This is a genomic window from Pseudomonas abyssi (genome assembly GCF_003444685.1).
Taxonomy (GTDB): Bacteria; Pseudomonadota; Gammaproteobacteria; order Pseudomonadales; family Pseudomonadaceae; genus Halopseudomonas; species Halopseudomonas abyssi.
The window spans coordinates 1-56,602 of the sequence record NZ_LMAZ01000011.1; the positions used below are offsets into that span (position 1 = coordinate 1).

At 61.7% G+C, this 56,602-nt stretch carries 56 protein-coding genes and 1 riboswitch (1 of these 57 cut by a window edge); of the genes, 30 read left to right on the forward strand and 26 right to left on the reverse strand.

Annotation, left to right across the window (positions count from 1 at the left end; genetic code table 11):
- Positions 1-1,193 (reverse strand): tyrosine--tRNA ligase (gene tyrS, locus ASB58_RS18610; protein ID WP_118131939.1); only part of this gene is annotated, 1,193 nt, incomplete at its 3' end.
- A gap of 223 nt (positions 1,194-1,416) precedes the next feature.
- On the opposite strand from tyrS, the gene ASB58_RS18615 reads away from it, so the two are divergent.
- Positions 1,417-2,847 carry a peptidoglycan DD-metalloendopeptidase family protein gene (locus ASB58_RS18615; RefSeq protein ID WP_118131940.1) on the forward strand — a complete coding sequence of 477 codons (1,431 nt, stop codon included), beginning with the start codon at positions 1,417-1,419 and terminating at the stop codon, positions 2,845-2,847.
- Positions 2,847-3,947, forward strand: coding sequence for an anhydro-N-acetylmuramic acid kinase (locus ASB58_RS18620; protein ID WP_118131941.1), 1,101 nt, complete (start codon positions 2,847-2,849; stop codon positions 3,945-3,947). The genes ASB58_RS18615 and ASB58_RS18620 overlap by 1 nt, the downstream gene beginning before the upstream one ends.
- Here ASB58_RS18620 and erpA read toward each other — a convergent pair whose 3' ends face one another.
- The 4 genes from erpA to argC form a co-directional block, all read right to left on the reverse strand.
- Entirely contained in the window at positions 3,948-4,301 is a 354-nt protein-coding gene (gene erpA, locus ASB58_RS18625; protein ID WP_083728072.1) for an iron-sulfur cluster insertion protein ErpA, read from the reverse strand.
- 67 nt (positions 4,302-4,368) lie between these two features.
- Positions 4,369-4,797, reverse strand: coding sequence for a bactofilin family protein (locus ASB58_RS18630; RefSeq protein ID WP_096006201.1), 429 nt, complete (start codon positions 4,795-4,797; stop codon positions 4,369-4,371).
- Entirely contained in the window at positions 4,797-5,567 is a 771-nt protein-coding gene (locus ASB58_RS18635) for a DUF6776 family protein (RefSeq protein WP_118131942.1), read from the reverse strand. Before ASB58_RS18635 ends, ASB58_RS18630 begins: the two co-directional genes overlap by 1 nt.
- The gene (gene argC, locus ASB58_RS18640; protein WP_118131943.1) at positions 5,567-6,601 is read right to left on the reverse strand and encodes an N-acetyl-gamma-glutamyl-phosphate reductase; all 1,035 of its coding nucleotides are present in this window, start codon (positions 6,599-6,601) and stop codon (positions 5,567-5,569) included. Before argC ends, ASB58_RS18635 begins: the two co-directional genes overlap by 1 nt.
- Before the next feature lie 142 nt (positions 6,602-6,743).
- On the opposite strand from argC, the gene hemJ reads away from it, so the two are divergent.
- On the forward strand, positions 6,744-7,166 hold the full coding sequence (gene hemJ, locus ASB58_RS18645) for a protoporphyrinogen oxidase HemJ (RefSeq protein WP_268877922.1): 423 nt from the start codon (positions 6,744-6,746) through the stop codon (positions 7,164-7,166).
- On the opposite strand, the gene ASB58_RS18650 is transcribed toward hemJ, so the two are convergent.
- Entirely contained in the window at positions 7,163-8,644 is a 1,482-nt protein-coding gene (locus ASB58_RS18650) for a Ycf46 family AAA ATPase (RefSeq protein WP_118131945.1), read from the reverse strand. The two genes, hemJ and ASB58_RS18650, sit on opposite strands and share 4 nt — an antisense overlap.
- 128 nt (positions 8,645-8,772) lie before the next feature.
- Between ASB58_RS18650 and ASB58_RS18655 the strand changes: the two genes are divergently transcribed.
- On the forward strand, positions 8,773-9,111 hold the full coding sequence (locus ASB58_RS18655) for a histidine triad nucleotide-binding protein (RefSeq protein ID WP_118131946.1): 339 nt from the start codon (positions 8,773-8,775) through the stop codon (positions 9,109-9,111).
- Positions 9,112-9,147: 36 nt separating this feature from the next.
- On the forward strand, positions 9,148-9,792 hold the full coding sequence (gene coq7, locus ASB58_RS18660) for a 2-polyprenyl-3-methyl-6-methoxy-1,4-benzoquinone monooxygenase (protein WP_096006207.1): 645 nt from the start codon (positions 9,148-9,150) through the stop codon (positions 9,790-9,792).
- Here coq7 and ASB58_RS18665 read toward each other — a convergent pair.
- Both ASB58_RS18665 and ASB58_RS18670 read right to left on the reverse strand, forming a co-directional pair.
- On the reverse strand, positions 9,780-10,055 hold the full coding sequence (locus ASB58_RS18665) for a DUF1145 domain-containing protein (protein WP_096006208.1): 276 nt from the start codon (positions 10,053-10,055) through the stop codon (positions 9,780-9,782). The two genes, coq7 and ASB58_RS18665, sit on opposite strands and share 13 nt — an antisense overlap.
- Positions 10,056-10,162: 107 nt before the next feature.
- Positions 10,163-10,585, reverse strand: a complete 423-nt coding sequence (locus tag ASB58_RS18670) for an OsmC family protein (RefSeq protein ID WP_083728081.1) — start codon at positions 10,583-10,585, stop codon at positions 10,163-10,165.
- A 179-nt stretch (positions 10,586-10,764) separates the two neighbouring features.
- Between ASB58_RS18670 and crp the strand changes: the two genes are divergently transcribed.
- The 3 genes from crp to ASB58_RS18685 all read left to right on the forward strand — a co-directional run bounded on the left by crp (position 10,765) and on the right by ASB58_RS18685 (position 13,627).
- On the forward strand, positions 10,765-11,409 hold the full coding sequence (gene crp, locus ASB58_RS18675; protein ID WP_083728082.1) for a cAMP-activated global transcriptional regulator CRP: 645 nt from the start codon (positions 10,765-10,767) through the stop codon (positions 11,407-11,409).
- Between the two features lie 135 nt (positions 11,410-11,544).
- Positions 11,545-12,897, forward strand: a complete 1,353-nt coding sequence (locus ASB58_RS18680) for an adenosylmethionine--8-amino-7-oxononanoate transaminase (protein WP_096006209.1) — start codon at positions 11,545-11,547, stop codon at positions 12,895-12,897.
- A 4-nt stretch (positions 12,898-12,901) separates the two neighbouring features.
- The gene (locus tag ASB58_RS18685; protein WP_118131947.1) at positions 12,902-13,627 is read left to right on the forward strand and encodes a 16S rRNA (uracil(1498)-N(3))-methyltransferase; all 726 of its coding nucleotides are present in this window, start codon (positions 12,902-12,904) and stop codon (positions 13,625-13,627) included.
- A 4-nt stretch (positions 13,628-13,631) separates the two neighbouring features.
- Here the strand turns inward: ASB58_RS18685 and ASB58_RS18690 are convergent, their stop codons facing one another.
- Positions 13,632-15,809: a putative bifunctional diguanylate cyclase/phosphodiesterase gene (locus ASB58_RS18690; RefSeq protein ID WP_235827339.1), complete on the reverse strand. Its 2,178-nt coding sequence runs from the start codon at positions 15,807-15,809 to the stop codon at positions 13,632-13,634.
- A gap of 189 nt (positions 15,810-15,998) precedes the next feature.
- Complete coding sequence (locus ASB58_RS18695) at positions 15,999-16,340, reverse strand: hypothetical protein (RefSeq protein ID WP_147336856.1); 342 nt, start codon at positions 16,338-16,340, stop codon at positions 15,999-16,001.
- 154 nt (positions 16,341-16,494) lie between these two features.
- Here ASB58_RS18695 and ASB58_RS18700 point away from each other — a divergent pair, with 154 nt between their 5' ends.
- The 9 genes from ASB58_RS18700 (at position 16,495) to ASB58_RS18740 (ending at position 30,418) form a co-directional block, all read left to right on the forward strand.
- Positions 16,495-16,734 carry an exodeoxyribonuclease VII small subunit gene (locus ASB58_RS18700; protein ID WP_096006212.1) on the forward strand — a complete coding sequence of 80 codons (240 nt, stop codon included), beginning with the start codon at positions 16,495-16,497 and terminating at the stop codon, positions 16,732-16,734.
- Positions 16,731-17,618 (forward strand): polyprenyl synthetase family protein, encoded by an 888-nt coding sequence (locus ASB58_RS18705; RefSeq protein WP_118131949.1) that lies wholly within the window; start codon positions 16,731-16,733, stop codon positions 17,616-17,618. Before ASB58_RS18700 ends, ASB58_RS18705 begins: the two co-directional genes overlap by 4 nt.
- 93 nt (positions 17,619-17,711) lie before the next feature.
- The gene (gene dxs, locus ASB58_RS18710; RefSeq protein WP_118131950.1) at positions 17,712-19,598 is read left to right on the forward strand and encodes a 1-deoxy-D-xylulose-5-phosphate synthase; all 1,887 of its coding nucleotides are present in this window, start codon (positions 17,712-17,714) and stop codon (positions 19,596-19,598) included.
- Positions 19,599-19,634: 36 nt separating this feature from the next.
- A riboswitch (cobalamin riboswitch) is annotated at positions 19,635-19,831 on the forward strand.
- 126 nt (positions 19,832-19,957) lie between these two features.
- Positions 19,958-21,811, forward strand: a complete 1,854-nt coding sequence (locus tag ASB58_RS18715) for a TonB-dependent receptor domain-containing protein (protein ID WP_118131951.1) — start codon at positions 19,958-19,960, stop codon at positions 21,809-21,811.
- Between the two features lie 174 nt (positions 21,812-21,985).
- Positions 21,986-23,425 (forward strand): Wadjet anti-phage system protein JetA family protein, encoded by a 1,440-nt coding sequence (locus ASB58_RS18720; RefSeq protein ID WP_118131952.1) that lies wholly within the window; start codon positions 21,986-21,988, stop codon positions 23,423-23,425.
- Positions 23,409-24,092, forward strand: a complete 684-nt coding sequence (locus tag ASB58_RS18725; RefSeq protein WP_202974660.1) for a DUF4194 domain-containing protein — start codon at positions 23,409-23,411, stop codon at positions 24,090-24,092. Before ASB58_RS18720 ends, ASB58_RS18725 begins: the two co-directional genes overlap by 17 nt.
- Positions 24,083-27,718 carry an ATP-binding protein gene (locus ASB58_RS18730; RefSeq protein ID WP_118131954.1) on the forward strand — a complete coding sequence of 1,212 codons (3,636 nt, stop codon included), beginning with the start codon at positions 24,083-24,085 and terminating at the stop codon, positions 27,716-27,718. The genes ASB58_RS18725 and ASB58_RS18730 overlap by 10 nt, the downstream gene beginning before the upstream one ends.
- A 145-nt stretch (positions 27,719-27,863) precedes the next feature.
- Positions 27,864-29,747, forward strand: coding sequence for a PAAR domain-containing protein (locus ASB58_RS18735; protein WP_118131955.1), 1,884 nt, complete (start codon positions 27,864-27,866; stop codon positions 29,745-29,747).
- Entirely contained in the window at positions 29,744-30,418 is a 675-nt protein-coding gene (locus tag ASB58_RS18740) for a DUF2931 family protein (protein ID WP_118131956.1), read from the forward strand. The genes ASB58_RS18735 and ASB58_RS18740 overlap by 4 nt, the downstream gene beginning before the upstream one ends.
- 6 nt (positions 30,419-30,424) lie before the next feature.
- Here ASB58_RS18740 and ASB58_RS18745 read toward each other — a convergent pair whose 3' ends face one another.
- Positions 30,425-31,162, reverse strand: coding sequence for an NYN domain-containing protein (locus tag ASB58_RS18745; RefSeq protein ID WP_202974661.1), 738 nt, complete (start codon positions 31,160-31,162; stop codon positions 30,425-30,427).
- 190 nt (positions 31,163-31,352) lie between these two features.
- Here ASB58_RS18745 and hsdR point away from each other — a divergent pair, with 190 nt between their 5' ends.
- From hsdR to ASB58_RS20095, 10 genes are all read left to right on the forward strand, one after another.
- Positions 31,353-33,731: an EcoAI/FtnUII family type I restriction enzme subunit R gene (gene hsdR / locus ASB58_RS18750; protein WP_118131958.1), complete on the forward strand. Its 2,379-nt coding sequence runs from the start codon at positions 31,353-31,355 to the stop codon at positions 33,729-33,731.
- On the forward strand, positions 33,728-35,143 hold the full coding sequence (locus tag ASB58_RS18755) for a B12-binding domain-containing radical SAM protein (protein WP_118131959.1): 1,416 nt from the start codon (positions 33,728-33,730) through the stop codon (positions 35,141-35,143). Before hsdR ends, ASB58_RS18755 begins: the two co-directional genes overlap by 4 nt.
- A 6-nt stretch (positions 35,144-35,149) precedes the next feature.
- Positions 35,150-36,619: a type I restriction-modification system subunit M gene (locus ASB58_RS18760; protein ID WP_118131960.1), complete on the forward strand. Its 1,470-nt coding sequence runs from the start codon at positions 35,150-35,152 to the stop codon at positions 36,617-36,619.
- Entirely contained in the window at positions 36,616-38,991 is a 2,376-nt protein-coding gene (locus tag ASB58_RS18765; protein ID WP_118131961.1) for a restriction endonuclease subunit S, read from the forward strand. Before ASB58_RS18760 ends, ASB58_RS18765 begins: the two co-directional genes overlap by 4 nt.
- A gap of 55 nt (positions 38,992-39,046) precedes the next feature.
- Positions 39,047-39,619, forward strand: coding sequence for a hypothetical protein (locus ASB58_RS18770; RefSeq protein WP_118131962.1), 573 nt, complete (start codon positions 39,047-39,049; stop codon positions 39,617-39,619).
- Complete coding sequence (locus ASB58_RS18775) at positions 39,616-39,957, forward strand: hypothetical protein (RefSeq protein ID WP_118131963.1); 342 nt, start codon at positions 39,616-39,618, stop codon at positions 39,955-39,957. Before ASB58_RS18770 ends, ASB58_RS18775 begins: the two co-directional genes overlap by 4 nt.
- Positions 39,947-40,639: a hypothetical protein gene (locus ASB58_RS18780; RefSeq protein ID WP_118131964.1), complete on the forward strand. Its 693-nt coding sequence runs from the start codon at positions 39,947-39,949 to the stop codon at positions 40,637-40,639. The genes ASB58_RS18775 and ASB58_RS18780 overlap by 11 nt, the downstream gene beginning before the upstream one ends.
- Positions 40,640-40,700: 61 nt before the next feature.
- Positions 40,701-40,976 (forward strand): ParE family toxin-like protein, encoded by a 276-nt coding sequence (locus ASB58_RS18785; protein WP_118131965.1) that lies wholly within the window; start codon positions 40,701-40,703, stop codon positions 40,974-40,976.
- Positions 40,977-41,008: 32 nt separating this feature from the next.
- Complete coding sequence (locus ASB58_RS18790) at positions 41,009-41,512, forward strand: glycine-rich domain-containing protein (protein ID WP_118131966.1); 504 nt, start codon at positions 41,009-41,011, stop codon at positions 41,510-41,512.
- A 27-nt stretch (positions 41,513-41,539) separates the two neighbouring features.
- On the forward strand, positions 41,540-41,677 hold the full coding sequence (locus tag ASB58_RS20095) for a hypothetical protein (RefSeq protein ID WP_181977980.1): 138 nt from the start codon (positions 41,540-41,542) through the stop codon (positions 41,675-41,677).
- Between the two features lie 49 nt (positions 41,678-41,726).
- On the opposite strand, the gene ASB58_RS18795 is transcribed toward ASB58_RS20095, so the two are convergent.
- The 15 genes from ASB58_RS18795 to ASB58_RS18865 form a co-directional block, all read right to left on the reverse strand.
- Positions 41,727-42,536 carry an ABC transporter substrate-binding protein gene (locus ASB58_RS18795; RefSeq protein ID WP_118131967.1) on the reverse strand — a complete coding sequence of 270 codons (810 nt, stop codon included), beginning with the start codon at positions 42,534-42,536 and terminating at the stop codon, positions 41,727-41,729.
- Positions 42,537-42,962 carry a hypothetical protein gene (locus ASB58_RS18800; protein ID WP_118131968.1) on the reverse strand — a complete coding sequence of 142 codons (426 nt, stop codon included), beginning with the start codon at positions 42,960-42,962 and terminating at the stop codon, positions 42,537-42,539. It abuts the gene before it with no gap.
- On the reverse strand, positions 42,955-43,578 hold the full coding sequence (ribA, locus tag ASB58_RS18805; RefSeq protein ID WP_118131969.1) for a GTP cyclohydrolase II: 624 nt from the start codon (positions 43,576-43,578) through the stop codon (positions 42,955-42,957). The genes ASB58_RS18800 and ribA overlap by 8 nt, the downstream gene beginning before the upstream one ends.
- 134 nt (positions 43,579-43,712) lie before the next feature.
- Positions 43,713-44,378: a retropepsin-like aspartic protease family protein gene (locus ASB58_RS18810; protein ID WP_096006224.1), complete on the reverse strand. Its 666-nt coding sequence runs from the start codon at positions 44,376-44,378 to the stop codon at positions 43,713-43,715.
- Between the two features lie 32 nt (positions 44,379-44,410).
- Entirely contained in the window at positions 44,411-44,905 is a 495-nt protein-coding gene (locus ASB58_RS18815; protein ID WP_096006225.1) for a phosphatidylglycerophosphatase A family protein, read from the reverse strand.
- Positions 44,898-45,893, reverse strand: coding sequence for a thiamine-phosphate kinase (gene thiL / locus ASB58_RS18820; RefSeq protein WP_118131970.1), 996 nt, complete (start codon positions 45,891-45,893; stop codon positions 44,898-44,900). Before thiL ends, ASB58_RS18815 begins: the two co-directional genes overlap by 8 nt.
- Positions 45,894-45,903: 10 nt before the next feature.
- Positions 45,904-46,380: a transcription antitermination factor NusB gene (gene nusB / locus ASB58_RS18825; RefSeq protein ID WP_065335955.1), complete on the reverse strand. Its 477-nt coding sequence runs from the start codon at positions 46,378-46,380 to the stop codon at positions 45,904-45,906.
- Positions 46,380-46,856 carry a 6,7-dimethyl-8-ribityllumazine synthase gene (ribH, locus tag ASB58_RS18830; protein WP_096006228.1) on the reverse strand — a complete coding sequence of 159 codons (477 nt, stop codon included), beginning with the start codon at positions 46,854-46,856 and terminating at the stop codon, positions 46,380-46,382. Before ribH ends, nusB begins: the two co-directional genes overlap by 1 nt.
- Positions 46,857-47,051: 195 nt before the next feature.
- Entirely contained in the window at positions 47,052-48,146 is a 1,095-nt protein-coding gene (ribBA, locus tag ASB58_RS18835; RefSeq protein ID WP_118131971.1) for a bifunctional 3,4-dihydroxy-2-butanone-4-phosphate synthase/GTP cyclohydrolase II, read from the reverse strand.
- Between the two features lie 23 nt (positions 48,147-48,169).
- On the reverse strand, positions 48,170-48,832 hold the full coding sequence (locus ASB58_RS18840; protein WP_118131972.1) for a riboflavin synthase: 663 nt from the start codon (positions 48,830-48,832) through the stop codon (positions 48,170-48,172).
- 27 nt (positions 48,833-48,859) lie between these two features.
- Positions 48,860-50,116 (reverse strand): sodium:proton antiporter NhaD, encoded by a 1,257-nt coding sequence (gene nhaD / locus ASB58_RS18845; RefSeq protein WP_118131973.1) that lies wholly within the window; start codon positions 50,114-50,116, stop codon positions 48,860-48,862.
- 12 nt (positions 50,117-50,128) lie between these two features.
- Positions 50,129-51,259, reverse strand: a complete 1,131-nt coding sequence (gene ribD, locus ASB58_RS18850) for a bifunctional diaminohydroxyphosphoribosylaminopyrimidine deaminase/5-amino-6-(5-phosphoribosylamino)uracil reductase RibD (RefSeq protein ID WP_118131974.1) — start codon at positions 51,257-51,259, stop codon at positions 50,129-50,131.
- Positions 51,252-51,725: a transcriptional regulator NrdR gene (gene nrdR, locus ASB58_RS18855; RefSeq protein WP_083728108.1), complete on the reverse strand. Its 474-nt coding sequence runs from the start codon at positions 51,723-51,725 to the stop codon at positions 51,252-51,254. Before nrdR ends, ribD begins: the two co-directional genes overlap by 8 nt.
- A 113-nt stretch (positions 51,726-51,838) precedes the next feature.
- Positions 51,839-53,320 (reverse strand): AMP-binding protein, encoded by a 1,482-nt coding sequence (locus ASB58_RS18860; protein ID WP_118131975.1) that lies wholly within the window; start codon positions 53,318-53,320, stop codon positions 51,839-51,841.
- Positions 53,320-54,306, reverse strand: coding sequence for an NAD(P)H-dependent flavin oxidoreductase (locus ASB58_RS18865; RefSeq protein ID WP_118131976.1), 987 nt, complete (start codon positions 54,304-54,306; stop codon positions 53,320-53,322). The genes ASB58_RS18860 and ASB58_RS18865 overlap by 1 nt, the downstream gene beginning before the upstream one ends.
- A 104-nt stretch (positions 54,307-54,410) precedes the next feature.
- Between ASB58_RS18865 and ASB58_RS18870 the strand changes: the two genes are divergently transcribed.
- The 3 genes in view from ASB58_RS18870 to ASB58_RS18880 are tightly spaced (at most 33 nt apart) and all read left to right on the forward strand, a layout consistent with a single transcriptional unit that may run on beyond the window.
- Positions 54,411-55,349 (forward strand): LysR family transcriptional regulator, encoded by a 939-nt coding sequence (locus tag ASB58_RS18870; RefSeq protein ID WP_165771325.1) that lies wholly within the window; start codon positions 54,411-54,413, stop codon positions 55,347-55,349.
- 14 nt (positions 55,350-55,363) lie between these two features.
- Positions 55,364-56,035, forward strand: coding sequence for a class I SAM-dependent methyltransferase (locus ASB58_RS18875; RefSeq protein ID WP_118131978.1), 672 nt, complete (start codon positions 55,364-55,366; stop codon positions 56,033-56,035).
- A gap of 33 nt (positions 56,036-56,068) precedes the next feature.
- A protein-coding gene (locus ASB58_RS18880; protein ID WP_118131979.1) for a tetratricopeptide repeat protein crosses the window boundary here: on the forward strand, positions 56,069-56,602 show its 5' portion. It continues 348 nt past the right edge of the window; only the first 534 of its 882 coding nucleotides appear in the window; it begins with the start codon at positions 56,069-56,071; its stop codon lies off the right edge, out of view.

The window sequence follows — 56,602 nt, forward strand, 5'->3', positions numbered from 1 at the left end:
TTTTTCAACACAATGCGTGCAAATTTCTTTTTGCCCGCCTGGCAGACGTAGGAGACGCCTGGCTGAAACACGAATTCACGATCAACAACCACGCCATCTACCTTAACCGAACCGGCATTGAGCAGGTCTCGGGCTGCAGCAGCGTTCTTGGTCATCCCGGCACGATTCAGTACGGCGGACACTGGCAGCTCGCCGTCGGCTTCAATTTCGACTTCCGGCAGATCATCCGGCAGCTCACCATCCTTCAGACGGTTGCCGGCAGAACGGTGCGCGTTGGCAGCGGCTTCTTCGCCGTGAAAGCGAGCCACCAGCTCTTCGGCCAGCTTGATCTTGATATCACGGGGATTGGCCCCGCCTTCGATATCGCGCTTGAACTGCCCAATCTCCTCCATGCTGCGGAAGCTGAGCAATTCAAAGTAACGCCACATCAGGCTATCAGGCATGGACACGAGCTTGTTGTACATCTCGCCCGGCGCATCGTTGATACCTATATAGTTGTTCAACGACTTAGACATCTTCTTGACGCCATCCAGACCTTCCAGGATCGGCATGGTCAGAATGACCTGCGGCTCCTGACCGTACTGACGCTGGAGCTCCCGCCCCATCAGCAGGTTGAACTTCTGATCGGTGCCGCCCAGCTCAACATCCGCCTGCATGGCGACCGAGTCATACCCCTGAACCAGGGGATAGAGAAACTCATGAACGGCAATCGACTGTCCGCCTTTATAGCGCTTGTCGAAATCGTCACGCTCAAGCATGCGAGCCACGGTGTACTTACCAGCCAGCTGGATCATGTCGGCCGAGGTCATCTTGTCCATCCAGGTGGAATTGAACATCACCTGGGTCTTGGTCGGATCAAGAATCTTGAACACCTGCTCTTTATAGGTCTCGGCGTTGACCAGCACCTGCTCCCGCGTCAGGGGCTGGCGCGTCACGTTCTTGCCGGACGGATCACCGATCATGCCGGTGAAGTCCCCTATAAGGAACAGTACCTGGTGACCGAGATCCTGGAACTGACGCAACTTGTTGATCAACACCGTATGTCCAAGGTGCAGATCCGGCGCCGTCGGGTCGAAGCCGGCCTTGATACGCAGCGGGGTGCCGCGCTCGAGCTTGGCGCGCAATTCGCTCTCAACCAGAATTTCATCCGCACCGCGCTTGATCAGCGCCAACTGCTCGTCAACCGACTTCATACGTCCAGGATTCCTGTAGATTTTAGGTGGGTGGGTAAACCGGGGAACAAACCATACAACATTGCCTATCAATTACAAGCCAGGCCAGGCGGCTGGCAACTAACAAGAATTGACGGTGGAAATCTGACAGACGGGACGAGCAAAAACTTGCCACGGGAGCTTTTCAATTATAATTTAGGAAGTTAGTCCACTTTATCTAGAATACTTCTACACAAGAGCGCTTATGGGATCTCCAGATAAAAAGTCACCGCGATACCCCAAAAGCCACCTCGTGGCCGCCAGTGGAATCGCCGCAGCGCTGAGCATCATCCTGCTCGTTGTCCCCACTACCGATGTAGAAGCCAAGAAGACTTTCGTTCAGCTTGAGCTTCAAACCCCAGAATCTGATACCACTGACGCCGACGCGTCACTGGCCCAATCGCCTGAACAACTAGACGCGCTGGTCAGCGACGCCGTCACACTGCCCAAGCCGCTGGACATTGCCAGACAGGTAACCAACGCGGCGAAGGGCGAGCCGATGGTTGCTGTCGAGCCGGCAGCCCCGGCAGAGCCGCAATGGCAACAACTGACCGTGGCCAGCGGAGATACGCTCTCTACCCTGTTCGATCGAGCCGACCTGGGCGCCAGCACGCTGCATGCGATCCTTAACAGCAGCGAGCAGGCACGCCGCTTTACGCGGCTGAACGTCGGCCAGGTATTGGAATACCAGACCGATGCCGACGGCCAACTGGTGGCCATGCGCTCCAAGCTCAACGACCTGGAGAGCATCCGTGTCGAGCGAACGGCAGATGGTTTTGTCTTTAACAAAGACGTCATCGAACCGGATGTTCGCGAACGTTACGTCCATGGCACCATCAACTCCTCGCTGTTCCTCGCTGCACAAAACGCCGGCCTCAATCACAACCTGACCATGCAGATGGCCAACATCTTTGGCTACGACGTGGATTTTGCCCGTGACATCCGCCAAGGCGACAGCTTCGAAGTCCTGTTCGAAGAGCTGCATGTCGGCGACAAGAGTGTTGGCAACAACAACATTCTGGCTGCGCGCTTCACCAACCGTGGCAAGACGTTTACTGCGGTGCGCTACACCGACAGCAATGGCTACGCCAGCTACTACCGCGCCGATGGCACCAGCATGCGCAAGGCCTTCATCCGCACGCCGGTTGACTTCGCCCGCATCAGCTCGCGCTTCAACCCCGGTCGCCTGCATCCGGTACTCAACCGCATTCGTGCCCACAAGGGTGTCGACTACGCAGCGGCGACCGGCACACCCATCAAGGCAACCGGTGATGGTCGCGTGGTATCCGCCGGTCGCAAGGGTGGGTACGGCAACGCCGTGGTCATTCAGCACGGTCGCAAGTACCAGACTCTGTACGGTCACATGAGCCGCTTCGCCAATGGTATTCGGGCTGGCAGCAACGTAACCCAGGGCCAGATCATCGGCTATGTGGGCATGACCGGCCTAGCCACCGGCCCACACCTGCACTATGAGTTCCGCGTAGACGGGCGCCATGTTGACCCGCTCAGCGTCCAGCTGCCGGCATCCGACCCGATTCCGGCAAGCGAACGCACGGCCTTCCTGGCCAGCAGCCAGAAACTGATGGCGGCCATGGATCAGAACCGCGCGACCCAGCTCGCCGCGCTGGAACCCTGATGCCGCACCTGCATGTCGGTATCATGTCAGGCACCAGCCTGGATGGTATCGACATTGCTCTCTCCCGCTTTACCAGCACGCACCAGGCGCAATGCCTGGGCGCACTTTGTATCCCCTTTCCTCACGACCTGCGCCAGCAGCTGCTGGATCTGTGCAGCCCCGGCGGCGATGAGCTCTATCAGGCTGGCATCGCCGGCAATGCCTGGGCCCGACTGGCCGCCAGCGGGGTCAAGCAGCTACTCCAGCAGCAGCATGTCAGCCCCGAGCAGGTAAGCGCCATCGGCAGCCATGGACAGACTGTGCGCCACCATCCGGACCAAGGCTTCAGCCTGCAGATCGGCAACCCGTCGCTGCTCGCCGAGCTGACCGGCATCAACGTGGTAGCGGACTTCCGCAGCCGCGACCTGGCCGCAGGCGGAGAAGGTGCGCCACTGGTGCCGGCCTTTCATCACTGGCTACTGAGCAGTGACGAGCAGACCCGCACCCTGGTCAACATCGGTGGCTTTGCCAACCTGACGGTGCTGAAACCGGGCCAGAGCGCATCAGGGTTCGACTCCGGGCCGGGTAACGCACTGATGGATAACTGGGCGCAGCGCCATATCGGCACCCCCTACGATGAGAACGGCACCTGGGCACGCCAGGGCCAGGTGCACCGCGCCTTGCTGCAGCGCATGCTGGCTGACCCCTACTTCGCTCGTAAAGGCCCCAAGAGCACAGGGCGAGAGTACTTTCACGAAGCCTGGCTGTCGGCGCATCTTCAGCATATACCGGGCGTGGCGGCAGTCGACGTACAGGCCACGCTGGCCATGCTGACGGCGACCACCATTGCAGACGGCCTGCGGCAAGCTGCGGCGGAAACACGTGAGTTGTATGTCTGTGGCGGAGGCGCGCGCAACGCACACCTGATGGAGCTGCTGCAGCAGCAGTTACCTGCCCAGCGGGTCGCCTCGACTCAGATACTGGGGGTAGACCCGGACTGGATGGAGGCAATGGCCTTCGCCTGGCTGGCGTGGCGTTTTGAACAGCGTCTGGCCGGCAACCTGCCCAGCGTCACCGGAGCGCAAGGCGAGCGCATTCTGGGCGCGCTCTACCCGGCCTGATCAGATCGAGAAGGAGGAACCGCAACCGCAGGTTGTGCTGGCGTTGGGGTTGTTGATGACGAAACGCGAGCCCTCAAGGCCTTCTTGGTAATCCACCTCGGAGCCCGCCAGATACTGAAAGCTCATCGGGTCAACGATCAGGCGCACGCCGTCGCGCTCGACAACGGTATCATCTTCAGCCAGCTCGTCATCGAAGGTGAATCCATACTGGAAGCCCGAACAGCCGCCGCCGGTGACAAACACCCGCAGACTCAACTGGTCGTTACCCTCTTCATCAATCAGCGAACGCACCTTGCTGACAGCGTTATCGCTGAAGATCAGCGGGGTGGGAATATAGACTTCAGGACTCGACATACAACCTCCGACGGCCAGGGCCGCAGCACAACAGGGCGGCCATTATCCGTTTCTCCGAGCTTTTTGGTCAACTATTATGACTGTCGGCGCTATCTTGCGGGCTGTCAGTGAAGGTCAACAGCGCCGCGTTTTCAGTCATGCAGTTGAGCTGACCACTGATCTGCGCCCCCATGACCATTTCCATGGAGCGGTAATGCAGATCACCGCTGATCCGCGCCTTGGCGTCCAGCTCCAGGTGCTCCAGCGCCTGCACATCACCGCACACCTGGCCATTGATCACCACGTGCGGCGCCTTGATGCTGCCCTCGACGTAGCCGTGCTCACTGATACGCACCAGGCCGTCCTGCGCCTCGATGTTGCCAACAACGCGACCATCGACCTGCACCGCGCCGACAAAGCGCAAATCCCCGATCACTTCGGCATCCTGGGCGATGATGGTGGTTTTGCCGCTAAACCGGCCGATATCCGCCTTCTTCTGCTTTTCCGATCCCCACATCAGGGCGCTGCTCCTGTGACTGTCCATTCAAAAGACTGCTCAATCAGGGTCTCCCCCCCATGGCGGGCAGTCAGTGTGATCTGCTGCGGCACGAACCCTTCCGGCAGACTCAACCTCGCCTGCTCACTGCGTGCCGGCACCACCTGAAAATAGCGGAAGTTCAGTGCCAGTGCATCTGCCTCCACCTCAGGCGCCAGATCGGCCAGCGTCAGGGTCTCGGCCTTGCCATCACGCTCGCCACTGACCTCCAGATCAAGGCTGGCTTCCAGCATCTCGCTTTCATCGCCTACCCGGCTGACCATCACCTTGTAGGCAAACACCTGCGGATCGTCTGTCGCATGCAATTCAAATGCCTGCACGCGCAGACCGGGCGTCATGGCACTGGGCGCCAGCACACCCTGATACTGCGCCAGGCTCTGCTGCTGGCGGAACAACTGCGCTTCCAGATCGCTGATGACCTCCTGTCCCTCGGCCACCGAATCGCGCGCTACCAGCAGATCAACCTCCATCTGGTGATAGCGCTGGCGCTGCTCTTCCAGTTCTCGCATCAACTGCTGCTGTTGTTCAACCAGCAGATCCCGCTCCTGGGTAAGCGGCGCCAGATTGCGCAGGGCCGACTCCCGACCAAGCCACGCGCTGACCGGTATGGCTGTCAGCAACATGATCAGCACCGCCCACCGCCAGCGCTGACGCGCGCGACTCTCACGCGGCGTGATGCTGACGTGATGGTCCCGATACGACTGGGGTCGGGGCCGCTTTAACTCGGTCATCAGGGCATCAGTGCCGGCTGCGCCAGACCGGCGCGTTCATCCAGGCCGAACAGGATGTTCATGTTCTGTACCGCCTGACCCGACGCGCCCTTGGTCAGATTATCGATGACCGACAGCACCACCACGGTATCGCCGCCCTGCGGACGATGCACCGCAATACGGCAGACATTGGCACCACGCACGCTGCGCGTTTCCGGATGGCTGCCGGTCGGCATCACATCAACAAAGGGTTCATCGGCGTAGCGCTGCTCGAATAGCGCCTGCAGATCCACACTGGTATCGGCCACAGTCGCGTAGAGCGAGGCATGAATGCCACGAATCATCGGCGTCAAATGCGGTACAAAGGTCAGCCCAACCGGCTGACCCGCGGCGAGCTGCAAGCCCTGGCGAATTTCCGGCAGGTGCCGGTGACCGGCCACCCCGTAGGCCTTCATGCTCTCGGTCGCCTCACAGAACAGCGAAGGCACGCTGGCACCACGTCCGGCGCCGCTGACACCGGACTTGCAGTCGGCAACCAGACGCGCCGGATCAGCCAGGCCAGCCTCAAGCAGCGGAATAAAACCGAGCTGGGTGGCGGTCGGGTAGCAGCCGGGGACGGCAATCAGGCGAGCGCCGCGGATGGCTTCACGATTGACTTCGGGCAGGCCGTAGACCGCCTCGCCAAGCAGCTCAGGCGCGCCGTGCGGCTGGTGATACCAGCGACTCCATTCCTCGGCGTCACGCAGCCGGAAGTCCGCCGACAGGTCGATGATCTTCACCCCGGTGGCCAGCAGCTCACCGGCCAGCGAGTGGGCAACGCCATGCGGGGTGGCAAAGAACACCACATCGCAGGCGCCCAGGGCAGCCACATCCGGCACGCTGAAGCGCAGGTAGTCGTAGTGACCACGCAGGTTGGGGTACATGTCGGCGACACAGAGTCCTTCCTCGGATCGCGATGTGATGACCTCGACATGCGCTTCGGGGTGCTGGGCCAGCAGCCGCAGCAACTCAACACCGGTGTAACCGGTTCCGCCTACAATGCCTACTTTGATCATCATTACGTCCTGATTCTCTGTGTCTTGTTTGTACAATAGGTGCGACATCAGCGTAGCTGACGCCGCGAGAGCCCCTATGATAAAAGCGCTGACAGAAATTACCAGCACTGGCCCGGCGCCAGCGCGCCAACAGGAGACTCGTGTGTACCTCTGGATAAAAGCCTTTCACATCATGGCCGTGATTACCTGGTTTGCCGGCCTGTTCTATCTGCCCCGCCTGTTCGTCTATCACGCCCAGGCCGAAGACGACGTCAGCCGCGAGCGCTTCAAGATCATGGAACGCAAGCTGCTGCGCGGCATCATGAATCCATCCATGGTAGTCACCCTGCTGCTCGGCGGCTGGATGCTTTACCTGTCACCGGCCTGGCTGAGCCAGGGCTGGATGCACGCCAAGCTGACCCTCGTCGCCCTGCTGGTGGTGTACCACCACATGTGCGGGCGCATTCGCAAACGCTTTGCCGAAGACGCCAACACTCGTTCCCACGTCTACTATCGCTGGTTCAACGAAGCACCGGTACTCGCGCTGGTCGGCATTGTGATCCTGGTTGTGGTCAAACCCTTCTAGTCCGCCCTCACCGCCCGGTCCTGCGCCCACAGGCGCAGGGCCTGCAGCTTCTCAGCCATGACCACCGACAGCGGCGCCGTGCGGCTGATGGCATTGAGGATATGCACGCTGCTGAGGCGGCCGTCACCGGCCGCGTTGGCGTACACGGCCGATACCACCGCCTGCTCGATTTCCGCCCCGGAAAAGCCCTCGCTGGCCTGCGCCAGCTGTTGCAGATCAAACTGACTGGCGTCGAGCCCGCGCTTGGCCAGGTGGATACCGAAGATATCCGCGCGAACGGCCTCATCCGGCAGATCGACAAAGAACAGCTCGTCGATACGCCCTTTGCGAATCAGCTCCGGCGGCAGTTGGCTGACGTCGTTGGCGGTGGCCACCAGAAACACCCGTGACTGGCGCTCAGCCATCCAGGTCAGCAGCGTACCGAGCATGCGCCGGGACACGCCGCTGTCGCTCTGATCAGCCGCCACGCCCTTTTCGATTTCATCAATCCAGAGCACGCAGGGCTCCAGCGCATCGGCCATTTGCAGCGCATCGCGCAGGTTCTTTTCCGTCTCGCCGATGTACTTGTTGTATAGCCCGGCCATATCCAGGCGCAGCAAGGGCAGCCCCCACAAGCCGGCCACCGCCTTGGCCGCCAGGCTCTTGCCGGCGCCCTGCACCCCAACCAGCAACACCCCGCGCGGGCGGTCCTGAGCCAGATCGGCCTGCGTGAAGGCAGCTTGGCGCTCTGCCAGCCAGTCTTTCAGGCGCTGCAGCCCGCCTACATCACCAAAGCGCGCGGTCTGCTGCTCAAAATGCAGCACGCCGTCCATCCCCAACAGCTCGAACTTGGCCTTGTTCAAGGCCGGCAGATCGGTCTGATCGATGGCGCCGTCGTCAATAATCAGGTTGCGCGCCAGGCGGCGGGCTTCGTCGTGCGTGGTGCCGCGCAGGTTGCGTACGACCTGCTGCAGGGTGCGGTTGTCCGTACGCACCCGCTCGCCCTTGTTGGCAGCACTCCAGCGCACCGCCTCTTCACGCACGATCGCCCCCAGCTCTTCATCACTGGGCATATTCAGCTGCAGGCGTGCCGACAGCCGCGTGAGTTCCTGCGGCAAGGTCACTGCATGGCTGACCAGAATCACGGTGGGCGCACTGACCTCGGTGCTCATCGCCAGGCTTTTCAGCTGACGGACAATACGCGGCGAGTCGAGGAAAGGGTGCAGATCACAAAAGACGTAAAGCGCGTCTTCCCTGGCGCGGCGCACGGTTTCCAGCGCGGCTTCCGGATCGCGGGTGTCCTGCTCATCGTCAACGTCGGTGCCAAAGCCAAGCCGGCTGAGTCCGTCCAGATGATTCCAGGTGTACCAGGTCTGCGCCCGCTGCACTGCCAGCGAGCCGATGGTTTCCAGCACTCGCGGCTCCTGCCAGGACTCGATGATGACCAAGCGCACCCGCGAGTCCAGCACCAGCCCCAGATCATGAATATCGTTTTTCAACCCACGCCTCCTTTACCGCGCAACCATCCTGCTGCGCCACGTCCCGATAGTGCCAATCCGATCGCCTGCGGTACACTGGCAAACACAGCGGTGACCAGCCGCGCCCCCAGCCAAACAAGGAGTGCAGCGTGGATTGTCTGTTCTGCAAGATCATCGACGGAAAGATTCCGTCCAAGAAGATATACGAAGATGACCAGGTATTCGCCTTTCACGATATCAATCCACAGGCGCCGGTGCACTTTCTGGTGATCCCGAAAAAGCACATCACCACCCTCAATGATGTCACCGAAGATGATCGCGCCGTGGTCGGCCACATGGTCTACATCGCGCAGAAGCTGGCCAATGAACTGGGCTGCGAAACGGGCTTTCGCACCGTGTTCAATTGCAACGAAATGGGCGGCCAGACGGTCTACCATATTCACCTGCATGTACTCGGCCAGCGCCAGCTGACCTGGCCGCCGGGCTAAGACCACGCAGCGCCCCACTCTGACGCCGGAGCAAACATGAGCACACGCCACTACAGCTTTATCGACCGCCTGCTGAATCAGGCTGATCAGTCGCTGCGCACTCTGGTGCCCGGCGCCGCCCAGGCGCAGCGTCCGTCACCGGCGCAGCATCTGGCCAATGTGCCGCTGGATGCCGAGGAGCGCCGTCATATCGCGGGCCTGATGCGCATCAACCACACCGGCGAGGTGTGCGCCCAGGCGCTGTATCAGGGCCAGGCGCTGACCGCCAAGCTGCCGGAAGTACGCGAAAAGATGGAACACGCTGCAGCCGAAGAGATCGACCATCTGGCCTGGTGCGAGCAGCGGCTGGGAGAGTTGGGCAGCCATACCAGCGTCTTCAACCCGCTGTTCTACGGCATGTCTTTTGGCATGGGTGCGGCGGCAGGGCTGATCAGCGACCGCATCAGCCTGGGCTTTGTTGCCGCCACCGAGCAGTTGGTCGAGCGTCATCTGGACGACCACTTGAACCAGCTGCCGGAGGAAGATATCAAGTCACGCGCGATTCTGGAGCAGATGCGTGAAGACGAGATTGAGCATGGTCACGCGGCGCTGGAGGCCGGTGGAACGGTATTCCCGCCACCGGTCATGCAGGCCATGGTGCTGCTCTCCAAGGTGATGACCAAGGCCACCTACAAGGCCTGATTGATAGCTCGCACGGTATCGGGGTGGCGCAGATGCAAAACCCCGAACACCATCACCTGCAGCAAATGCAGGCCGGTCGAGCCAAGCTTCTTCAGCTTGCGATACATCAGCAGGCACTCCACCACGTGCACGCCCAGTACGATCAGTGCAATCAGATGCAGACGCTGCGGATTGGGCACCTCGACCAACCCCAGCAGGCTGAGCACCACCGTCAACCAGAACGCCAGCATCATCAGCTTGGCCAGCAACATGAACGCGCGCATGAGAACTCCCTGTATGTGTTATCGGAGTCTGGATAGTAGCGTCCAGCCGCTCACTGCCAAGGGCCTGCCCAGCCAAACGGCTGACCAATGACGCCAGCGGCGCCGTCTCAATCGATTTCGACGATCTCGTAGTCGTGGGTCACTTCAACGCCGGCGCGGCCCATGAGGATGGATGCCGAGCAGTATTTTTCAGCCGACAGCTCCACCGCGCGTTTGACGTGCGCTTCCTTCAGATTCTTGCCGGTGACGACAAAGTGCAGATGGATCTTGGTAAAGACCTTGGGCTCGACATCCGCGCGCTCGGCAGCCAGCTCGGTATGCACGTCGCGAATGTCCTGACGGGCCTTTTTCAGGATGCTGACCACATCAAAACTGGCGCAGCCACCCAGGCCAACCAGCACGGTTTCCATCGGGCGGATGCCCATGTTGCGACCACCGGCCTCCGGCGGGCCATCCATGACAACGGTGTGGCCGCTACCGGACTCACCCAGAAACATGACCCCATCGACCCACTTGATCGTTGCTTTCATTTATTGCTCCCGCCGCAAAATCGCTCGAAGGCCGGGAGAATACCACAGGCACATGCGACAGTTACCCACACTGGTCAGGATGGCAAAAACTGGACATAATCCTGTTTGGTCTCACGCTGAGGCTTACACGGAAGCGCCGCATTACCCGCCGGCGCACTGACGGCCAGGACACGCTTTTAATGGTTTCAATCAACCTGACTCCTAAAATAAAAAACATCGATGCATTTCTCGCCCACTGTCATCGCCGCCGTTTTGCGGCTCGCAGCACGCTGATCCACGCGGGCGACAGCTCGGACAGCCTGTTCTACATCGTCAAGGGCTCGGTCACCATCCTGATCGAGGACGAGCAGGGCCGCGAAATGATCATCGCCTACCTCAATCAGGGTGACTTCTTCGGCGAGATGGGTCTGTTCGACCTGACACCGGCCCAGCATGACCGCAGCGCCTGGGTGCGCGCCAAGACCGAGTGCGAAGTCGCTGAAGTCAGCTATGCCAAGTTCCGTGAACTGACCCAGCGCGACCCCGAGCTGCTCTACGCCGTCGGCCGGCAAATGGCCGAGCGGCTGCGCAAGACCACCCGCAAGGTGGGTGATCTGGCGTTTCTGGATGTCACTGGCCGCGTGGCCGGCACCCTGCTGGAACTGTGCAAGCAACCCGACGCCATGACCCACCCCGACGGCATGCAGATCAAGATTACCCGTCAGGAGATCGGTCGTATCGTGGGCTGCTCGCGGGAAATGGTCGGTCGCGTACTCAAGAGCCTGGAAGAGCAAGGCCTGATCGAGGTCAAGGGCAAGACCATGGTGGTCTACGGCACCCGCTGACCGCTCGCCCCGCCAGGCAAGCACGATCGCACAGCGCACGCCCCCTTGCTGCGCTGTGCAGGCTGGCAGGTTTCTGCAGCCAGCCAGACGCTCATGTACAATCGCTCACCGGGCCACTTCTGGAGGAGCTGAAACATGGGTTTGAACAACGATTGGATGCAGCGCGACATCTCCGTGCTCTGGCATCCCTGCACCCAGATGAAAGACCACGAGCACATGCCGGTCATCCCGATCCAGCGCGGTGAGGGCATCTGGCTGCACGACTTCGAGGGCAACCGCTACATGGACGCGGTCAGCTCCTGGTGGGTCAACATCCTCGGCCACGCCAACCCCTATATCAACGACCGCATCAAGCAGCAGCTCGACACCCTGGAGCACGTGATCCTGGCCGGCTTCAGCCACCCGCCGGTGATCGAACTGTCCGAGCGTCTGGTGCAGATGACGCCGGCGCCGCTGACCCGCTGCTTCTACGCCGACAACGGCTCCTCCTGTATCGAAGTGGCGCTGAAAATGAGCTTCCATTACTGGCTCAACACCGGCAAGCCGCAGAAAAAGCGCTTTATCACCCTGTCCAACAGCTACCACGGTGAAACCCTGGCCGCGCTGGCGGTGGGCGATGTCGCGCTCTACAAGGAAACCTATCAGCCGCTGCTGATGGACGTGATCACCGTCCCGTCCCCCGACTGCTACAACCGCGAGGACGGCGTCAGCTGGGAGGAGCACAGCCGCCAGATGTTCGCCCACATGGAGCAGGCGCTGGCCGACAACCACGACGAAGTGGCTGCGGTCATCGTCGAGCCGCTGATCCAGTGCGCGGGCGGCATGCGCATGTATCACCCGGTGTACCTGAAACTGCTGCGCGAAGCCTGCGACCGCTACGGCGTGCACCTGATTCACGATGAAATCGCCGTCGGCTTCGGCCGCACCGGCAGTCTGTTTGCCTGCGAGCAGGCCGACATCGCGCCGGATTTTCTCTGTCTGTCCAAGGCGCTGACCGCCGGCTACCTGCCGATGGCGGTGTGCATGACCAACGACACCATTTACCAGGCCTTCTACGACGATTACGAGAGTATGCGCGCCTTCCTGCACTCGCACAGCTACACCGGCAACCCGCTGGCCTGCGCTGCCGCGCTGGCAACGCTGGACCTGCTGGAGCGCGACAACGTGATCGAGGCCAACAAGGCGCTGTCGGCGCACATGGCCAAGGCCACCGCGCATTTTGTCGACCACCCGCACGTAGCCGAAGTCCGCCAGACCGGCATGGTGCTGGCCATCGAGATGGTCAAGGACAAGGCGACAAAAGAGGCCTACCCCTGGCAGGAGCGCCGCGGCATCCGCGTCTATCAGCACGCACTGAAGAATCAGGCCATGCTGCGCCCGCTCGGCAGCGTGGTGTACTTCATGCCGCCCTATGTGATTACGCCGGAGCAGATCGACCATCTGGCCAGCGTCGCCTGGGAAGGCATTCAGCTGGCCACCCGGGACTGACGCCATGCGGGTATCGCGCTTTTATCTGGACCGCCCGCTGGCCGCAGGCGAGGTCATTCTCGACGGCGACGTTGCCCACTACATCGGTCGGGTGCTGCGTCTGGCCCCGGGCGCACCGGTACAGATATTCAACGGCAGCGGTCAGGAATGGCCCGGAGAGATCAGCGCGGTCAGCAAACGCGAGGTCAGCGTACACCTGCAGGCGCCGGTCGACGGCACACCCGAGTCCCCCCTGCGTACCCATCTGGGCCAGGCGCTGTCACGCGGTGAGCGCATGGACTGGGCCATTCAGAAAGCGGTCGAGTTGGGCGTCAGCGAAATCACGCCGCTGTTTACCGAGCGCTGCGAAGTCAAGCTGCAGGGCGAGCGCGCCGACAAGCGCCAGAACCACTGGCAGCAGATCGCGATCAGCGCCTGTGAACAGTGCGGCCGCAGCGTGGTGCCGCTGATTCATCCACCGGCGTCCCTGCAAGACTGGATGACCGACCTGCACGCCGAGGTCAAGCTGGTGCTGCATCACCGTACCGAACAGGATCTGGGCAGCCTCCGCCAGCCTGCATCGGCGGCGCTGCTGATCGGCCCGGAGGGCGGACTCAGCGCCAGCGAAATCGAACAGGCCGAACGCGCCGGCTTTCATGCCGCCTGCTTCGGCCCGCGAGTGCTGCGCACGGAAACGGCGCCAGTAGTAGCGCTCACCCTGCTACAGCACCTGTGGGGCGACTTGCGCTAGGATCTCAATCGAAGCGCAGCTGCTCGACCGGCTGCGGGCGGCCGAGCAGATACCCCTGCCCCAGATGACACTGCTCCTCCAGCAACAGCGCCACCTGATCAGGGTGCTCCACGCCTTCAGCGACCACCGCCAGCCCGAGGCTTCGACTCAGCGCAATGATCGCGCGGCAAATGGTGAGCTGCCGACTGTCCTGGTGCGCCTCATGCAGAAAGCTACGATCCAGCTTGATGATGTGCAAGGGGAAGCGATTGAGGTAGCCAAGCGAGCAGTAGCCGGTGCCAAAGTCATCCAGCGCAATACGCACCCCCATGTTTGCCAGCTCACGCAAACTGGCCAGCACGTGCGGGTCGTGATCAATCAGCAGGCTCTCGGTGATTTCTAGTACCAGGCTGCGTGCGCTCAGCCCGGTTGCCGAGAGTATCTGCTGCACCCGGGCGGCAAAATCGGCCTCCTGCAGCTGACGCCCGGACAGATTCACCGAGCAGTACAGATCGGGCGCCGGGCCCTGTTGCCAGGTGCGGGTCTGGCGGCAGGCCTGCTCCAGCACCCAGTAACCGACGGGAACGATCTCTGCCGACTCTTCAAGCACCGGAATAAACGCCTCAGGGGATACCGGCTCGCCATCATGCGACCAGCGCAACAGGACCTCGACCGCCACCGGCGGCTGGTCTGGCTTGCGCAAGTCGAAGATCGGCTGATAGTTCAGCGTGAACGCCTCGCGCTGCAACGCCTGCAGTACATTGCTTTCAAGCTTGAGCCGCTGGCGAACACGGTCCTGCATCGACTGGTCAAAGCGCTCGAACCGCGCCTTACCCGATTCCTTGGCACTGTATAGCGCCAGATCTGCCGCCTGCAGCGCATCGTCCAGGCCCTGACCCGGCAGCAGCGGCGCCACACCGATACTGGCGCTGACCACCAGACAACGCTCACCGAAACACAGCGGCTCACGCAGCGCTGCAAGCACCCGTGTGGCGACCTGCTCGGCGTCCTGCGGGCAGGCCAGATCATCCAGCAGCATGACAAACTCGTCGCCGCCAAAGCGTGCCAGTTGATCGCCGGGGCGCAGACAGCTGCTCAGGCGATCGGCCACATGCAGCAGCACCCTGTCACCGGCAGCATGACCGAGACTGTCGTTGATCAATTTGAAGCGATCCAGGTCGATGAACAGCAGCGCCGCATGGCGTGCGCCGGGGCGGCTCAACTGCACTGCCGTGCGCTGCAACTCGACATTCAACTGGCTCCGATTGATCAGGCCGGTCAGCGGATCGTGCCGCGCCGCCAACTCCAGATCCCGCTGAAAGCGTCGCCGCTCGCTGATATCGGTTTGCGAGCCGGCAAGCCGCCGGCGCCCTTGGGCGTCTACCTCAACAACGCCTCGCGTCAGCACCCACAAATAGCTGCCATCGCTGCGGCGCAGGCGATACTCGTGACGAATCCAGGGTGAGCCACCCTGCAGATGCTGCGCAATGGCGGCCTGCAGATCAGCCTGATCATCCGGGTGTACGCGCTCAAACCAGTGCATCGAGCGCGGCCCAACCTGGTCCTGCGCCAGCCCCAGCATGCTGGCCCAGCGCGCGGACACATAGAGCTGATCCCGCTGCAAATCCCAATCCCAGATGCCATCGTTGGCGCCACGCAAGGCATGGGCGTAGCGCGCTTCACTGGCCTCCAGCGCGCGATGCTCGGCATCGATGTAGGCATCGGCAGCCAGCCCCATATCAAAGAACACGATCTTCAGCAGACTGTCGAAATCAGCCAGGCGTGACTGCTGCTCGACACTCAGGCCGTCAAACCAGCCCTGCAGCAGTTGACTCAGATACAGCCGATAGGCGCCCAGATACCATTTCATCTCCACACCCACCTGCTCGTGGATATGGCCGATGCGCACCCGCTCCTCCAGATAGCGATGGTCAATCACGCCATCAAACAGTTTCTGGTAATAGCTGCGCTGGCTGCGCTTGAGGCGTTCGACCATGCCATCGTCATGCAGAATTGCTCGAGGCTCCGGGAACTGCGCAAGACGCAGGTACAGAGCATCGACGAAGTCGTCGCTGGTTCGCTCGCCAAAGGCACGAACCCGCCGCAGACGTTCGCCATCGGCGGCGCTCCAGTCCAGAAACTCAAGGCGCTGGCGCAATCCCTCTGCATCCAGCCCCAATTTGTCGAATACGGGTTTCAGCACAGTACATACATCCATGATGATCAAAATGCGGCCTGCCAAACCGCAGTCGATGCCTGATGATTATTTTTCTGGCAACAAAAAAGGCGCCCCACCGCCCGAGTGCGTCAACTCGGGCGGTGGGGCGCCTTGTCTTTCAGGCCCATACGTCCTGACCGGCAAAGCCGTTGCTGTTGTTTCCTGAACGATACCCTACTCTGACAAGCTGCGCAGCAGGCCCTGCAGGCGGTAGCGCAAGTCCGCCAGTTGCCTTGATCGAAACGCATGCCGCGTGCGCTCCAGCGTCGCAATCGCCTCCTCCAGCTCGGCGCGTACGCGCCACGCCTGGTTCAGGCGCTCGGGCTTGAGCCAGCGGCACAAGGGCGCGTCCTGACAACCGTCAGGCTCGCAGATCAGCTGATACTCCAGCCCGGTCTGCTCCAGCGCCTGATCAATCTCGGCGCACCGCTCGCTCGCGCCGGCAATAACAACCTTGGGGGCGTCAATCATGGCTCGCACCAATAGTGTTAATTTGATCTCACATTCTACGCTCATGGGGCCGCAGCTCTAGCCCGGAGCAGTTCAATATCGGCTTTGACTGACCTGCATCAATGATCACGCCGCCCCTGCGCCACGCGCATGCCAATTGACCCGTCCCGGCCCCTTGGGTAATGTTCAGCCGTTTAATTCACCCCCAGCTGAGGTAACCATGGCCCGGAAGAAAACCGCAGTGGACTTTGAGCAGTCCCTTGGCTCGCTGCAGGCACTGGTGGAGCGTCTCGAAAGCGGCGATCTCAGCCTGGAAGAATCGCTCACCGCCTTCGAACAGGGCGTTGCCCTGACCCGCGACTGCCAACAGGCGCTCAGCCAGGCCGAGCAGAAGGTTCAGCAGTTGATGGAAAGCAACGGTGAGCTGCGCACCGAGCCGTTCGACGGCGCCAGCGAATGAGCGAGTTTGTCGACTACCTGAGCCTTTGCCAGCAGCGCATCAACGCCTACCTCGGCACTCAGCTGAACACCCCGCAGCCCCGCCTTGAGCGCCTGTACAGCGCCATGCGCTACAGCGTGGTGAACGGCGGCAAGCGGGTACGCCCCCTGCTGGCCTACGCCAGCTGCGAGGCGCTTGGCGGGCAGCCGCAGCAAGCCGACCCGGCAGCCGCTGCGGTAGAACTCATCCACGCCTACTCACTGATTCACGACGACCTGCCGGCGATGGACGACGACGACCTGCGCCGTGGCCAGCCCACCTGCCACCGCGCCTTCGACGAAGCCACTGCGATTCTGGCCGGCGACGCGCTGCAGGCGATGGCCTTCGAACTGCTGGCCGGCGCGGGCGACTGGCAACCGGCCACGCGCCTGCAGATGGTGCAACTGCTGGGTCACGCCGCCGGCCCGCAGGGCATGGTCGGCGGCCAGGCCATCGACCTGGGCGCGGTGGGCGAACAGCTGGATCTGGCAACGCTGGAATCCATGCACCGGCACAAGACCGGTGCACTGATCCGGGCAGCCGTGCAGCTCGGCGCCCTCGCCAGCGAGCAGGTGGATGATGAGCAGCTGGCCGCTCTCGGGCAGTACGCCGACAGTATCGGCCTGGCTTTTCAGGTGCAGGACGACATCCTCGATATCGAAAGCGACACCAGCGTCCTCGGCAAGCAGCAGGGCGCCGATGTGGCGCGCGACAAGCCCACCTATCCGGCGCTGCTCGGATTGGATGGCGCGCATCGCCTGGCCGATCAACTGCGTGATCAGGCGCTCGGCGCGCTCGCCGGCTTCGGGCCTGCAGCCCAGCGCTTACGCCAGCTGGCAGACTACATTGTTCAGCGGCGCTTCTGAAACAACCCTACGCGCAGTTGGGCTATTGCACGGCATCAGTTAAACTGCGCACTTGTTTTCCTGCCACTGCGGTGGCAATCAGAGCCTTGTTTGATGCCCACCACTTTCCACGACATTCCGCCACAACGCCCCGCAACGCCTCTGCTGGACAGTCTTGAGGACACCGCGCAGCTGCGCGCCCTGGACGAGAGCCAGCTGGGCGAGCTGGCCAACGAACTGCGGGCCTTTCTGCTGTGGAGCGTGGGCCAGACCGGCGGGCACTTCGGTGCCGGCCTGGGCGTAATCGAGCTGACCATTGCCCTGCATTACGTCTACAACACCCCGGACGATCGCCTGCTGTGGGACGTCGGCCATCAGGCCTATCCGCACAAAATCCTTACCGGTCGCCGCGAGCAGATGGCCAGCCTGCGTCAGAAAGGCGGCCTGGCGGCCTTTCCCCGTCGCAGCGAAAGCCCCTACGATACCTTTGGCGTTGGTCACTCCAGCACGTCGATCAGCGCCGGTCTCGGCATGGCGATTGCCGCTGGGCTGCAGGGCCTGGACCGCCGCACCGTAGCCGTCATCGGCGACGGCGCTCTCACCGCCGGCATGGCCTTTGAGGCGCTGAATCACGCGTCCGACGTCGAAGCCAACATGCTGGTGGTGCTGAACGACAACGACATGTCGATCTCGCGTAACGTCGGCGGGCTGTCCAACTACCTGGCCAAGATCCTCTCCAGCCGCACCTACTCGCACATGCGCGAAGGCAGCAAAAAGATGCTGTCGAAGATCCCGCCGGCCTGGGAGCTGGCGCGCAAGACCGAAGAGCACGCCAAAGGCATGCTGGTGCCCGGCACCCTGTTCGAAGAACTCGGCTGGAACTATATCGGCCCTATCGACGGACATGACCTGCCGACACTGGTGCGCACGCTGGCCAACATGCGCGAGCTGAAGGGCCCGCAGTTTCTGCATGTGGTCACCCAGAAGGGGCACGGTTTCTCGCCCGCCGAGGCCGACCCCATAGGCTATCACGCGATCACCAAGCTCGAGCCCAAGCCGACCGCCCCAAGTGGCGCCAGCAAGCCCAAGTTTTCCAATATCTTCGGCCAGTGGCTGTGCGACATGGCCGAGCAGGACACGCGCCTGATCGGCATTACCCCGGCCATGAAAGAAGGCTCCGACCTGATCGCCTTCGCCGAGCGCTTTCCCGAGCGCTACTTTGATGTCGCCATCGCCGAGCAGCACGCCGTCACCCTGGCGGCAGGCATGGCCTGTGAAGGCGCCAAGCCCGTGGTAGCCATTTACTCGACTTTCCTGCAGCGCGGCTACGACCAGCTGATTCATGACGTCGATGTGCAGAACCTGGACGTGCTCTTTGCCATCGACCGCGCCGGTCTGGTGGGCGAAGACGGCCCGACCCACGCCGGCAGCTTTGACCTGACCTACCTGCGCTGCCTGCCGAACATGCTGATCATGGCACCGGCCGACGAGAACGAGACCCGCCAGATGCTGACCACCGGCTACCTGCATCAAGGCCCGGCAGCCGTGCGCTACCCGCGCGGCACCGGCCCAGGCGTGCCGATCGACCCGGCGCTGGCACCACTGCCCATCGGCAAGGGCCTGGTTACCCGCCAGGGCGAAAACGTCGCGATTCTCTGCTTTGGTACTTTGCACCAGCACGCCCTCAAGGCCGCCGAAGCACTCAACGCGACGGTCGCCAACATGCGCTTCGTCAAACCGCTGGATCATGCGCTGATCGCCGAACTGAGCGCCAACCACGATCTGCTGGTTACGGTGGAAGAAAACGCCGTGATGGGCGGTGCTGGCAGCGCCGTCAACGAATGGTTGCTGGCCGAGGGCATCAGCCTGCCCGTGCTCAACCTTGGCCTGCCGGACGTCTATGTCGAGCACGCCAAACCAAGCGAGATGCTCGCCGAGTGCGGTCTGGACGCCGCCGGTATCGAAAACGCCATCCGCGCCCGCCTCAGCCGCCTCGGCTGAGGCTTGACCACCGCCAGCGAAAGGCCTAGAGTCCGCCCCGATTACAACGCGTCAGGTGCCTGCCCTGTGATGGGGCGGGTGAAACGGGAAGTCGGTTCAAGTCCGACACTGCCCCCGCAACGGTAAGAAGTCGCAGGCCAAGCCTGCAGCCGCAATCAACCGCCACTGTCTCCACGGGAAGGCGATTGCGACCGACTTCAAGTCCGGAGACCGGCCTGCCGCCCGATAGCACCCGTAGAGATGCTATCTGCCAACGTGACGCGGAGGGCGCCACCGGTCAGCACGGTCGCCGGTGTCACGCCTCGACCACTGCCCGCTATTGTCCTCGGCTCCGACTGATCCAGCCCCGAGGACACACCATGAAGAACGCCCTGCTCCTGCTACCCGGCCTGCTCGCCTGCGCCGTTGCCCAGGCCAACGAAACAGTTACTCTGCCCGACACCATCGTTACTGCTTCTCGCGTTGAACAACCACGCGAAGCCGCGCTGGCAGCCAACACTGTATTTGACCGTGACGACATTGAGCGCCTGCAAGCACGCAGCGTGCCCGAGCTGCTTCGCCGCGTCCCGGGTGTCCAGTTGAACAGCAACGGAGGCGTCCTCTCCTACTTCGTGCGCGGCAGCAACACTGCACAAACCCTGGTGCTGGTGGACGGCCAGCGCATCGCCTCGGCTACCACCGGCGGTGCTCGCCTGGACTACCTGAACATCGACAACATCGAGCGCGTTGAAGTGGTGCGCGGCCCTCGCTCGGCAGTCTATGGTGCCGACGCCATCGGCGGTGTGATCCAGATTTTTACCCGCCAGGGCCAAGCTGGCCTTCAGCCGACCATTCGCCTGGGCGTCGGTAGCAACCACACCTTCGAGCGCAGCGTTGATATCAGCGGTGGCAACGAAAACAGCCGTTTCATCCTGGGCGCAACCCTGAATGAAACAGAAGGCTTTGACCTCACAGAAGACAACCTTGGCAACGACCGCGATAACGACGGCCAACGCACCAAGAGCTACTTCGCCCGTTTTGATCACAGCTTCAACGAGGATTGGAGCGCAGGACTGAGCGTCAACGACCAGAATGGCAAAAGCGAATTCGACGATGCTTATGAGTTCAACCCGGCGAACCCTGAAAACCAGTTCCGCGTACGCGGCTATGCTGCCTACCTGCAAGGCCAGCTGGCCACCGGCTGGCGCAGCCGCCTGGAGCTGGGCAGCAGCGAAGACCGCAACAAAACCGTCGGTTCTCGCTTCAATGACGGCCAGATCAAAACCGAGCGCCACTCTGCCAGCTGGCTGAACTACATCGACCTGTCTGCCGACCAGCAGCTCAACGTAGGAGCAGACTGGCAGCGCGACAAGCTGGACTCTACCAACGCCTATACTAGAGACCGTCGCGAAAACATTGGCCTGTTCGCGCAGCACAGCTGGACCGGGGAGCGCCTCAGCACCGAGCTGGGCGTACGCCACGACGACAACCAGCATTTTGGTGAGCACGACACCTGGAACGCCGCACTGGCCATCCCCAGCGGGGACAGCCAGCAGTGGATTGTCAGCTATGCCACGGCATTCCGCGCGCCCACATTCAACGACCTCTACGCGCCGCCCGGCTGGGGTGGCAACCCAGACTTGGACCCTGAGCGCTCTCGTACCTTCGAGCTGCAATGGCGTGCAGACCTGCTGGACAGCCAGTGGGAAGCCTCTCTTTATCGCACCGACGTCAAGGACCTGATTGTCTGGGACTCCAGCACGTTCCAGATGAACAACGTCGACGAAGCGCGCATCAACGGTCTGGAACTGGCCATGAGCACCGACGTCATGGGTTGGGCCTCGCGTACCAGCGTCAGCTTTATCGACCCGCGTGACCGTCAGACCGGCAAAACCCTGCAATTGCGTGCAAAACGTACTCTGACCAGCGACCTGGATCGTCAGTTTGGTGACTTCGGCGTGGGCACGACCTGGGCGCTGTTCAGCGAGCGCTTTGCCAATGCCGCCAACAGCAGCACCTTGGCTGGATACGGCACTCTCGACCTGCGCGCCAACTGGCAAGCTACAGCATCAACCCGCCTGGACCTGAAAGTCAGCAACGTGCTCGACCGCGACTACCATCTTGGCACCTACCAGCGCGCCACCGGCCCCTGGCCTGCACCGTCTATCGACTACAGCTACAAGGAGCAAGGCCGCGCTGCCCTGCTGAGCGTGACCTGGACCCCGCAACTGTAAGCACCACCCACAGCCAGCGCCGTGCCAATAACCCCCGCCCCGTGCGGGGGTTATTGGTGCCGGCTTCCGATCCTCACCCGCATGAACTCCAGCACAGCCCGTCGCCCCGACTTGCCGCCCGGCACCGCTGATCAGGCATAATGCGTCCTTGTCCGAACCGGAATTCGACGCCCTATGTTTTTTACCAACGAGCGCCTGCAGTTCTTCCGCCCGCTCACCAGCAAATACCGCGAACAGATTGTCGAGTGCCTGCGCCTGCTGCACGAGCGGCTGTACAGCGCCCGCGCCGATTACGGCGAGTCGCTCAAGCGCGAGCAGGTGCTGGATATCTTCAGTGAAGCGCTGGAACGCGCGCCGCTGCTGGAAGGCGACGACGAGGATGCCAGCCGCTTCAAGAGCAACCGCGAGCAGGCCAGCTGGATTCTCACCAGCCTGATCGAAAACGGCTGGCTGGAACGTCAGGTGGATCAGGCCACCTTCCAGTCGACCTACCCGTTCAGCCGCATGGGCCGGCTGTTTGCCCAGTCGCTGGCCGAGGCGCACGGGCACAACACCCGTACCCGCCACCGCAACACCCGCAACACCCTCAACGCGCTGTCGGCGTTTGCCGAGCACGGCGAGGTGTATGACCTGCTCGACGCCCACGAATACGCCGAACGCATCATTGCCGACTTCACCGACATCATCGCCGAGCTGGAAGAGCGCAAGCGCCAGCTGGTACGCGAGGTCGAAGCGCAGCAACTGGTGCAGCAGGCCAGCGATCAGTTCTTCGACTTTATGGAGCGGCGCTTCCAGCCCGATCTGGCGGTGCGTCTGTCGGCCGACAGCGTCGAAAAACACCGCGAACGCATTCAGGACGTGATCAGCCGCATTCGCCGCAAGCCGCGCGAATGGAAGGCCGAGGCCGAGCGCGAGCTGCGCCGCCTGGCGCCTGACCTGCTGAGCGACGAACGCAGCTCGATTCTCTGGCAACTGCTGGACGGCATCGAAGGCTGCCTGCGCAACGCTGCCGACATCATGCTGCCGGCCCTGCGCCGCACGCTGCAGAGCTTCACCCAACGCGCCGACATCATCATCCGTCAGCTCAGCTACCTGCACAGTCAGAAGCACAGCGATATCGTCGGCCTGTGCCGCGAGCTGTCCGCCCTGCCCGCCGAAGAGCAGGCCAAGCGTCTGAGCGCCGCCGGTGAGGAAATGGCGGTGGTCAATCTGGCGCTGGTCGACCCGGCTCAGGTGAAACTGCGCGAACGCCGCGAGCGCCCGCCGGTGCACAGCCTGATGGAAACCCTCGACGCGCCGGAAGACGACACCCTGCGCGCGCTGGCAGTCAATCAGTTGCTCGACAAGGCCTTCAACGTCAACGCCAGTGGCCTGCGCAGCTACCTGCGCGCCGCCCTCGGCAACGGCAGCCAGCTCAACACCCGCGACCTGCCGGTCAACAGCGCCAACGACCTGCTCGCGCTCAGCCATGTGATCGCGCTGGCCAGCGCCGAACACGCCGCCAGCGGCCTGCGCGTGCGCATCGAGCCAAGCGGCGAGACCATCAGCAACGAAACCTATTTTGATCGCCGTGACGGCTTCATCATCGATCTGGAACATGACGAACATGCGTGACGCGCTGGACCACCACCTCAACGAACGCGGCCTGAGTGCCGAGGACTTTTCCGAGCTGATGATCCGCCTGCTCGACCGCGGTGTGCTCTGCCGCGACGAAAGCAACCGCGAGGCCGAGCTCTACGACCGCTACCTGCAGGCCGCCGATCTGGTCGAGGACTATCTCTCGGTACTGCGCATCCGCGTGCTGCACGAGCCGCGCTTCAATCTGGTTCGCGTATTCCCGCCGGGTGCGGAAGTGCCCGGCCTGGTCGACGCCGACGACAGCTTCGGCAGCGGCCTGCGCGAGCGCCTGAACCAGCAGGAAGTGGCGCTGATTCTGGTGCTGCGCGCCGAGTACGACAAGGCCCTGCGCGAAGGTCAGGTCGACGAGTTTGGTCAGGTCATGCTGTCGCTCGAAGCGCTGAACCTGAGCAGCCGCAACCTGCTCGGCCGCTCGCTGCCGGAACAGCAGAGCGAGCGCCGCAACCTGCTGCGCCGCCTGCGCCAGCTGCGGCTGATCCGCAGCCCCAGCGATGCCGAACTGGACAGCGGCGAAGCCTGGCTGACCATCCGCCCGGGCATCATCAGCCTGGTGACCGACAGCGCGCTGGCCCAGCTCGCCAGCCCCGAGATTGAAAACAGCGAAGACCAGCCGTCCGCCGAGGAGAACAACGGATGTATCTGAAGCGTTCGATTACCGTCAACTGGGGCAACCTGCCGGTCGAAGAACTGGAATACGGCCCGGTCAACCTGTTCTCCGGCGGCAACGGCTCCGGCAAGACCACCGCAGCGGATGCCCTGCAGACGCTGATGACCGCCGCCCACGACAACCTGTTCAACTACAACCCGGGACAGGACGAAACCACCCAGCGCGGCCGTGGAGGCAAGCAGGTGCGCACCCTCGCCTCCTACGTACTCGGCTGTGACGACGGCGCCTACGCCCGCCCCTGGGACACCGACGGCTACATCGCCGGGGTGTTCCACCCGACCCGTGGCGAGACCGCCGAACCCTTTACCGCGGTGATCGGCGTGCGCGCCCATCTCGACGCCGCCGGCAGCAGCCGCCAGGCACGGCAGGACGAGCTGCTGCTGATGATCATTCCCGGCGAAATGCTGTCGCTGTCGCACTTTTTGCGTGAGCAGGAAGATGGGCGTCACGTGATCGCCGTGACCGAACTGCCGGGCCTGCTGCGCAAGCAGTTCAGCGCCCAGCAGGTCGAAGTCTACGACCGCAAGAGCGCCTACCTGGCCCGCCTGTACGCCGCCCTGCGCGGCCGCCGCGATGCACTCTCGACCCGCGAAGCCAAGAACGCCGCGCGCACCTTTGCCAATTTCATGGCCTACAAACCGGTCAAATCCATCGACCAGTTTGTCGCCGAGGAAGTGCTGGAGCCCCGCGAGTTTGGCGACACCATCAAGCGCATCCGCGAGCTGCTGCGCACCGTGCATGGCATGGAGCAGGAAGCGGCGCGCGTGCGTCAGGCGGTGGAACTGCTGTCGCTGACCACCAGCCAGACCACGCAGTATCTGGACAGCTGGCTGGAGCGCACCGGACTGGAGTACGCTGCCGCCGCGCAAGCCTGGCAGAACAACCAGCAGGGCTATCTGGCGGCCAAACAGGAACAGCAACAGCTCGCCAGCCAGCTCGAAGCGTTGCAGGAAGACCAGCGCCTGACCACCGAGCGTCTCGGCCAGGCCCACCACGAACTGGTGCAACTGGAAGCTCGCCGTCAGGGCATTCCGGCGCTGCAGAACAAGGATCAACTGGAACAGCGTCAGCGCCAACTCAGCGAACAACTGCGCAACGCTGTGCCCGGCCTGCTGACCCAGGCCCATCAGCGCGACCGCAACCTGGTGGCGCTGCAATCCGCCAGTGCATTGCTGACCCAGCACAGCCTGAGCCAAGCCATTCCACAACTGGCCAGCCGCGGCTGGCGCGATACCAGCGCTGCGGTACTGGCCGCCGAACGCGAACCGGTCGCCGACCTCAATCAGCTGCTGGCACGCGACTGGATCGACCTGACCCCGCTGGACGCCGGCCTCGACGCCATTCGCAGCCAGCAGCGTGCGCACAACCAGCTGGCCGAGCGCCTGCGCGAGCAGGACAGCGAAGGCGCCAGCCTGCTGCAGCGGGTCGACCGGCTGGTGCAGGAACGCACCAGCGCGCTGAACAATTTTGATCGCCAGGTCAGCCAGATTCGCCACCAGATCAGCACCCTGCAGAGCAGCCGCGTGATGTATCCGGCGTATGTCGAAGAAGCACTGCTGGCGATCCGCAAGCAATGCCCGCAGGCCGACCCGCGGGTACTCTGCGACCACGTCGAGGTACTCGACCCGGATTGGCAGATGGCGATCGAGGGTTATATCGGCGGCAGCCGCTACGCCATTCTGGTCGAGCCCGAATATGAAGCCGAAGCGATCCGCATCGTGCGCCAGATGAACAGCCGCGAGCGCAACCGCGCGCGGGTCATTCAAGGCAGCAAGGCCAAGCAGGACGCCGAACGCATCAACGTGCCGAACGACTCGATCCTGCAGGTCATGCGCTTCAGCCACCGCGTTGCCGAGTACTACCTGCAAGCCTCCTACGCCACGGTCGCCCGGGTTGCCGACGCCGGCGCCCTGCGTCAGACCCGCCGCGGCATCACCCGCGACGGCATGGGCTCGGGCAACTACGCGCTGTTCCGCTGTGATATCGACGACAGTCAGCTGGTATTTGGTGCCGCAGCCCGCGAGCGCAACCTGCGCGCGCAGGAACAGCGGCTGCATGATCTGGATCTGCAGCAGCATCAACTGCGCCGCGAACTGGAGGGGCTGCGCGAGCTGGCCCGTCAGCTTGGCCAGATTGCTCCGCTAGACTACGCCGCCCGCGCCAGCGAGCTGCTCGACAGCCAGCGTCAGCTGCGCGAAGTCGAACAGCAACTGGAAGCGCTTGATCTGGACGCGCACCACGATCTGGAAGCGGAACAGCAGCGCGTGACCCTGCGCCACCGCGAGCTGGAACTGCACGGCAAGGAGCTGGACGTGCAACTTGGCCGTCTGCAGGAGAAGCAGGTCAGCATCGGCCAGCGCATTACCCACTTCGCCGACCAGAGCGATGCCCTGCTCGACGCCCGCGACAAGGCCGAGCAGTACCTGCTGGATGCTGCCGCCCAAGTGCCGGGGCTCGACCCGCAGGCGCGGCTGGAGCAGCTCGACACCATGCTTGAACAGCGCGGCGGCCAGTTCGACTTCATTGCCGACGCCCAGGCGCTGACCAGCAGCCTGCACCGCCAAGTTGCCGACCTGCAGCGCGCCATCGAACACTACAACGAGCAGGCCCAGCCCGCCGATCAGGTGCTGGCTGATACCCCGGCGGAGCTGCACAGCCTGGCCTTCTTCCGCCATGTCGGCGCGCTGCATCAACAGCTCGACAACCTGCACAACCGCCTGCGCAACAACGTGCTGCTGGCCAAGCAGGAACAGCTCGCCAGCCTGCGCGACAGCTTCAACACCACCTTTGTCAGCGACCTGTGTCACGAGATTCATCAGGCCATCAACGACGGTCGTCGCACGCTGGAGCAACTGAACAAGGAGCTGGAGCACCACCGCTTCGGCGCCGACCGCGAGCGCTTCCAATTCGACTGGGACTGGCTGCCCGAGTACAAGGCCTATTGGGAGTTCTTCCGCGAGCTGATCCAGATGCCGAACCTGGGCGACGGCACCAGTCTGTTCGACGATACCCTGTCCGAGCGTTCGGCCGCGGTCCGCGATCAGCTGCTGGCATTGTTGCTCGATGGCGACGAACAGCAGGCCCTGCGCGAACTGGAGCGCATCAGCGACTACCGCCGCTACCGCCGCTACGACATCCTCAAGCACCCGGAAGGCAAGTCGCCGATCCGCCTGAGCGAATACGGCACCGGCTCCGGTGGTCAGCTGGAAACCCCGGCCTACATCATCCGCGCCGCCGCCGTGACCAGCGCTTTCCGCTTCAACGAGGGCGACAGCCACCTGCGCATGGTGATCGTCGACGAAGCCTTCATGCACATGGATGAGATCCGTTCGCGTGAAGTCATCGCCTACCTGACCGAAACCCTTGGCCTGCAGCTGATCTTCATCATGCCGACCAGCAAGGCCGGCCCCTTCCTGGAACTGGTCAGCAACCAGTTCGTGTTCAGCAAGGTGCCCAGCAGCCAGCCGGTCGGCGAGCTGAACACCCGCGTGCTGCTCGACCGCCAGCAGCTCAACCGCGAGCGCGTGGCCGAGCTGTGGGCCCAGCACCGTCGGGTGATTCGTCAGCAGGGTGCGCTGGAGTTTATGGAAGACGTGATCTGACCCGTGCATGCGTTGCCGGCCACCCCGGCAACGCATTGCAGCGGCAGATGCCAAACACCGCACATTCACCCCAATAGTCGATTGTCCGACCCGCCGTCGCCCCGCAGGATGAACTCAAGAACACCTGCAGCCAGAGGGAATTGGCATGTCCGGCAAACCCGCCGCCCGACTCGGCGACCCCACACAATGCCCACAGACCGGCCACGGCGCCCGCGCCATCGCCAGCGGTGCCCCCAATGTGCTGTTCAATGGCACACCCGCCGCACGCCTGGGTGACAGCACCACCTGCGGCAGCGCACTGGCCGGCCAGGTCATTCCCAATGTGCTGATCAACGGCCGCCCCGCCGCTGTACTCGGCAGCGCCGGCAGCCACGGCGACGCCGTCATCGCCGGCTCCGGCAATATCTTCATCGGCACGACCACCGGCAGCGCCAGCTCAGCAGCGCAGGCCGTAGGCGCCTTGGTGCGCACCCTGCAAGCGCTGTTCGGCGCGCCACTGGCCACCCGCGCCAACATCGCCAATGCCGCCCCAATACAGCGCGAGGAAGAAGAAGAGGAAGAAGAAACCGAGCTGCCGCAGAAACAGCGCATCACCCTGCGCGTCGGCATGTTCTTCGACGGCACCCTCAACAACCTGCCCAATGCCTCCATCACCGCCCAATGCCGCCGCGAAGACCTGGCCCAACTCGGCCCCGACGGCCTGGAGGCCATCACCCGCTTCTGCCAATCCCACGGCTACAACGACAGCAACGGCGATGCCTTTTTTGATCAGCGGCCGGATAACAGTTATGGGAATGAGTTGAGTAATGTGGCGTTGTTGTTTCGGTTGTACAAGGACGACTCGCAGCGCCAAATAGAACCAGAAGCTACACAAGCCAACGTGAAGGTTTATATCGAAGGCGCTGGCAGCAAAGCTGGTGAAAAAGACGCCACCATGGGGATGGCGTTTGGGCAGGGAGAAACCGGGGTAGCGGAGCGCGTGGAGCAGAGTCCCGCCAAATTAAGGCTGACTATCGACAGCCTTATGGATAGCAACCCATCAATTAGCATTGAAAATATTGAGTTCGATATTTTTGGTTTCAGCCGCGGCGCAGCTGCCGCTCGCCACTTTGCCAACGAAGTGCTCAAAGCCAACAGCGGCGTCGTCTCCAACAGCCTCAACCCCAAGGACCCAGCTTTCTCCCCCGGCTTCGCTCTCGACACCAACCTGAGCATCAACTTTATCGGCCTATTCGATACCGTGGCAGCAATCGGCGATCCAACTCGAGGCCACCCGAGCGTCGGGGACGACTACAACCCTGGCGTTAATCTGTACCTGCCGCCAGATTGCGCCCGTAAGGTTGTGCATCTCACTGCAGCCGACGAGCACCGCCACAATTTCAGTCTCAACCGCGTAACCGAGGCCCACGAAGAACTGGTGCTGCCCGGCGTCCACTCCAACTTGGGCGGCGGCTACCCCACCCTCAGCTACGAGCGCTTGATGCTCGGTACACCCGTCTTCTTTCCTAGTGATGAATACCCCTTAGACGGGCGCGCCCGGCACAAGTTGGTTCGCTCCGATGCGTGGTTGACACGGCAGCGCGAAGAGGCACTATTCCGCGAGCGTGGTTTGCCCGGAGATGGGCGCTTGGTGCTCCATGAACACGCAGTAAGACGGATGCCGAGGGCCCTCGTGCTACTTGGACTCTCAATCGAGCGCACCGTCAGGGGAGAACTGTCACGCGTGCCGTTGAGAATCATGCATGCAAAAGGCCTGGAATCCAGTGTGCCCTTCGATTCTATCAACGAACACGACGGCCGCTTTACCATACCCACAGACCTCAAAGCTATCGCGGACAAAGTGTACGCCGCCGCAATGAGCGGCTGCAGCCCCACACTAAGCAGAGACGAGCGCCGGTTTCTGCACAGTCGCTATATTCATAGCTCGGCCAACTGGGCTCCCGTGAAAGGCTTTATGGCCAACAAGCCGCGCAACGGTTTTACTCGCGCTATTTATGCTGACCGGCAACAAGAGGAACATCCCGTTTGATCAGGCATATCGCGGTATCGCTGGCAGTCATTATTCTAAGCGGCTGCTCCGGCCTCAACAGCATGGAGCCGTTCCCGCCCAAACCGGACCTACCTTACGACGCTTGGTACATTGGCTTGCAAGCTCCAGACTACATGGAAGCTTGGGTCGAGCAAGTGGACCTGACGGACGTAAACGACTTGATGTACGAAGATGTTTTCGGCGGCGTCGCCTCTACAAGAACTCCTGCCGATAATAAAGGCGAGGCGCGCGGCTGGCCTGAACGCCCTGGCCCTGGTTCAAAGTTCCCAATGTCAGGTATCGACCTGCCCGAGAAAATAACCGTACGCTGGCAGTCCCTGGCGGAGCCGCAAGCATACCGAGCCAGCTTCTATATTTCGGAAGAGACAAGAGCTGAAATGGTTACGCCACGACCAACCTACTGTGCTTGGCGAGATGATCATGTAATCCATTACAGGCAAATAATCGCTATCGGCGTTGCCCCCGGTGGCATGGTCAAGGCCTGGCTAATGGGGCCATGCCTTGAGCCAATCGAAATTGCCCACGTCCAAGGCGAAATCAACCCCGTCGGGCCCTACAACGGGACATCTAACGGCGAGTTCTACCGTCCACCCAGCCCCAATGCCCAACACTATATCGACACTCACGGCATCCCGTTTGGCAGCTGGTAGGCGCGCTCAGCCTTTCTTGCCCGGGCGCTGGTCCCTGACCAGCAGCAGGTTGTTTTCCCGTCGCAAGGTAAACAGACCAATCCCTTCCACCAAGCCGCTGAACTTGCTGTAGCCATAGTTGCGCGGGTCAAACTCGGGCATTTGCTTGGCCAGCTGACTACCCACCGGGCCAAGGTTGGCCCAACCTTCATCGTCAGACGCCGCCTCAATAGCCTGACGCAGCAAATTGCACAGCTTGGTGTCCTGGCGCAGCTCCTGCGCCGAGCGACGCTGAATAAGCGTCTCCGCGTTCTCGGGGTGCTGGGTAAAGATCTCGGTGTAGATAAAGCGGTCGCAGGCGGCAACAAAAGGTTTGGGCGTTTTCTTCTCGCCAAACCCGTACACCACCTTGCCCGACTCACGCAGACGCGCGGCCAGCCGGGTGAAATCGCTATCGCTGGAGACAATGCAAAAGCCGCCAAGGTCTGCCGAATACAGCAAGTCCATGGCATCGATGATCATCGCGCTGTCGGTCGCGTTCTTGCCGGAGGTGTAGGCAAACTGCTGAATCGGCTGAATAGAGTGCTCCAGCAGCGAGGCCTTCCACTTGCCCAGGCTCGGCGTGGTCCAGTCACCATAGATGCGCTTGACGCTCGCCACACCCAACTTGGCCACCTCAGCCAGCAGCCCTTCAACAATCGCCGGATTGGCGTTGTCGGCATCAATCAACACGGCCAACCGTGTTGGCTCCATCTGTGCTGCCATGCGCTTCCCCTATCACGTCCCTGCGAAATCGCAGAGCCCCATCATGCTGGTGCCAACAACCATTAAGCAACCGCACACCAGCAATCGGCCTGCGCTTTGCACTTTACCCTGTCAGGGCAAATGGCTATCGTTGAGCCTTCGCTCTACCCGGCACCGCAGCGCCGTGTAGCCGCAACAAGGACATCAGTACATGGACATGAAGTCGCTCAGCGAGCGGGACATTTGCACCAAGTTCATCACCCCGGCAGTGCAGCAAGCGGGTTGGGACATCCAGCGCCAGGTGCGCGAAGAGGTTTCCTTCACCAAGGGCCGCATCATCGTGCGCGGCAAGCTGCATAGCCGAGGCGAGTCTCGCCGGGCAGACTACATCCTCTACCACCAGCCCAATCTGCCTATCGCCGTTATCGAGGCCAAGGACAACAAGCACTCAGTTGGCTCCGGCATGCAACAGGCGCTCGGCTACGCAGAAGCGCTGGACGTACCCTTCGTATTCTCCAGCAACGGCAGCGGCTTTCTGTTCCATGACCGCAGCGGCACTGGTAGCCAGGTTGAAACCGCTCTGAGCATGGAGCAGTTCCCCAGCCCCGGCGAACTCTGGCGGCGCTACTGCCAGTGGAAAGGGCTGGAGGGCGAAGCGCAGCAGCGCGTGGAAGCCCCCTATTACGATGACGGCTCCGGTCGCAGCCCACGCTATTATCAGATGAACGCCATTAACCGCACCGTCGAGGCCGTCGCCCGCGGGCAGGATCGCATCCTGCTGGTTATGGCAACCGGCACCGGCAAAACCTACACCGCCTTCCAGATCATCTGGCGCCTGTGGAAGTCCCGGCAGAAGAAACGCATTCTCTTTCTGGCCGACCGTAATATTCTGGTCGACCAGACCAAAAACAACGACTTCAAGCCCTTTGGTCAGGCGATGACCAAGATCGCCAAGCGCCAGATCGACACATCCTACGAGGTATACCTGTCGCTCTATCAGGCGGTAACCGGAGCGGAAGAAGAGAAGAATATCTACAAGCAGTTTTCACCGGACTTCTTCGATCTGGTGGTCATTGACGAATGCCACCGGGGCAGCGCAGCAGAAGACTCGGCCTGGCGCGAGATTCTCGAATACTTCTCCGGTGCCACCCACATCGGCCTCACGGCAACGCCTAAGGAAACCAAAGAGGTTTCCAGCATCACCTACTTTGGCGAGCCGGTGTACAGCTACACCCTCAAGCAGGGCATCGAAGACGGCTTTCTTGCGCCTTACAAAGTCGTGCGAATCGACTTTGACCGCGACCTGCAGGGCTGGCGACCGCCCAAGGGCATGAAAGACAAGAACGGTGAGCTGATCGAAGACCGCATCTACGACCTCAAGGACATGGACCGCGCCCTGGTCATGGAAGCGCGCACCCAGTTGGTTGCCGAAAAGATCACCGCCTTCCTCAAAGCAACCGATCCGTACCAGAAGACCATCGTCTTCTGCGACGACATCAACCACGCCGAGCGCATGCGCCAGGCACTGGTCAACCTCAACCCGCAGCGCGTTGCCGAGAGCCGCAAGTACGTCATGCGCATCACTGGTGACGATCAGGAAGGCAAAGCCGAGCTGGACAACTTCATCAACCCGGAAGCCCGCTACCCGGTCATCGCCACCACCAGCAAACTGATGACCACCGGGGTCGATGCGCAAACCTGCAAGCTGGTTGTGCTGGATCAGCACATCAAGTCGATGACCGAGTTCAAGCAGATCATAGGCCGCGGTACGCGTATCAACGAGGAATACGGCAAGTACTGGTTCACCATCATGGACTTCAAGAAAGCCACCGAGCTGTTTGCCGACCCCGCCTTTGATGGCGAGCCGGTGATCATTTTTGAACCGGGCAGCGGCGAATCGCCCGTCCCGCCGGATGAAATAGACGATCCGGGCGCACTTCTGGGCGACCCAGCCGATCCGCTCGACCCGGGTGAAGGAAGCGAAGAAACAGGCGGTGGCGACGGTCCCAAGCGCATCAAATACGTCATCGACAACGTCGCCGTCTCGGTTGTCGCCGAGCGCGTCCAGTATTACGGGCCAGACGGCAAACTGATTACCGAATCGCTGCGCGACTACACCCGCTCCTGCGTCGCCAAACAGTTCACCTCGCTGGATGACTTCCTCAAGCGCTGGAGCAGTGCTGAGCAAAAGAAAGCCATCATCGACGAATTGTCAGCCCAGGGCGTCATGTGGGAAGCCCTGGCCGAAGAGGTGGGCAAGAAGCAAACCGCCCCGCTCGACCCGTTCGATCTGATCTGCCATATCGCCTTTGATCAGCCGCCGCTTACCCGCAAAGAGCGCGCAGAGCAGGTGAAAAAGCGCGACTACTTCAGCAACTACGCAGGCGCGGCGCGTCAGGTGCTGGAGGCGCTGCTCGATAAATACGCCGACACCGGCGTCGAGCACATCGAAGACATCAAGATCCTGCAGCTCGACCCCTTCAGCCAGATCGGCTCACCCATCGAACTGATCAAGGCATTTGGTGGGAGGCCATCCTTCACCGCGGCTGTCCGTGACCTTGAACAAGCCATATACGGGCAGGCCCGATGACTCGGGTGATTTGCGTCAGCGCAGGGCAGCTACAAGTCAAAAAGGCCGACACCCCAATCAACCGCCGCCATCAATACCTGAACTACGGGCTGCTCTCGCTCGCAACGGTGCTGCAGCGCCACGGTTTTGATCCTGTCGTGCTCCATGGCCACTTCGAGCACCCGCAATCACTTCTACTGGAAGCGGAAAACCTGGGACTGGACGAGTCCTTACCCATCCTTATTTCCCTGCCCAGCTTCTATGCCGTGGAGTGGGCGGATCTGTTCATGCGCCAGGCCAAAGCGTTGCACCCCTCGCTCCGCTTTATTGTCGGTGGTCGCTGGGTAGTAGGTGACAATCCGGAGCGCCTCAAATCTTTGCTGCCTTTGGCCGACCGGGTGATCGCCGGTCTGGCGGAGTGGCAAATTGTCGAGTTGTTGGGTGGCACGCGAAATTCCGCAGGGTTACTGCTGGGCACCCCGGCACCACAACGCTCGCTACTGGACTACCGGCTGCTGCATCAACGCGAGCTTTACCAGCCCAGCATTGAAGTTTCACGCGGCTGCGGCATGGGCTGTAGCTTTTGTCAGGAACGCAGCGAGCGCCTGCAACCGCTCAAGCCTGCCAGGCAAGTAGTCGAGGAGCTGGCTGCGACATTACTTCGTGACAACCTGATCGAAATGACGCCGTATTTTGAAGCCTCAATGTTTGTGCCAACCAGGGGTTGGGTCGCTGAGTTCACCGGGGCCTTGTCCGAGGCTGAGCTGGAGCTGCGCTGGCGCAGTGAGGGCCGCGTCGATAACATCCGGCCCGAGCTGATGGCCGAGCTTGCCGCCACCGGCCTCACTGTGCTCGATCTGGGGCTGGAGAGCGCCAGTCTCCAGCAGTTGCAGCGGATGCAAAAAAGCAAGAAGCCACAAGGCTACCTGAACAGAGCATCCCGTCTGCTGGAAGCCTGCGCCGCTAGTGGCATCAAGGTCAAAGTGAACCTGCTGCTGTTTGCCGGCGAAACCGACGATAGTGTGGCGGAAACGCTCAACTGGCTGGATGCACGCAAGGATCTGTTCTATGGCGTATCGGTCGGGCCGGTTATCGCGTATGGCTGGCCGCAAGAGAGCGAAAGCTATTTGAACGAATTATCACAGTTTGGCGCGTCCCTCAGCCACTCGCCATGTTTCGGTGTAAACCACCTGAATCTGAGTCCGCAAATGAGCCATACTCGCGCACTTGCCGTTTCCCGTGAGATCAGCCAGCGCTACATGAATGCCGAACGTTATTACCAACTGAAGTCTTTTTCCTACTTTGCACGTGACTACCGTTACCAGGACTTTCTTGAGGATGTGGCCAATACCAGCGTGCCTCTGAGCTTCGATACATCCCGCCTCACATTGCCGGCCCGAGATGGCCGCCATTCACCTGAATTAACTGTGTAAACCACCATGTCTATCTCCAGCACCATCAAATCCATTCAGGACATCATGCGCAAGGACGTCGGCGTCGACGGCGATGCCCAGCGTGTCGGCCAGTTGGTCTGGCTACTCTTTTTGAAAATCTTTGACGACCGCGAACAGGAATGGGAGCTGCTGGACGACAGCTACCGCTCGCCCATGCCCGAGCGCTGCCGCTGGCGCAACTGGGCCGCCGACCCGGAAGGTATCACCGGCGATGAGCTGAAAGACTTTATCGATGGCCAGCTGTTCCCCACCCTGCAGAACCTGCAGGAATACAGCACCACGCCCGCCGCCTTTGTGGTGCGCAGCGTGTTTGAAGACGCCTACAACTACATGAAGTCCGGCCAGTTGATCCGCCAGGTGATCAACAAGATCCAGGAAGGGGTGGATTTCAACAAGGCGCAGGAACGTCACGCCTTTGGCGACATGTATGAACAACTGCTGCGCGATCTGCAAAGCGCGGGCAATGCCGGCGAGTTCTACACCCCGCGCCCGGTCACCGAATTCATGGTGCGCATGGTCGACCCCAAACTAGATGAAAAGGTCATGGACCCGGCCTGCGGCACCGGCGGCTTTCTTACCTGCACCATCGAGCACAAGCGCAGCCACTACGTCAAAACCGCAGAAGACGAACGCACCCTGCAGGCCAGCATCTTTGGCGTGGAGAAAAAGCCCCTGCCGCACCTGCTGGCTACCACCAACATGATCCTGCACGGCATCGAAGTGCCCAACCAGATCAGGCACGACAACACCCTGGCCCGCCCGCTCATCAGCTGGGGGCCAAGCGAGCGCGTGCACTGCATCGTCGCCAACCCGCCGTTCGGCGGCATGGAAGAAGACGGCATCGAAACCAACTTCCCCGCCGCCTTCCGCACCCGCGAAACAGCCGACCTCTTTCTGGTGCTGATCATGCATCTGCTCAAAGACGGCGGCCGCGCCGCCGTGGTACTGCCGGACGGCTTTCTGTTTGGCGAAGGCATCAAGAGCCGCATAAAGGAAAAGCTGCTTACCGAATGCAACCTGCACACCATCGTTCGTCTGCCCAACGGCGTGTTCAACCCCTATACAGGCATCAAAACCAACCTGCTGTTCTTCACCAAGGGCACACCCACCAAAAACGTCTGGTTCTATGAGCACCAGTACCCGGCAGGCTACAAGAGCTACTCCAAAACCAAGCCCATGCGCATCGAAGAGTTCGCCACCGAGCAGGCCTGGTGGGGCAACGAAGTCGACGGCTTTGCCAGCCGCGAAGAGAACGAATTCGCCTGGAAGGTCAGCCTGGACGAACTCAAGGCACGCAACTGGAACCTGGACTGCAAAAACCCGCATATCGGCGAACAAATCAGCCACGACCCGGACGAGCTGCTGCGCAAGTACGCCAACCTGCAAGACGAAATCAGCGACCTGCGCGATCAGCTCAAAGCAGTGCTGGCCGAAGCCCTGGAGCGCCAGGCATGACCGCGTTGCTCACCGACAACCTGCCGCTGCTGGCTGGCGCCCCCAACGGCATCAAAAAGCTGCGTGAGCTGATTCTGGAGCTGGCGGTGCGTGGCAAATTGGTGCCGCAGGATCCGAATGATGAGCCGGCGCGTGAGTTGCTGAAGCGGATTACCGAGGAAAAGGCGCGGTTGGTGGCAGAAGGCAAGATCAAGAAAGCAAAGCCTACAAATGAAGATTTAACCGAGATTTCCTACGAAATACCCTCTACTTGGGCAGTGGCCTCGTTGGGACAGGTTGTGGAGATCGTGCGCGGTATCACTTTCCCTGCAAGCGAGAAATCAAAAGAGCCTGAGCCCGGCCGTGTTGCGTGTCTGCGAACCGCAAACGTGCAAGACGAGATTGAATGGGATGACCTTCTCTACATTCGAGAAAGCTTCGTCTCTCGTCATGATCAGTACGTGGAACCTCATGACATAGTGATGTCGATGGCGAACAGCCGGGAGCTTGTTGGGAAGGTTGCACTGATCGGCGCTGAGCTGAAGCAAAAAACAACATTTGGTGGCTTCCTCGGTGTTTTGCGACCGGTGCTAATCGAACCGCGATTTGTTATGGCATTACTGCGCACCCCGCATGCGCGTGGCGCCTTGATTGATAGCGCAAGTCAGACTACGAACATCGCAAACGTATCGCTGGGGAAGTTAAGGCCATTACCGTTTGCAATCCCCCCCCTCACCGAACAACACCGCATCGTCACCAAAGTAGATGAACTGATGGCCCTCTGCGACCGGCTGGAAGCCCAGCAGGCCGACGCCGACAGCGCCCACGCCCAACTGGTGCAAGCGCTGCTCAACAGCCTGACCCAAGCCAGCGACGCCGACGACTTCGCCCAAAGCTGGCAGCGCCTGGCCGAACACTTCCACACCCTGTTCACCACCGAGCCCAGCATCGACGCCCTCAAACAAACCCTGCTGCAACTGGCAGTGATGGGAAAACTGGTGCCGCAAGATCCCTGCGATGAGCCGGCCGGTGAGTATGTAAGCCGGATTCAAATAGAGAAGCAGCGCGTTCTAGCCCAACCCAAAGCAAGGAAGCAAAAAGTTCTCGACACTGCCTCCCGCCCGGAGCCTCCATTTGAAGCTCCTACCGGGTGGAGCTGGCAAGTCGTTGATGACTTATTGCATGTCACCGGAGGTGTGACCCTTGGCCGCAAGCTTAGAGACCGTAAGCTCGTATCTTTGCCGTATCTCCGAGTAGCAAATGTACAACGCGGTCACTTGGAGCTAGCGCAGATAAAGGAAATCGAAGTTCCGGAAGACGAAGTCGAGAAGTATCAGCTACAAGACGGGGACCTGCTCATTACCGAAGGAGGTGATTGGGACAAGGTTGGACGCACTGCGGTCTGGCGTAGCGAGCTTCCTGACTGTCTCCATCAGAACCACGTGTTCCGAGCACGTTCAATGATTCCCGACTGGGAGCCACGCTGGGCCGAGATGTATTTGAACTCAGCCTCAGCAAGAGAATATTTCGCGGGCTCGTCAAAGCAAACAACGAACCTTGCTTCTATAAACATGACTCAACTTCGGGCATGCGCATTTCCAGTTCCGCCACTCCCAGAACAGCATCGCATCGTCGCTAAAGTCGATCAACTGATGACCCTGTGCGACCAACTGAAAGCCCGAATCAGCCAAGCGCAGCAACTGCACTCGGACCTCGCCGCTGCGTTAATCGCAGAGTCTCTCAACGAAAAGACACCTGCTAATGAACACAACGCGTCACCAAAAGAAGCCCGGGCATTGCTTGGCGCTGAGATCCTGTATGCCCTTGACGGAGAACAACACACAGGTCGGGTGAAGCTGCAAAAGGTCATTTCCCTCACTGAGCACGCAGCCAAACTAAAGGAAATTCAAAGCAACGAGCATCGCTTTGCCGCCGGCCCGCATGACCCAGCCTTGATGCGCGAACTAGCAGACGAGCTGGAGGCTCGACACTGGTTCGCCGAACGCCGCCGAGATAACGGAAAACGCTATGAGTACCAGCCCCTAAGCAAGGCTGGCGAGCATCGCCGCATTTACGAAAAGCTGTGGAGTGACGAGCAACGCCGGTGTGTGGACGCAATCCTGAACTTGGTACGCAGTTGGGATACCGCTCGTTGCGAGCGGGTTTCCACCCTGTATAGCGCGTGGAATGACCTGTTAATCGAAGGCAAACCATGCAGCGATGACAACATCCTGCGTGAAGTCACCCAACGCTGGCACGACAGCAAGCGGCAATACACCGATGCTGTATGGCGTTCCGAGCTTCAATCAATGAAACAGCATACAGTTTTGCTTCCGTCTGGGTTTGGCAGGCGAACGACTGGTGGCACGCTCACGTTACCCGGTTTTGAATAAATTCGATGCGTTACTTAAAGCCGATGACCTACACGGAAGTACAAGAGGAGAATGGATGCAAACTAATGAATTGTCATTTGCGGGAAAGTTTGACAACGGCCTGAGTAAAGTTCTCTGTATCGCGCTGCGAGGACTCAAATTTGCTCTGTTATGGCTGATGGGCCTGATGATGCTGAGCCTCTTGCCATTTGTGATTTTTGAATACAGCGAGGGGTTGTCAGACCTGTCATTGCTGGAGTGGCTGTTCATGCCATTGATGTGTTTACTTCTATGGCGCCACATCCACTACTCCAAGCATTTTGGCGTGGGATTTTGGGGAGGGCTCAGCCGCATACTTATCTTTGTAGGTCTGCTAACCGTAGTCGAAGTACTCGTGTTCGATGAGGCCGTTGGGATGATTGCAAGCTGCGACTTCACCGATGAGGGAATCCCCAACATGCAATCCATCGTCAACTACCTGGCGGTGCACAATCCACTGCCAGCACCTCTGTACTACGGGTTGTTCTTAGCCACATTTTTTCTTTCAGCACCTTATCAAGCCAAGGTCCCTGCGGATAACAAAAAGCCTGAAAAAAACGAACCTCTTCCTCCCACAGCAGCCCAGACCAGGCAGGAACCTACTGTATGAAATCAATACCTGTCTTGCTTACCACTATGGCGTTGATGCTATCGACACAGATCAGCAGCGCCAATACCGATCCAGACCGCTTAGCTAAAGGCTGCGTTGAGCTACTGCAAATCTACAACAAACACGAGGATCAGCGCTTTGCTGCTTCACTCACGACATCGCTTTCAGAAGCCACTCGGGCAGGTTACTGCCGTGGGGTGATTGATGAGTACAACCGCCATCACGAATGTGACAGCCCCAGCTGGTACGACCAAGCTGCCGTCATTGCCAAGCACGCGCATGAGGAAAGCGATACTCAAACTACTGACTCACTAATGGCAAAAGCTTGTGGCGGTTGAGCAACGACTAACTCTGCCTCAAGCAGTTGAACGGCTGTTCGGCATCCCCCTCGCCCACCACGCTGTTCTGCGCAACGCAGTTAATACTCTGGTCAGAGCAATGAGTCAGGCCAAGATACTGCATTTGGCAGAGAACGAGATTAGTCACACCAATGGCGGGCGCAAGCGCTGGACGTTACCTGAGCGGGAGCTGACCACTCTATCCAATGCGATTGTGCTGCAAGGCATCTTCGGAGAGCCAAAAACCGTCATCCGCCTATTCACCCATCCAAAGCGGCGCAATGAGTATGCAGATTGGGCAAAAAGCCTACTGCTTGAACGACAGTCGGTAGCCAACATTGGGTTAATCAATCACGAGATACTGAGGCTACTGGAACAGATCACCTCGAATGCGGACCTCAAGACAGAGCGACTGCCCAACCCTTTCGACAACACCTTGCCGCAAATGGGTCTGAGCGAGTACGGCGGTAACCTGCTCAAAACACTAGCTTGCCAAACCGCCGCGCTATCCACTGGCGACAGCATGATGGCTCACTACCTGAACGGCGAGCTGGAACAAGCAAACGACGCCGCGTGCCGCCTGCAGACCGATAACCCGCTATTACTGCAATATCGTCAACTGATTACCCGCACTTACGAAGAGGCAAAAGAGTTCGATGCTTTGCTGGACGAATGGCGATGAACGGTCTTGGTAGTGGAATCCACAACTAAATACTGGCTCCGTCATTACAAAGGAGCCAGTCATGACCGCTATAGAAAAAATTCTCTCGAACAGTTCTTATCAGATCAGCTCTTGTTACTACGCCAAAGCTATCGAAATTGATCAGGCCCTGCGCAAGGGGACCCCGTTCACCGCACTAGGCGGCAAGCGAGTGCGGTGCCGCAGCGGGCTGGTGCGTTTCAAACTCGGTAAGGGCTGGCGCTTACTATATGCCTTGACTGCTAGCGGCTACGAGCCGCATAGCCTGGTCAGTCGTCAGTGTTTCGAACGCGAACTGAAGCGAAGGCGGGCTATCTAGCCCCAACAAGCTCAATTCAAAGGAAAAACACCATGACTGCAATCATTGCATTGAAAAAACCATTACTGGACGCCGATGGTCTCAACCTCGAGATCAGCAAACTAGACTTTGCACGCCTAAAACACAAGTACACCCAGTCATCAGAAGCAGAAATGACGGCTGAGCAGTGGGATGCGGCAGAGCTTGAATATCGTCGTTTTCTGACCCTGAAAAGCCTTTATCCGTCTGTCTCGCTGGTGCCAAGCAAACAGATCGACTCGATCTGGCATGCCCACATTCTGGACACACGTGCGTATCGTGAAGACTGCCATCAGGTATTTGGCCGCTTTATTGACCATTACCCGTACTTCGGCATCTACGGCGAGGAAGATTATCAGAACCTGAAGAACGCCTTCGCTCATACCGCAGCCCTCTACGTTGAACACTTCGGCGCCTACCCCGGTGGCGGCAAGGAAGAACAAGCAATGCGCTGCCAGGACCATGCTTGTCATGTACCGACAGAATGCGCCTGTCGCGTGGAAGGCGCCTGTAAGTAAGCATTCCTAAAACCCGGAGACTTCAACATGCAAAAGCAAACTATTGCCAAAAACAGCAACACATCAGCACCGAGCAATAAAACCAACGTGCCTAACCTGCCGAGTAAGACGGGGAACAAGTCCGGTAGCGGTCGCGGCAACAACCCAGCAAAAAAGAAGAGTTAACCTAGGCGCAGGTTAGCCAAAGGCTACCGGAGTCGCTCCGGTAGCCTTTTTATCGCCTCACCAACTCACACAACCGCCCCACCCCATCAATAATCGCCGGCGTCGGGCGCACCAGCAGGTCGCTGTCCAGCACGTACAGGCGTTGCTGTTCAACGGCGGCCAGTTGCGGGAAGCGGCGCCATTCGTCGAGCCAGCGCTCGGCGGTGATGCCGGCGTCGGCCAGGGCGATGATGGTGTCGGGGTTGGCGACCAGCACCCCTTCGCGGCCTACCTGCGGGGCCAGGCCGGTGAGATCGGCGAAAACGTTGTCGGCGCCGCAGAGGCTGAGGGCGTCGGACAGCAGTTGATCGCCGGCAACGGTGTACAGCGGGTTATCCCAGAGCTGCAGGAACACGCGTGGCGGGTTTGCGCCCTGCTGCGCGCGCAGTTGATCAAGCTGGCTGTTGAAGCTGCTGGCAAGTGCGGCGGCTTGCGCTTTACGGTCGAGCAGCTCGCCCAGTTGCAGGGTCATGTCGTCGATATCATCGAGCCGCTGGGGGTCAAACTCGGCAACCGGGATATTCCAGCTGCGCAGGCGCTCAAGTAGTGCCGGAGGGTTACCGCTGGTCCAGGCAAGCACCAGATCAGGGTGTGTGGCTACGATGCGTTCGGCAGACAGTGTGCCGTAGCTGCCAACGCGTGCGACCTTATCAAGTTCGCCGTGCAGCTGACCGTCATCCAGCACACCCACCAGTTGGCTGCGAGCATCGAGCTGCAACACCATGTCGGTCAGAAAGGGGGCAATGCTGACCACCCGTTCGGCGGCGCCCAGCGGCGCAGCCAGCCAGCACAGCAGGCAAAGGCCGGCCAGCAGGCGCATTCAGTCGACCCAGGCGGACGGCGGACGGTACAGCAGCATGACACCGAGACTGACGATCACCAGCAGCACCAGCGGGATGATCTCGCCCACACAGAAGTAGTGCACCAGCGCGACCAGCGCCGGCAGGGCCGCAGCACTCAGGCCCAGGCTCTGCAGGCGATGCAGGCTGGCCCAGGCGCCAGCGGCTTCATCGCTGGTGCCCAGCGCATCGACGCGAATCAGCGCGCGCTTGTACAGCCGGAAGCGCCACAGCGTCAGCAACAGCGTGGCCATGCCGAAGGCGAACAGCGGTACGGCAGCGGCGTCGAACAGGCCGTTCCAGTCGCCCAGCACCATGACCAGCAGAATCGGCAGCAGCAACACGGCAGCGCTGAGCATACGCCAGACGCTGCGCAGGGTGCGCCAGTGGGGTTTGGGATCAAACATCGCCGGGCTCGGTTTCAGCCTGGTGCAGTTGGCCCAGCATGTGGCCCAGCTTGCCGGCCTTGGTGGCCAGGTACTTGGCGTTGTGCGGGTTCTTGCCAAACTGCAGCGGCAGACGCTGGGCCACCTCAACGCCAAAGCCCTGAATCGCCTTGACCTTGCGCGGGTTGTTGGTGAGCAGCTTCAGGCTGGTGATGCCCAGATGATCAAGCATCGGCTTGCAGATGCCGTAGTCGCGCTGATCGGCGCCAAAGCCCAGCAGTTCGTTCGCTTCGACGGTATCGGCGCCGCCATCCTGCAGGTGGTAGGCGCGGATCTTGTTCATCAGACCGATGCCACGGCCTTCCTGGCGCAGGTACAGCAGCGCGCCACGACCTTCGTCGGCGATAGCCTTGAGCGCGGCTTCCAGCTGAAAGCCGCAGTCACAGCGCAGGCTGAACAGCGCATCGCCGGTCAGACATTCGGAGTGCAGGCGCCCGAGGACCGGCTGGCCATCAGACACATTACCCATCGTCAGCACCACATGCTCCTTGCCGGTCGCTTCTTCCAGGAAGCCGTGCATGGTAAATGTTCCCCACTGGGTGGGCAGCTGAGATGAAGCAACAAAGGTGACTGTCACACCGGTCTCCTGTACAGCCTTTGCAAAAAAAGGGCTGCCATATTAGCAGGAGAAGGCCGCGTGGGCGATCTGTGCGTTGCCTGGATAGTTGCGGTGAATGCCCAAGAGTGCGCTGAACCGAGCCGGCTCTGCGCTCAGAACTTGCGCTCAAGCATTAACAGATTGTCGCGCTCGTCCATGCGCACCCGGCTGAGCCAGCTCATACCCAGCAGCACGTCCAGTGGATAGGCACCGTCGAGCACCACGCCCTGCACATTGGTCAGCTCGATTTCGCCCACTTTGACCCGCGCCAGCGAGACCCGATAACCATCGACCGCACCGCTGGCGGTGGTGGCGCGAATCGGCGTGCCGATTAGCTGGTAATCAATACCCATGCGCCGCGCCTGGTTGGCGTTCATGGCGACGCTGGTGGCGCCCGTATCGACCATGAAGACGGTGTGGTGGCCGTTGATGGAACCGGTCACCCGAAAGTGGCCGCCCTCGCCACGCGGGATGCTCACCTGCTGCCGTTCGGTCTGGGCAAAGCCTTCGGTGTACTCGCGTTGCAGGCCGAACTGGCGGGTCTGGCCGTCGATGCGCAGCGTGGCGGTGTTACTGTCAGAGGCGACCAGCTCGACGCCCTGCACGGCGGGCTTGCCGACACGCAGCATGTGGCGCGCGCCGTCGATATTGACCACCGCGGCATTGGGGAACAGACCCACCACCCGAACATCGGACGCCGCCTGCAGCGCACTGGCGCCCAGCAGCAGAGAGCAGCCCAGCAGGGCTGCCAGAGGAGAAGTTCTGCGTGGTTGAGCCATTGAGATATCCTTTCCGCAATGCCAGAGGAGGGCTACACCATAGCCAATAGCCACTCGCCCAGCAACAGCACCAGCAGCGCCATGACGCCGGCAATCACATCATCGAGCATGATGCCCAGCCCGCCGCCAACCCGACGATCGACCCAACCAATCGGCCAGGGCTTCCAGATATCGAACAGGCGGAACAGCGCAAAGCCGGCGAGCAGCCAGGCCCAGCCGGTTGGCGCCAGCCAGAGCGCAATCCACAGACCGACAAACTCGTCCCAGACGATGCCGCCGTGATCGTGCACCCCCAGATCCGCTGCGGTGCGGTGACACAACCAGATACCCAGCAGCGTGGAGAGCAGAATAACCAGTGCATAGCCGCCCAGTGGCAGCTGTTGCCAGAGCAGCACAAAGGGCAGCGCCGCCAGCGTGCCCCAGGTGCCGGGCGCGGGCCGAATGGCGCCGCTGCCAAAACCGAAGGCGAGAAAGTGGATGGGGTTGCGCCACACCGAGGCGGGTGTGGATTCGTGCGTGTCAGTCATCCTGACTCCTGAAATGTTGATAACCACCGGGGCCGTCTACTGGCCGCATACCGAGCCCCAGGTCCAGCTGCACACCCTGCCCGGCTTGCACCTGACCAATCACGCTGACCCGCTGACCGGCCTGGCGCCAGCGCTGGATTTGCCCCCGCGCAGCGCGCGGTAGGGTGAAAAGCAGTACGTAATCATCCCCGCCGCGCAACATCCAGTCCAGTTGCTGACGTTCTGGCCAGCTGCGCAGCGCATCGGACATGGGTAGTTGCGGGCCGTTGATCTGCAGGCACACGCCGCTGGCCTTGGCGATATGCGCCGCATCGGCCAGTAGCCCGTCGGAGACGTCCAGTCCGGCACTGGCGTGACCGCGCAGCAAGGCGCCCAATGCCAACTGCGGCAATGGGCGCCAGAAGCGTTGGTGCAGGTAGTTCTGCTCGGCCATGGGCAACCCAGCAGGCAGAGCCTGCCCCAGCACGACAGCCAAGCCGGCGGCACCGTCACCCAGACAACCGCCAACGCACAGCAGATCTCCGGGCCGCGCGCCACTGCGGGTCAGCGCCTGAGCGGCAGGCACCTGGCCGAAGACCGTGACGCCAATATTCAAGGGGCCACGGGTGGTATCGCCACCAATCAGGTTGATACGACAATCGCGCGCCGCATCGCCCAGGCCGGCAGAGAACGCCTGCAACCAGCCCGCCTCGGCCTGCGGCAAGGTCAGCGCCAGGGTAAAGCCCAGAGGTTCGGCGGCCATGGCAGCAAGATCGCTGACGGCTACGGCAAGGGCGCGGTAGCCCAGCTCGGCGGGGGGTCCATTGACGGGGAAGTGAACACCCTCGACCAGGGTGTCGGTAGAAATGACCAGCTGCTGACCAGCAGCCGGTTGCAGCAGCGCGGCATCGTCACCGATGCCCAGGGCGACCGCCCCGCTGGCTGCGGCCCGCTGCAGTCGCTCGGTGCGAAAGTAGCGGGCAATCAGGTCAAACTCGTCCAGCGCCATGGCCGGGCGATCAACGTCCCTTGCGGGCAGCGTTGACCTCAGCCTTGCGCAAACGCGGTGCCAGCTTATCGAGGATGCCGTTGACGTACTTGTGACCGTCGGTGGCGCCAAAGGACTTGGCCAGCTCGATGGCTTCGTTGATCACCACGCGGTACGGCACGTCGATGCGCTTGAGCAGCTCGTACACGCCCAGACGCAGGACCGCCAATTCGATAGGGTCGAGCTCCTTGATATCGCGATCCAGCACCACGCCCAGCTCACCGTCGATGTCGCCGAGGTTGCGCGGCACGCCGGTCAGCAGCTCGTGGAAGTAGGCGCCATCCACCTTGCTGAAGTCGTTGTCGGTACGAAACTGCGCCTCGATGTCGAAGATCGGCAAATCGGCCATGTGCCAGGCATACAGCGCCTGCAGAGCCAGACTGCGGGCCTTGCGACGGGCCGATGCCTTGGGGCGACCGGCGGTGCCAGAACTCTGCTGACCGTCCATCAGGCCTCCAGCTGCTTGATCACGCTGACCATCTCAAAGGCAGACATGGCCGCCTCTGCGCCCTTGTTGCCGGCCTTGGTGCCGGAGCGCTCGATGGCCTGCTCGATGCTGTCAACCGTCAGTACGCCAAAGGCAACCGGGATGCCGTATTCCAGCGATACCGCGCCAACGCCTTTCACGCATTCACCGGCAACGTATTCAAAATGCGGCGTACCGCCACGGATAACCGCGCCGAGGGTCACGATGGCATCGTATTGCTTGAGGTCGGCCACTTTCTTGACCATCAGCGGGATTTCAAAGGCGCCGGGCACGCGGATGATGGTGATGTCGGACTCTTTCACGCCGTGGCGCTTGAGTGAGTCTACAGCGCCCTCGACCAGGCTCTCGACGACAAAGCTGTTGAACCGGCCAACAACCAGTGCATAGCGGCCTTGGCCAGTTACAAAATCGCCTTCGATGGTACGGATAGCAGTCATGGGCACTCTCTCTGTGTAAAGAACCGGCAGGGCTCTCGGCGCTGCCGTAAATCAAATGGGTGAAGAAAACTAGCTGCGTTGCCATCGCTGCGTTAAAAACAGACTCAGAATGCTCATTTACAACTCGTAAACTCCGCTTCTTCGCCTGTTTTTGCCTTGCGCTGGCTGCCTCGCCTACGTTTTCTAAAAAATTGGTCAATCGCAGGGCAGGTATTCTACTACTTCCAGGTCAAAGCCGGATATGGCGTTGAACTTCATCGGCGCAGACAGCAGGCGCATCTTGCGCACGCCCAGATCACGCAGAATCTGCGAACCGGCCCCAACCGTATTGTAGGTCGTAGGACGGCGAGCCACCGGCTTGCCCTCGCCCAGGTTGGCCACGTGGTCCAGCAGCGCCTCGGCATTAACCTGATTACCCAGCAGCAGCACCACACCGCGCCCTTCAGCCGCCACACGGCGCATGGCCTCCTGCAGGCTCCAGCGGCCCGGCTCGGGCACCAGGAACAAGTCACGCAGCGGGTCGACATTGTGTACCCGCACCAGCGTCGGCTCCTCGGGCTGGATGTCGCCCAGGGTCAGCGCCATGTGCACGACATCATCGGTGCGGTCACGGTAGGCCACCAGATTGAACTCGCCCAGCTCGCTGCTCAGCAGCTTCTCTTCGGCGCGCTCAACCGTGCGCTCGTTGAGCAGGCGGTAGTGAATCAGGTCGGCAATGGTGCCGATCTTGATGTTGTGCTGCTTGGCGAACTCTTCCAGCTCCGGGCGACGGGACATGCTGCCATCGTCGTTCATGATCTCGCAGATCACCGCCGACTCGCCAAAGCCGGCCATACGGGCCAGGTCACAGGAGGCTTCGGTGTGGCCGGCACGCGCCAGCACGCCACCGGGCTGGGCCATCAGCGGGAAGATGTGGCCCGGGCTGACGATGTCCTCGGCCACGGCATTGGCAGCCGCGGCAGCCTGCACAGTGCGTGCACGGTCAGCGGCGGAAATGCCGGTGCTGACGCCAACCGCCGCCTCGATGGACACGGTGAACTTGGTACCAAAACCCGAGCCGTTGCGCTGCACCATCAGCGGCAGCTTTAGGCGCTCGCAGCGCTCCAGGCTCATCGGCATGCAGATCAGGCCACGGCCGTAGCGCGCCATGAAGTTGATGTGCTCAGCCTGACAGGCTTCACCGGCCATGATCAGATCGCCTTCGTTCTCGCGGTCTTCGTCATCCATCAGGATGACCATCTTGCCGGCGCGAATATCTTCGATCAGTTCTTCGATGCTGTTGAGTTTCATCCGGCCCTCCGGGGGCAGGTTAATCAGGATTTGAGGAAACCGTTCTCGGCCAGAAAGGCCATGCTGATGCCGCCAGCGGTCGGCTCTGCGGCCTTCTCGCCGAGCAGCAGACGCTCCAGATAGCGGGCGATCAGGTCCACTTCCAGATTGACGATGGTGCCGGGCTGGTAGTCGCCCATGACGGTTTCCTGCAGGGTGTGCGGAACAATGTTCAGGTGGAAGACAGCGCCTTCCACTGCGTTGACGGTCAGACTGGTGCCATCAACGGTAATCGAGCCTTTTTCGGCGATGTACTTCGCCAGCTCGGCCGGCGCTTCCACACGGAAGTGCCAGGAGCGGGCATCCTGGTGCAGCGACAGTACCTTACCGACGCCGTCGACATGGCCGCTGACCAGGTGGCCACCGAGCCGGGTGGTCGGCGTCAGGGCTTTTTCCAGGTTGACCCGACTGCCCGGCTTCAGTGACGCCAGGGCAGTACGGCGAATGGTCTCCTGGCTGACATCGGCCCAGAAGCCGTCACCGGGCAATTCAATGGCCGTCAGGCAGACGCCGTTGACCGCGATGCTGTCGCCCAGTTTGACGTCGCCCAGATCCAGCTTGCCAGTGCGCACGTAAAGACGCACATCACCGCCCTGGGGCTGCATGCTCTGAATCTGGCCAACCGCTTCGATAATACCGGTAAACATGAATTGCCTCGTTTTTGCCGTTGCCGGTCAGGAGACCAGCAGACCCAGACCGTAAACAGCGACAAAGCCGAAGGCGAAGGCCATCAGCAACAGTCCAAAGCTGCGCAGGTAGGTCATGAATGTCAGGCCGGGCATCTTGCTCATGGCAACGATACCGGCAGCGGAGCCAATTATAAGCAGGGAACCACCCACACCAACAGCGTAGGTCAGCCCCATCCACTCGGCGACGTTCATGTGCAGGTCCGCTTTCAGCAGTGCAGCAGTCAGCGGCACGTTATCGATCAGCGCCGAGAGCATGCCCATCAGGAAGTTGGCGGCCATCGGCGGCATGAGGTCATACAGCGAGGTCAGACTCTGCAGCGTGCCGATGTACTGCAGCATACCGACCAGCAGCAGCACGCCGAGGAAGAACAACAAGGTCTCAAACTCGATCACCCGGATGTATTCCAGAATCGGATCGTTGTCGATGTCTTCGTTGAAAAAGCGCGCAATCAGGAACATCAGCGCCAGGCCGGTCAGGAAGGTCAGCACCGGCGGAATGGCAAAGAACAGGCTGAGCAGAATGGTCGCCACAATGGTGACCAGAAACAGCCCGCCAATCACCTGATCGACACCGCGCAGCTCGTGCAGCTCGCTGCGCTCGATGATCACCTCATCGCCCATGCCGATCGACAGCAGCGCCGCCAGCAGCAGCACGGCCAGCAGCGCCGGGGCGCTGAGCAGCAGCAGGTTGGTGATCTCGACCTTGTCGGCCATGAAGATCATCAGCGTGGTCACGTCACCGGTGATCATCGCCACGCCGCCGGAGTTCACCGCGAACACCACCAAGGTGGCGAAGCGCAGCATCTTGCGCAGCTCAAGGTTAAGGCTGAGCACCAGCGCCACCGACACCAGAGTGGCGGTGATGTTGTCGGCAATCGAGGAGAACACAAAGCAGAAGCCGCCGGTCAAAAACAACAGCTTGCGCTCGGTGATGCGGCCGGGAAGGATGCGGTAAATGACGTTCTCGATCAGCCCCTTCTTGTTCAGGTAAGCCACAAACGTCATGGTTGCCAGCAGAAACAGCCAGAGGCTGGCGATATCGGTGATGTTTTCGTTTAGCGCCTTTTGCACTTCGCCGCGAACGGCGTCGCTCGGCGCGGCAATAAACAGCACCAGCCAGGACAGCGCGCCGAACAGCAGCACCACCTTGGCCTTATTTACATGAATGACTTCTTCAAGCACCACGCCCAAAAAGGCGACCACTGCCATCGCCAGGAGCAGTATCTGTACGCTGCTTTGCATTTGCTAACACTCTCAGGAAGGAAAAATCGGGCGTGCAGTGATGCGCCAGTCCTGGCCTATGGCTCGCATATCGGTGACGGCGACGTCCATCGCCTCGCTCATGCTCTCGAAGGGGAGCTGCATCAGGGGCCGCGCCTGGCTTCCCAGCAGGCGCGGCGCCATATACACAATCAGTTCATCGACCAGGCCGGCACGCCAGAAGGCGCCCGACAGCCCGGCGCCAGCCTCGACCAGCACCTCGTTGCAGCCGCGCTCGGCGAGGGTCCGCAACACGGCGTGCAGATCGACCTTGCCGTCGGCACCGGGGACCGCCAGCAGCTCGCTGCCAACGGCCAGATAATCATCGGCAGCCTGCTCGGCGCTGGTACTGATCACCAGCGTGGGGCCTGCCTCACGGAAAAAACGTTGCTCCAACGGCACCCTGCGCAAACTGTCGATCAGCACGCGCAGGGGTTGTCGCTCGGCGGCGGCCGCCGCCTCGTCTGGCGGCAGCCCCAGCTCACTGGCGCGCACGGTCAGCGCCGAGTCATCCAGCAGCACGCTATCGGCACCGCTGACCACCGCGCCGCTGCGCGCCCGCAGGCGCTGCACGTCGGCCCGGGCCGCCGGCCCGGTAATCCACTTGCTTTCGCCGCTGGCCATGGCGGTGCGCCCGTCCAGGCTCATCGCCAGCTTGACGCGTACCCAGGGCAAGCCCTGCTGCATGCGCTTGATAAAACCGGGGTTGAGCGCCCGCGCCTGATCTTCCAGCAGCCCGCACTCGACCGCGATACCCGCCTCACGCAGCCGCTGCAGGCCGTTGCCGGCCACCTGGGGGTTGGGGTCCTGCATGGCCGCGACCATGCGCGCCACACCGGCCTTGATCAGCGCATCGGCGCAGGGCGGGGTCTTGCCAAAGTGACTGCAGGGCTCAAGGGTGACATAGGCGGTGGCGCCGCGGGCGCGCTCGCCGGCCTGGGCCAGGGCGTTGACCTCTGCGTGCCCTTCACCCGCGCGCACGTGCCAGCCCTCGCCGACCACTTCGCCATCGACCACCAGCACACAGCCGACGCGCGGGTTGGGCTCGGTGGTATAGAGACCGCGTTCGGCCAGCATCAGTGCACGGCTCATCCAGCTGCGGTCAGCAGCGCTCCACTCAGGCATCGCTGTCGTCCTGCTCGCGGCGCGACAGGCGCTCGATTTCTTCACGGAACTGATTCAGATCCTGGAAGCGGCGATACACGGAGGCAAAGCGGATGTAGGCGACTTCATCGAGCTGCTTGAGCTCGCGCATCACCATCTCGCCGACGGTCATGGCCTTGACCTCACGCTCGCCCGTGGCACGCAGCCGGTGCTTGATATGGCCGATAGCGGCTTCGATCTGCTCGACGCTGACCGGGCGCTTTTCCAGCGCGCGCTGGAAACCGGCGCGCAGCTTGTCTTCGTCGAAAGGCTGTCTGCGACCGTCCTGCTTGATCACCCGGGGCAATACCAGCTCTGCCGTCTCGAACGTGGTGAAGCGCTCCTGGCAGGCCAGGCATTCGCGGCGCCGACGCACCTGATCACCTTCGGCTACCAGGCGCGAGTCGATCACCTTGGTGTCATGGGCACCACAGAACGGACAATGCATGCAGGATTTCCCGAGCGGATAAAAAACGGCCTACATAGTACTCCTTTGTAGGCCGGGGATAAAATGTATCAGTTTATTACCCAGGCCGCCGTCGGATGGCGGCCTGGGTCGTATCAGGCCAAGGCCTGCAACCAGCTGTCACGTAGCCGCCGCTTGGCCACCTTGCCGTTGTCATCGCGCGGCAGGCTGTCGACCACTTCCACCCGCTTGGGCACCTTGTAGCCGGCCATGTGCTTGCGGATAAACGCCTGTACCTGAGCGGCACTGACCTGCCCGCCGGGGCTGGCGACCACAGCCATCAACGACTCACCGTACTCGGCATCCGGCACACCGAACACCGCGCAATCAGTGACCCCCTCCAGGGTGATCAGCACATGCTCAATTTCCGCCGGGTAGATGTTTACGCCACCGGAAATGACCATGTCCGACTGCCGGTCACAGACGTACAGATAGCCTTCGGCGTCCAGATAGCCGATGTCACCCACCGTGGCCAGATCGTCCAGCCCGGCCTTACTGCGCGCGGCCTCGTTATTCAGATAGGTAAAGTCCGGCACCATGGGCTGGCGCACGTAGATCACGCCCGGCTCGCCTACACCACACTCGCGGCCGTCTTCGCTGACGATACGAATGCGCGTGTCCGCAATCGGCCGGCCCACACTCCCCGGCTTGCGACGGGCGGATTGCGGGTCCTGCAGGGTCACCATGCCGGTCTCGCTGGAGGCGTAGGTTTCAAAGATGACATCGCCCCACCAATCGAGCATTGCCTGCTTCACTTCTGGGGCGCAGGGGGCGCCGGTGGAGGCGACAAAGCGCACCGACGACAGGTCGTATTTGGCGCGCACGGCCTCGGGCAGACGGAGCAGCCGTACGTACATGATCGGCACCAGATACACCACCTCGATGCGGTGCTGCTGGATCAGCGCCAACGCCTGCTCGGCGTCGAAGCGCGGCATCACCACCAGCACCTGTGCCTGCTGAATGGCCTGCTGGGTGAAGGACGTGGGGGCGCTGTGATACAGCGGCGCGGTCACCATGGCGCGGACACCGGGCGTAATGCCCCAGGCGATGCGGCACAGCTCGCGCATACCTTCAGCCATCTGAGCGCGCAGCTCTGGCGGCGGTGCCAGGCGCACCACGCCCTTGGGCCGCCCGGTGGTGCCGGAGGTGTAGGCCATGTGGGCGCGCGGCGTGCGCTCAGGCCCGTCATAGGGCGCCTGCTGTGCAAGCCAGCGCTCGTAGTCGCGCGGCTCGCCGGCGCCGCCATCGACCACCAGCACCGCCACTCCAGCGGGGACGGCATCGTCCAGGGACGCCAGCAGGTCGGCCTCGACAATCAGCACCTTGGCGGCCGAGTCGTTCAGCAGGTACGCCACCTCGTCCGCCTTGAAGTGCCAGTTGATCGGGCAGTAGTAACAGCCGGCCGTCTGGCAACTTTGAATGGCATCGATAAACACCGGGCCGTTGCGCAGCATCACGGCAATCACATCACCGTCTGCCACGCCCAGGCGCGCCAGACCACCCGCCAGCCGCAGCGCGCGCTCGGCCACCTCATCACCGCTGCGACGCAGGTTGCCGCAGATGAGTTCAGCGCTCATCAGCGTGCTCCGTAAGGTGTGGAGATCGCCGCCAGACGCTGCTGCGCCTCATGGTATTCACGCTCGAGCTGGGCAACCGCCTCGGCGGTTGAAGTCACCTTGCCGATGCTGCCCACGCCCTGACCTGCGCCCCAGATATCGCGCCAGGCCTTGCTCTTGCTGCTGCCGCCGGAGCCGAACTTCATGGTGCTCTTGTCACCCTCGGGCAGGTTGTTCGGGTCCATGCCGGCGTTGACGATGCTCGGCTTGAGGTAGTTGCCGTGCACGCCGGTGAACAGGTTGCTGTAAACGATATCGTCAGCGCTGGTATCGACCAGCATCTGCTTGTAAGCCGGATCGGCGTTGGCTTCGTGCGTGGCAATAAAGCGGGTGCCCATGTACGCGAGGTCGGCCCCCATGGCCTGGGCCGCGAGAATCTGCTCGCCCTTGGCGATAGAGCCGGAGAGGATGATCGGGCCGTCGTAGAAGGCGCGGATTTCAGACACCAGGGCAAAGGGGCTGAGCTGACCGGCGTGGCCACCCGCGCCCGCACACACCAGAATCAGGCCGTCAACACCGGCCTCAATGGCCTTCTTGGCGTGTTTGACGTTGATCACATCATGGAACACCAGACCACCGTAGCTGTGAATCGGCCCGACGACCTCGTTGGGCGCGCGCAGGCTGGTGATGATGATCGGCACCTTGTATTTCACGCACAGCTCAACGTCATGCTGCAGACGGTCATTGCTGCCGTGCACGATCTGGTTGACCGCGAACGGCGCCACCACCGCGTCCGGGTTGGCCGCCTTATAGTCCGCCAGCTCGCTGGCGATGCGCTGCAGCCACTCGTCCAGCACCTCGGCAGGACGCGCATTCAGCGCCGGGAAGGAACCCACAACCCCGGCCTTGCACTGCGCAATGACCAGATCCGGGTTGGAGATGATAAACAGCGGGGAACAGATGACCGGCAGGCTCAGATTGCCTTGCAGAACGGCGGGCAGACTCATGCGTGCGCTCCTGTGTGTTGTGATTGTTCATGGACTATAAAAGCCCCTCATCTGCACTACAATGTCCGCGAATAAGCCCAAACTGTTTACCAATAGGCAACAATATGGACATCAAGACCCTGCAGTACTTCAGCGCCATCGTCGAGGCCGGCAGCATGAGCGGCGCCGCCCGCCGGCTCGGCACCTCGCGCTCACACGTCAGCCGACGGCTGAAAGCGCTGGAGCAGGACCTTGAAGTGCAGCTGCTGCGCCGCACCACCCGGCGTATCGAGCCGACCCAGATCGGCTGGGCCATGTACGAGCATGCCGCGCGCATCAGCCAGGAGTTGAGCGCACTGCAGTCGACGGTGGACAACCTTGGGCGCAATCTGCGCGGCCATCTGCGCCTGAGCGTGCCCTCAGCGCTCGGGCAACAGGTGCTTGGGCCGCTGCTACTGGAGTTTGCCGAGGCCTACCCGGATGTCAGCCTGCAGCTGACTTTCAGCAACCGCATCTTTGATCTGGTCGCCGAAGAGATCGACCTGGCGATCCGCGTCACCAACACCCCGCCCGATACCCTGGTTGCCCGCGACCTGGGGCCCATCGACTGGGTGCTGTGCGCCAGCCCGGCCTACCTGAGCCGGGTCGGCGCACCGCAACAACCCGAAGATCTGCTGCGCTGCGCCATGGTCAGCGTCAAGGTGGCCGACCTGCGTCTGCCGCTGGAGCTGTCGGACGGTCGCCATCGCCAGGTGCTGACCCTGCGTCCGCGCCTGCAGACCGAAGACATGCTGTTTCTGCGCCGCGCCGCGCAGCAGGGTCTGGGCTGCGCACTACTGCCGTACTATGCGGTCCGCGATGAGCTGGAGAGCGGCCAGCTGCAGGTCGTCCTGCCGCAGTATCGCGCCCGGGTGGATGCCTGGGGCGATCACCTGTACCTGCTCACCGCGCCCAACCTCTACCCCACCCTGGCGACCCGCGCGCTGATCGAGTTTCTGCGCAGCCGTCTGGCCGACATCCCGCTGACACCCAGGCACCCGCTTGCCGTTACAATGCCCTCCTGACCAGGAGCCTTGCCATGACGCTGCAGACACTCACCGACGCCCTCCATCAGGTATTGCCCGATGCCCAGCTGACGCCGACCCGAGTGCCCGGCCTGCCCGAGCTGGAACTCTGGCTGCTGGACCCGGCCAACCTGGACCGCGCCTTTGCCGCCGAGGAAACCCGTCGCCTGCTGGAGCACCCGCCCTACTGGGGCTTCTGCTGGGGTAGCGGGCTGGCGCTGGCGCGCTGGGTGCTGGATAACCCGGCCGAGGTCCGCGGCAAGCGGGTGGTGGATTTTGGTTCGGGGTCCGGCGTGGTCGCCCTGGCATGCCGCCTGGCGGGCGCCGGTGAAGTCATCGCCTGCGATCTCGACGAGCCGGCGTTGCTGGCCTGCGCGTTGAATGCGCGCCTCAATGACCTGCGTCTGACCCTGTCCGACGATTACTTTGCCGTGGCGGGCGACATCGACCTGCTGATCGCCGCCGACGTGCTCTACGACGTCGAGAACCGGCCACTGCTGGAGCACTTTGCCAGCCGCGCCAGGCAGGTGCTAATCGCCGATTCACGGGTGCGCGACCTGGTGCACCCGCGCTACCAGCGCAGCGCCATCCTGCCAGGCCAGACCTGGCCTGATCTGGGCGAGCCGCTGGAGTTTCGCGACGTTAGCCTCTACAGGCTTGACCCCGGCGCCAGCGCCCCCATATAAAACAGTCCCCCACACTCGCTGCGGAATCGCCTTATGTCCTCGCCCTACCTGTTTGACGCCACCACCGATACCTTCGACCGCTATGTGCTGGAGAACTCCTTCCACAAGCCGGTGCTGGTCGACTTCTGGGCCGACTGGTGCGCGCCCTGCAAGGCGCTGTTTCCGGTGCTGGAGAAGATTGTCGACAGCTATCAGGGCGAGCTGCTGCTGGCCAAGGTCAACTGCGACGTCGAGGTCGGCTTGACCGAGCGCTTTGGCATTCGCAGCCTGCCCACCGTAGTGCTGTTCAAGGACGGCCAGCCCGTCGAGGGCTTTGCCGGCATCCAGACCGAGAGCGCCATCCGCGAACTGCTGGCCCCGCACGTTGCCGAACCGCAGGCCGAAGAAGAAAGCGCCCCAGAAGGCGACCTGGCAAGCCAGGCCCAGGCGCTGATCGACGCCGGCCAGGCGCAGGAGGCGATTGCCCTGTTGCAGCCAGCGCTGCAGGATGAGACCGACGACAACCTGCTCCTGCTGCTGGCCCGCGCCCTACTGGCCGACGGTCAACTCGATGACGCCGACAAGGTC

Bases quoted from the DNA above. Each gene is read 5' to 3' on its own strand.
- ASB58_RS18800 (WP_118131968.1), bottom strand. From the start codon at position 42,962: ATGTTTGATCCCAAACCCCACTGGCGCACCCTGCGCAGCGTCTGGCGT.
- ASB58_RS18665 (WP_096006208.1), bottom strand. From the start codon at position 10,055: ATGCGCGCGTTCATGTTGCTGGCCAAGCTGATGATGCTGGCGTTCTGG.
- ASB58_RS18775 (WP_118131963.1), top strand. From the start codon at position 39,616: ATGAAATCAATACCTGTCTTGCTTACCACTATGGCGTTGATGCTATCG.
- ASB58_RS18860 (WP_118131975.1), bottom strand. From the start codon at position 53,320: ATGAGCGCTGAACTCATCTGCGGCAACCTGCGTCGCAGCGGTGATGAG.
- ASB58_RS20095 (WP_181977980.1), top strand. From the start codon at position 41,540: ATGCAAAAGCAAACTATTGCCAAAAACAGCAACACATCAGCACCGAGC.
- ASB58_RS18735 (WP_118131955.1), top strand. From the start codon at position 27,864: ATGTCCGGCAAACCCGCCGCCCGACTCGGCGACCCCACACAATGCCCA.
- ASB58_RS18725 (WP_202974660.1), top strand. From the start codon at position 23,409: ATGACGAACATGCGTGACGCGCTGGACCACCACCTCAACGAACGCGGC.
- ASB58_RS18765 (WP_118131961.1), top strand. From the start codon at position 36,616: ATGACCGCGTTGCTCACCGACAACCTGCCGCTGCTGGCTGGCGCCCCC.
- crp (WP_083728082.1), top strand. From the start codon at position 10,765: ATGGTTTCAATCAACCTGACTCCTAAAATAAAAAACATCGATGCATTT.
- ASB58_RS18630 (WP_096006201.1), bottom strand. From the start codon at position 4,797: ATGTGGGGATCGGAAAAGCAGAAGAAGGCGGATATCGGCCGGTTTAGC.
- nusB (WP_065335955.1), bottom strand. From the start codon at position 46,380: ATGGACGGTCAGCAGAGTTCTGGCACCGCCGGTCGCCCCAAGGCATCG.
- dxs (WP_118131950.1), top strand. From the start codon at position 17,712: ATGCCCACCACTTTCCACGACATTCCGCCACAACGCCCCGCAACGCCT.
- ASB58_RS18810 (WP_096006224.1), bottom strand. From the start codon at position 44,378: ATGGCTCAACCACGCAGAACTTCTCCTCTGGCAGCCCTGCTGGGCTGC.
- ASB58_RS18615 (WP_118131940.1), top strand. From the start codon at position 1,417: ATGGGATCTCCAGATAAAAAGTCACCGCGATACCCCAAAAGCCACCTC.
- ribD (WP_118131974.1), bottom strand. From the start codon at position 51,259: ATGCCTGAGTGGAGCGCTGCTGACCGCAGCTGGATGAGCCGTGCACTG.
- nhaD (WP_118131973.1), bottom strand. From the start codon at position 50,116: ATGCAAAGCAGCGTACAGATACTGCTCCTGGCGATGGCAGTGGTCGCC.
- ASB58_RS18865 (WP_118131976.1), bottom strand. From the start codon at position 54,306: ATGAGTCTGCCCGCCGTTCTGCAAGGCAATCTGAGCCTGCCGGTCATC.
- ASB58_RS18635 (WP_118131942.1), bottom strand. From the start codon at position 5,567: ATGACCGAGTTAAAGCGGCCCCGACCCCAGTCGTATCGGGACCATCAC.
- coq7 (WP_096006207.1), top strand. From the start codon at position 9,148: ATGAGCACACGCCACTACAGCTTTATCGACCGCCTGCTGAATCAGGCT.
- ribH (WP_096006228.1), bottom strand. From the start codon at position 46,856: ATGACTGCTATCCGTACCATCGAAGGCGATTTTGTAACTGGCCAAGGC.
- ribBA (WP_118131971.1), bottom strand. From the start codon at position 48,146: ATGAAACTCAACAGCATCGAAGAACTGATCGAAGATATTCGCGCCGGC.
- ASB58_RS18695 (WP_147336856.1), bottom strand. From the start codon at position 16,340: ATGAGCGTAGAATGTGAGATCAAATTAACACTATTGGTGCGAGCCATG.
- ASB58_RS18705 (WP_118131949.1), top strand. From the start codon at position 16,731: ATGAGCGAGTTTGTCGACTACCTGAGCCTTTGCCAGCAGCGCATCAAC.
- ASB58_RS18720 (WP_118131952.1), top strand. From the start codon at position 21,986: ATGTTTTTTACCAACGAGCGCCTGCAGTTCTTCCGCCCGCTCACCAGC.
- hsdR (WP_118131958.1), top strand. From the start codon at position 31,353: ATGGACATGAAGTCGCTCAGCGAGCGGGACATTTGCACCAAGTTCATC.
- ASB58_RS18795 (WP_118131967.1), bottom strand. From the start codon at position 42,536: ATGCGCCTGCTGGCCGGCCTTTGCCTGCTGTGCTGGCTGGCTGCGCCG.
- erpA (WP_083728072.1), bottom strand. From the start codon at position 4,301: ATGTCGAGTCCTGAAGTCTATATTCCCACCCCGCTGATCTTCAGCGAT.
- ASB58_RS18680 (WP_096006209.1), top strand. From the start codon at position 11,545: ATGGGTTTGAACAACGATTGGATGCAGCGCGACATCTCCGTGCTCTGG.
- ASB58_RS18790 (WP_118131966.1), top strand. From the start codon at position 41,009: ATGACTGCAATCATTGCATTGAAAAAACCATTACTGGACGCCGATGGT.
- thiL (WP_118131970.1), bottom strand. From the start codon at position 45,893: ATGGCGCTGGACGAGTTTGACCTGATTGCCCGCTACTTTCGCACCGAG.
- ASB58_RS18840 (WP_118131972.1), bottom strand. From the start codon at position 48,832: ATGTTTACCGGTATTATCGAAGCGGTTGGCCAGATTCAGAGCATGCAG.
- argC (WP_118131943.1), bottom strand. From the start codon at position 6,601: ATGATCAAAGTAGGCATTGTAGGCGGAACCGGTTACACCGGTGTTGAG.
- ASB58_RS18730 (WP_118131954.1), top strand. From the start codon at position 24,083: ATGTATCTGAAGCGTTCGATTACCGTCAACTGGGGCAACCTGCCGGTC.
- ASB58_RS18620 (WP_118131941.1), top strand. From the start codon at position 2,847: ATGCCGCACCTGCATGTCGGTATCATGTCAGGCACCAGCCTGGATGGT.
- ASB58_RS18700 (WP_096006212.1), top strand. From the start codon at position 16,495: ATGGCCCGGAAGAAAACCGCAGTGGACTTTGAGCAGTCCCTTGGCTCG.
- ASB58_RS18685 (WP_118131947.1), top strand. From the start codon at position 12,902: ATGCGGGTATCGCGCTTTTATCTGGACCGCCCGCTGGCCGCAGGCGAG.
- ASB58_RS18715 (WP_118131951.1), top strand. From the start codon at position 19,958: ATGAAGAACGCCCTGCTCCTGCTACCCGGCCTGCTCGCCTGCGCCGTT.
- ASB58_RS18670 (WP_083728081.1), bottom strand. From the start codon at position 10,585: ATGAAAGCAACGATCAAGTGGGTCGATGGGGTCATGTTTCTGGGTGAG.
- ASB58_RS18785 (WP_118131965.1), top strand. From the start codon at position 40,701: ATGACCGCTATAGAAAAAATTCTCTCGAACAGTTCTTATCAGATCAGC.
- ASB58_RS18815 (WP_096006225.1), bottom strand. From the start codon at position 44,905: ATGACTGACACGCACGAATCCACACCCGCCTCGGTGTGGCGCAACCCC.
- nrdR (WP_083728108.1), bottom strand. From the start codon at position 51,725: ATGCATTGTCCGTTCTGTGGTGCCCATGACACCAAGGTGATCGACTCG.
- ASB58_RS18760 (WP_118131960.1), top strand. From the start codon at position 35,150: ATGTCTATCTCCAGCACCATCAAATCCATTCAGGACATCATGCGCAAG.
- ASB58_RS18755 (WP_118131959.1), top strand. From the start codon at position 33,728: ATGACTCGGGTGATTTGCGTCAGCGCAGGGCAGCTACAAGTCAAAAAG.
- ASB58_RS18770 (WP_118131962.1), top strand. From the start codon at position 39,047: ATGCAAACTAATGAATTGTCATTTGCGGGAAAGTTTGACAACGGCCTG.
- ASB58_RS18875 (WP_118131978.1), top strand. From the start codon at position 55,364: ATGACGCTGCAGACACTCACCGACGCCCTCCATCAGGTATTGCCCGAT.
- ASB58_RS18870 (WP_165771325.1), top strand. From the start codon at position 54,411: ATGGACATCAAGACCCTGCAGTACTTCAGCGCCATCGTCGAGGCCGGC.
- ASB58_RS18745 (WP_202974661.1), bottom strand. From the start codon at position 31,162: ATGGCAGCACAGATGGAGCCAACACGGTTGGCCGTGTTGATTGATGCC.